Consider the following 55,727-nt stretch of genomic DNA (forward strand, 5'->3'; position numbering starts at 1 on the left):
GCCACCAGCCAGTCGCCGAAGGCGGCGTCGGCCTCGGCGATCGCCCGGTCGAGGCCGAACAGCATGTCGGCCTCCTCGCGGCAGGTGAGCCCGTCGGGCAGCACCGTGCGGTTCAGGTCGCGTACGTCGTCCAGGCCGATGGTGCCGGCGGCGATGATGCGATTGCAGAAGTGTTGCAGCGAAACGTTCATCATCTGTCTGTGCCTCCCCGGCTTTTGTTGTGCCGGTGCTTGTCCCTGTGTGAGGAGGACTATGCCGGACGGGATGGCCCTGACAGGTTAACGGCGGGATCTGAATCCCTGTTCAGGTTAAAGCCTGGCAACAGGACGGCGTTGCTAAAGCGTTGCGATGATCCGTCGGATGCAGGCGCACGGCTCACGCGAGAGACCGGTTCCTCCGTCGGGGAGCGGCCTTGTGCGGCGCCATTCCCGAGGGTCCAGAATGGCCGGAATCGGGGGCCCGCGATGCCTGTGATCCGAGGGCCGATCGTCCCGTCTTCGCCAGTCTCACCGTCGTGGCGCGACCGGTTTGCCGCAGCGTGCAGCCGCTCGCTCACGGTCCGACGACGGGCCGGATCGGCGCGGCGGGGATCCGGCGGACGCTCCCCGAGGCGCCGCCCGCGATCATCGCGTCGATCGCACGGTCTCGGGCATCGGACCGCCGGTGACGCCAGCGTTGCACCGGCCCGAGATTCTGGCGCTACCCGATCCCCGTCCAGCGCCAGACCGGGATCGCCGTGCATCGGCCCGCGTCACCGGTCCGAGGCGCGCCGTCGAGGGGCCGCGCCGCGGCTTGCCGGCTCCCGTTACCGCACGATCACCGTCGCGTCCGTCCCGACCCGGTTGTACAGGTCGACGACGTCGATGTTGCGCATCCGGATGCAGCCCGAGGACGCCGCCTGGCCGATCCGCTCCGGCTCGTTGGTGCCGTGGATGCGGTAGAGCGTGTCCTTGCCGGTCCCGTCCGCCAGGTAGAGCGCCCGGGCGCCGAGGGGATTTGCCGGGCCGCCCTGCATGGCGTGAACGTGGGGCCAGCGCTTGATCATCTCGGCCGGCGGGTGCCAGTCGGGCCAGACGGCCTTGCGGAAGAGCCGCGCCGTGCCGGACCAGCCATAGGCCTCGTCGCCGACGGTGACGCCGTAGCGGATCGCCTTGCGGTCGGGCAGGACGTAGTAGAGCTGGCGTTCCTTGGTCTCCACCACGATGGTGCCGGGCGCCTCGCCGGTCGGATCCTCGATCAAGTAGCGAGCGAAGCGCCGGTCGATCTCCGGCTCCGGCACCATCGCCATCCATTCCTTGTCCTTGGCCGACAGGTCGGGATCGGGGGTGGCGCGGTACAGGCAGCCCGGAAGCGCCAGGACGGCCCCCGTCAGGACGAACGCGAGGGCGAGGCGGCGGCGTTGCATCGAGGAGCCTTGGCAGGTCGGCGGGCGGGCCCGCGAATCAGTCACCGGCGATGGTAAAGCGTGGCTGTTAGCCCGCGAAGCGGGGAGCCGCGCCACTGTGCACGATGGCCGGCTCGTGTTGCGTCCGGGCCATGGCCCTGCCACGGTGCGGGGAAGGGACGGGCCCGACGGGCCCGACGGGAACGCTGGACGCGGGCACGATGACGACGCTGTATCTCTGCCATCCGGCCTCCCTCGACCACGCCACGCCGCCCGGCCATCCCGAGCGGGCCGACCGTATCCGGGTGATCGAGCGGGTGCTCGAGGACGAGCGCTTCGCCGGCCTGGTGCGCGAGCAGGCGCCCCTCGCCGACCTCGCGGTGGCGGGCCTGGCGCATCCGGAGAACTACGTCGCGGCGATCGCCGCGGCGGCACCGGACGAGGGATTGACGGTGATCGATTCCGATACGGTGATGTCCCGGGGCTCCCTGGAGGCCGCGCGCCGGGCGATCGGCGCCGCGGTGCGGGCCGTCGACGAGGTGATGGAGGGCCGCGTCGCCAACGCCTTCGCGGCGATGCGCCCGCCCGGCCACCACGCCGAGCGCGAGCGCGCCATGGGCTTCTGCCTGTTCAACACCGCGGCGATCGCGGCCCGGCACGCGCGCCGGCACCACGGCGCCGCGCGGGTGGCCCTCGTCGATTGGGACGTCCATCACGGCAACGGCTCGCAGGACATCTTCTGGGACGATCCGAGCGTGATGTACGCCTCGACCCACCAGATGCCGCTCTTTCCGGGCACCGGCGCGGCGTCCGAGCGCGGCGAGCACGATACCGTCGTCAACGTGCCGCTGCATGCCGGCGACGACGGCGACACGTTCCGCGAGGCCTTCGCCCACGCCGTGCTGCCGCGGCTCGAGGCGTTCCGGCCCGACCTGATCGTGATCTCGGCCGGGTTCGACGCCCATTGGCGCGATCCCCTCGCCAACCTGAAGCTCACCGAGGCCGATTTCGCCTGGGCGACCCGGGAGGTGATGGCGGTGGCCGACCGCCGCTGCGGCGGACGGGTGGTGTCGCTCCTGGAGGGCGGCTACGACCTCATCGGGCTGTCGAAGTCTGTCGCCGCCCATGTCGAGACGCTTATGGGCAAGCACTGAGGGTTCGATCGGCGCGGCGAGGGTCGTCACGCAGGTCGACACCTCCCCGCGTCGTTCCGGGCCCGGCGCAGCCGGGAGCCCGGGAAACGCCGCGGGTTTCGAGCCGGTGAGGGGCGCCGACGCCCCTACCCTTCCAGCGGCGCGTCGCCGACCATCTCGATGCCGAAGCCCGACAGGCCGACATAGGACCGCGCCGCGCTCGAGATGTTGCGGATCGAGACCACGCCGAGGTCGCGCAGGATCTGGGCGCCGAGGCCCACCTCGCGCCACTGGCGCACCCGGGCCGCCTCGGCCCCGTCCTCGCCGGCGCCGTCGGGAAGCTGCGACAGCGGCACGCCGGCGGTGCCGTCGCGCAGATAGACCAACACGCCGCGGCCTTCCTGCGCGAAGCGGCGCATCACCGCCTCGATGGTCCGGCCGCCCTCGATCACGTCCGCCACCACGTTCGAGCGGTGCAGCCGCACCAGCACGTCGCGGCCCTCGCCGATGCGGCCGTGCACGAAGGCGAATTGCTGCATCGGCTCGAACGGCGTGGTGTAGGCGTAGCCGGTCATGTCGCCCCACTCGGTCTTGACCGGGAAGGTGCCGACCCGCTCGACCAGCTTCTCGCGCGCCTGGCGGTAGGAGATCAGCTCGGCGACCGAGATCTGCTTGAGGCCGTGGGTCTCGGCGAAGGCGGTGATCTGCGGCCCCTTCATCACGGTGCCGTCGTCGTTGGCGAGTTCGCAGATCACGCCGACGGGCGGGAGCTTGGCCAGCCGGCACAGGTCCACCGCCGCCTCGGTATGGCCGGAGCGCATCAGCACGCCGCCGTCCTTGGCGATCAGCGGGAAGACGTGGCCCGGGCGGACGAAATCGGTGGCGCCCATGTTGCCGTTGGCGAGGGCCCGCACGGTGTTGCAGCGCTGCTCGGCCGAGATCCCGGTGGTCAGCCCGTGCTTGACGTCGACCGTGACCGTGAAGGCGGTGCCGAGCGGCGCGTCGTTCGAGGCCACCATCGGCTCGAGGCGCAGGCGCTTGGCCTCCGAGACCGTGATCGGCGCGCAGACGATGCCGCAGGTATTGCGGATGATGAACGCCATCTTCTCCGGCGTGCAGAGCGAGGCGGCGACGACGAGGTCGCCCTCGTTCTCGCGGTCGTCGTCGTCGGTGACGACCACGATCTCGCCGCGGGCGAAGGCGTCGAGGGCCTCGATGATCGATGCGTGGGTCACGGGCATCTCCTGTCCCGGGAGGGTGAGCCCCAGGACATCCAATCCCAGGAAATCGTTGGGGGTGACGGCGCCGCCTGTCACGCGCGCCACGGCGGCGGCCGTCTCCCGCGAGAGCCAGGGCTCGGGGTTGTTGCACAGCCCCGTCACCGCTGCCGGCGAGAGCCCGCAGCGCCGCGCGAAGTCGAGGCGGGTCACGCCCTGCCGTCGGAGCCAGTCGCCGAGTTTCACGCCCCCGTCATAGCTCGAACACCGTTTCAGTCAAACTGAAACGGCGCCGTCGTTCACTCCGGCTGAAAGGAGGCGCCCTCCCCGATCTGGCCGCGATGCCGCAACCAGTGGTCGGCGAGCACGCAGGCCATCATCGCCTCGCCGACCGGCACCGCCCGGATGCCGACGCAGGGGTCGTGCCGCCCCTTGGTCATGACGTCGACCGGCCGGTTGTCGCGGGTGACGCTGGCGCGCGGGGTCAGGATCGACGAGGTCGGCTTCACGGCGAAGCGGCAGACCAGCGGCTGGCCGGTCGAGATGCCGCCGAGCACACCGCCGGCATGATTGGCGAGGAAGATCGGGCGTCCATCATTGCCCGGCCGCATCTCGTCGGCATTCTCCTCGCCGCGCAGGGCGGCGGCCGCGAAGCCGTCGCCGATCTCGACGCCCTTGACGGCGTTGATCGACATCATGGCCGCCGCGAGATCGGCGTCGAGCTTGCCGTAGACCGGGGCGCCGAGCCCGACCGGCACGCCCTCGGCCACGACCTCGATCACCGCGCCGACCGACGAGCCGGCCTTGCGGATTCCGTCGAGATACTCCGCCCACTGAGCGGCGGCGACCGCATCGGGGCAGAAGAACGGGTTGTTGTCGACCTCGTCCCAGTCGAAGCGGGTGCGGTCGATCGCGTGCGGCCCGATCTGCACCAGGGCCCCGCGGATCGTCACGCCGGGCAGCACCTTGCGGGCGATCGCGCCCGCCGCCACCCGGGCCGCGGTCTCGCGGGCCGAGGAGCGTCCGCCGCCACGATAGTCGCGGATGCCGTACTTGGCGTCGTAGGCGTAATCGGCGTGGCCCGGCCGGTAGCTGTCGCGGATCTCCGAGTAATCCTTCGAGCGCTGGTCGACATTCTCGATCATCAGGGCGATCGGCGTGCCGGTGGTGAGCGGCCGCCCGCCGGTGCGGTCGTCGGAAAACACGCCCGAGAGGATGCGGACCTGATCCGGCTCCTGGCGCTGGGTGGTGAAGCGCGACTGGCCGGGCCGGCGGCGGTCGAGCTCGGCCTGGATCTCCGCCGCATCGAGCGGGATCCGCGGCGGGCAGCCATCGACGACGCAGCCGAGGGCCGGGCCGTGGCTCTCGCCGAAGGTGGTGACGCGGAAGAGGTGGCCGAAGCTGTTGTGGGACATGGACGCTAGGGGGACATCGGCGCTGGGACGGAGAACGCCGCCGCTCTAGAGCATTTCGTGCCGGACGGGAAATGCTCTCGCGGCCTCGGCCGGCCGTAGCCTCGCCACCCGTGCGCCGGCATGGCGGAGCGGGGTGGCTCCCAGGTGCTTCGATGGCTTGACATTAGTGCGTGGTGCCTCGTACATCCTGATGTCTTTGCGCTCACAGTGAAATATTGATGTCAGACAGCGGGTCTGATTTCCGGTGTGTCCACGGCTTTGAACCGCAGATCATCAATCTGACACACTATTCTCGATATCTTTCAGGGCGCGATGGGCAAAAGCGAGAGGTGATATGAATTTTTTCCGGCTACCGCGGCGGCTCATGCGCCGGAAAGATGCCTCGCTCGACATCGTCTTCTATCGGAACTTTTACGACGACATGAGCCGTGCCAGCGACGAGGAGATCGTCCGGCACTGGGAGGAGTACGGCCGGGCCGAGGGCCGCTTTCCGAACGAGGCCCTCGGGCGCCAGGCGGCGATGTCCAGCGACGGGCTGCCGAAGGGGTTCGACGGAGCGACGTATCTGCGCTTGAACCCCGATGTCGCAGCGGCGATCCGGTGGGATTTCCAGGCGGCCCTGCATTACCTCGCGCATGGCCGGGCGGAGGGGCGTCCCTACGCCGATACGTCGCAGGCCGCCGCGGCCGGAACCGGCCTCCCCCGGGGCTTCAACCTCGCGAGCTATCTCGTCTGTAATCCCGACATCGCGGAAGCGATCCCTGCGACCGCCGATCGGCTGGCCCATTACATCGAGCACGGCCGCGCGGAGAAGCGCAACTACGCCCCGGTCTTCTACGATCCGACCTTCATCTCGCAGCTCTACGGAATCAGGCTTCCGTACGGGATGACACCGGAGGATGCGGTCGTCGCCGTCCGCCAGCGGCTCCATCCGTCCGACGACCAACTGGTCTATTTCAACGAGGACGAGATCGCGAACCTCCACGGCATCACGATCCCCTATTTCTCGCAGTACTTCGATCACAATCTTTATCAGTATCGCCACATCAGGCAGAGCGGAAAGTTCTTCAACCGGGCGGAATGCATTCGGCACTTCTGCGAGGTCGGACAGCACGAGCAGCTCGACCTCTCGATCGACGGGGCCTTCGACGACGCGTTCTTCGTCGCCGAGTACGGCGATGACGGCGCTCTGTGCGGACCGTCGCGGCGCGAGCGTTACGAATCCTGGTTGAGGAGCGGGGAGGACGAGCCGCTCTTCCCGAACCTGCGGGTGCTCGTGCGCGTGACCCACAAGGCGGTGCTGCCGCGGGTGGTCGAGGACTTCGTCACGGCGCGCGTCAGGGAGGCGGCGCAGGGAACCGATCCGCTGGCGGATCACGTGAAGCCGAGCCGGGTCGTGACGGACCTGCTCGACTGGACGCTGGACCTGGCCGATCCCGCGGCCGCCGAACTCTTCCTCGACGTGGCCGATGAGCGCGCGGTGGAGGGCCGGAACGCCGAGGCCGCCGAACTCTACGCCCGTGCGCTGGTGCGCGTGCCGGGCCATCCCCGCGCCCTCAACCACCGGGCGGACATGATCCAGCGCGGGGGCAATCTCGAGCTCGCGACCAGCCTGCGCCGGCACATCGTGGCGGTCGATGCCGGCAACGAATGGACCTTCCGCCACCTCGCCGAGGGTCTGCTGGAGTTCGGCGAGCCGCAGGCCGCGAGCCGCGCCATGGCGGCAGGGGTGCGGAAGTACCCGGGCGATGTCGACCTGCGTCGGCGGTTGCGCGAGGTCCAGGAGAAGGCCTTCTACGACGTCTGGGAGCGCAGCACCGACATCGCCCTGACGGTGGGCTACGACAGCGCCCGCGCGCTCGTGACCGAGGCGGCGCAGTCGCTGGTGCGGGACGAGGAGCGGCCGGTAAGCGCCGGCCAAGTCCGCCGCGTCGCCCTCTACGCCAATTGCGACCTGATGCAGTGCCGCTTCTACCGGGTCGAGCAGCGGGTCGACCAGCTCGTCGCGGCCGGCTACGACGTCACGGTCTACGACTACACCAAAGATCACGACGCCTACATGGCCGACCTGCTACAGATCGATTACACGATCTTCTACCGGGTGCCGGCTTTCCCGAACGTCGTCGATGCCATCACCAAGACGGCCGAGCTCGGCATCGCGACGATCTACGATATCGACGACCTTGTCTTCGATTCGGACTACTTCCCGCCGGGGCTCGACACCTATGTCGGCCTGATCGATGCGCGGCAGCATGCGTCGATGGCCTGTGGCGTCAGCCTGTTCGCGGAGGCCGCCGCCCTGTGCGACTACGGCATGGCCTCGACGCCGAGCCTCGCCCGACACCTGGAGCGCCGGGTGCGAACCGGGACGGTGTTCCACCAGCCGAACGCCCTGCACGGCGCGCATCTCGCCAGCATGGCGCAGGCGCGGGCCACGACCCCCGGCGACATCGTCACGATCTTCTACGGCTCCGGCACCAAGGCCCATAAGCTCGATTTCGAGCAGCTGATCGAGCCGGCGCTGGCGCGCCTGTTCGAGACCCATGGCGGGCGGATCCGCGTCGTTGTGGTCGGCGACATCGCGGTCTCCGACCTGCTGCGGCCCTGGGCGGAGTTCATCGTCGCCTCGCGGCCGATCGGCAACGTCTCGGCCTACTGGGACCTGCTGCGCGAGGCCGACATCAACATCTCGGTGCTGGTCCCGGACGCGTTCAACGACTGCAAGAGCGAGATCAAGTGGCTGGAAGCCGCGATGTTCGGCATCCCGTCCGCCGTGAGCAGCACGCAGACCCATCGCGAGGTGGTCGTCGAAGGCGAAACCGGCTTCCTGTGCACGACGAGCCAGTCGTTCTTCGCCGCTCTCGACCGTCTGGTGCGCTCGCCGGACGAGCGGCGGCGGATCGGCGCGGCGGCCAAGCGCGCCGCCCTCGAGGCCTACGGCCTGGAGCGGCAGGCGCAGGGCCTGCGCCAGGTGATCGAGCGGACGACGGCGCGCCAGCTCGCGCCGCGCCGCAAGCTCGTCATCGTCAACGTGTTCTATCCGCCGCAGGCGATCGGCGGGGCGACCCGGGTCGTCTATGACAACGTCCGCTCGCTGCGCGCGATCCTCGGGGCCGAGTGGCAGATCGACGTGATCTGCACCCTCGAGGGCGGGCCGGTTCCCTACGCCCTCGACTGGTACGCCCGGGACGGCGTGCGGGTGTTCTGCATCACCGCCGGCAACCATCCGGGGATCGACAGCCTGGTCGAGGATCCCGAGATGGCGCGGGTCTTCGAGCGGGTCCTCGACCGGATCGACCCCGACCTGATCCACTTCCACTGCGTGCAGCGGTTCACCACGACTTGCGTCGCCGCCGCGTTCCGGCGCAAGATCCCCTACCTGATCACGATGCATGACGGCTGGTGGATCTCGCCGAACCAGTTCCTGACCAACGGCAACCGCGTGGTCGAGACCTACGATTTCACCGGCGGGGCCTCCCTCGACGCCTTCATGGGCGAGGATTACGCCCGCGCCCGGACGCTGCTCCGCTGCCTCAAGGGCGCCGCCCGGGTGCTGACCGTGTCGGAGCCGTTCGGCGCCCTGTGCCGCAGCGTCGGCCTGACGGAGGTCGAGGTGGTCGAGAACGGCGTCTCGCGCCTGCCCGAGGTGGTCCGGACCGCGAGCCCGGACGGCCGGGTGCGCCTCGGCTTCATCGGCGGGCTCGCCGACCACAAGGGCTACGGGCTGATCCGCAATGTGCTCCTCAACGAGCGGTTCGAGAATCTGAGCCTGCTCCTGATCGACCACGCCATGCATCCGAGCGAGCGGGCGACGGAGGAATGGGGCAGCGTGCCCGTCACGATCCGCGGGAAGTTCCCGCAATCGAGCGTCGGCGGCCTCTACGCCCACATCGACGTGCTGCTGGCGCCCTCGATCTGGCCGGAGAGCTACGGATTGGTGACCCGTGAAGCGGTGGCCTCGGGCTGCTGGGTCGTCGCCTCCGACCGCGGCGCGGTGGGTGATTGCGTCGTCGAGGGCCGGAACGGCTACGTCGTCGACGTCGCCGACGAGGCCGGCCTCCTGGCGGCGTTGCGCATCATCGACGAGAACCCGGCCCTCCACCGGCAGGCGCCCGGCGACACCGCGCCGATCCGGAGCGCGCACCGGCAGGCGGAGGAACTGGCGGTGATCTACGGCGAGGTTCTCGACGCGGCGCGGGACTGAGGCGGCGGGATTGAGCCGGCGGGATTGATCCGGAATGCCTTCCCGGCGGCGCTCTCGACCGCCGCCGGGTCGGCCGGAGACGCTGTCGCACACGACAAGGCCCGGCATCGAGGGAGCGATGCCGGGCCTTGTCGTGCGGGCGAGAGACCGGCGGTGGTCAAGAACGACCTCCGGTGCCAATCCCGATTTTGTGCCGAGCCCGAAATTCTCGGTCTCGGAGTTTGGCATCGACGTTTCGAGAACGGTCGAGAGCCTGATGCGCCAGCGCCCCAAAGCCGCTCGTATCCGGAGCAGCAGCGCCGTCAGCGCCGCGGCTGGAACAGCGGCTGGGCCAGGGCCTCGGCGCGGGCCATCCACAGGTCGCGCTCGGCGCGCAATTCCTCGGCCTTGTCGACCTCCTGCTGCACGTGGGCGCGGAGAGACCGCAGCTCGTCGGCGAGCAGCGCCTGCAGCTCGTCGTAGCGGCCATGCTCCTGCCGCAGACGGGCCTTGAGCATCATGTTCTCGGCCATCAGGGCGGCGAGATCCTCGTCCTCCGCCCGGGAGGCGGGCGGCGCCTCGGGCTCCACGGCGGGTTCGGCCGGGGCGACGATGCGCGGCTCCCAGGCCGCTTGCGCATCCGGTCGACGCGGTGCGCCGCGGGCCTGGTCGGCGGCGTCGATCCGCGACAGGGTCGCGAGCCAGTCCTGCAGCGGGCCGGAAGGCTGCCGCACGGCGGCGGGGGTCTGCGTCTTCAAGGCGGGATCGGACACGCCGCATCTCCTGCGAATCTTGACCCCGAGTTAACAGGCCGCGTGGTTAAGAACCGGTAAACATTCCCGTCGCGCCCGGGTGCCGGGTCCGCCCCGCATTGACAATCCGTTCACGGGTCGCTAGGCCCCGCCTCGAAGGACGAGGTCTCGTCTCGACGCCGACCGGCCCGTGAGGCCGGAGGTCAACGCCCGACAGCGCGATGCGCCCTCGGGCGCGAACTGCGTTGCGCGAAACCTCCCGATCAGCCATCCCCGAGGTGGCGTGCAGGAGACCGGATGACCAGGACCGACCACGCGCCATTGCGCATCGAGGACGCGGTGAACGAGCTCTGCCCCTGGTCGGGCAAGCCGATCTCGGCCGACTCGCTGACGCTCTACAACGGCGCGGTCGTCGGCTTCTGCAATCCGGATTGCCGCGACAAGTTCGAGCGGGCGCTGAACCACTTCGAGGGCGCCCTGCAGGCCCGGCGCGCCGCCTCCGCGGGCGTGAACGAGTAGCCTTCCGGAGACACACGCATGTTCGAAGGCCTCTCCGACCGCCTCTCCGGCATCCTGTCCGGGCTGACCCGCCGCGGCGCCCTGACCGAGGCCGACGTCACCGCCGCCCTGCGCGAGGTGCGCCGTGCCCTGCTCGAGGCCGACGTCGCCCTCGAGGTCGTGCGCTCCTTCACCGAGAAGGTGCGCGAGCAGGCGGTCGGCGCGGTCGTGCTGAAGTCGGTGACGCCCGGCCAGATGGTCGTGAAGATCGTCAACGACCAGCTCGTGGCGATGCTCGGCGGCGAGGCCGGAATCATCGACCTCAACGCGCCCGCCCCCGTCGGCATCCTGATGGTCGGCCTCCAGGGCTCGGGCAAGACCACCACCACCGCCAAGATCGCCCGGCGCCTGACCCAGCGCGACAAGCGCCGGGTGCTGCTCGCCTCCCTCGACACCCGCCGCCCGGCCGCGATGGAGCAGCTCGCGGTTCTCGCCAAGCAGGTCGGCGTCGAGTCGCTGCCGATCGTCGCCGGCCAGTCGGCGGTGCAGATCGCCAAGCGCGCCATGGAGGCCGCCCGCCTCGGCGGCTTCGACGTGGTGATGCTCGACACCGCCGGCCGCGTCACCCTCGACGAGGCGCTGATGCAGGAGGCCGCCGACGTCAAGGCGGCCACCTCCCCGCACGAGGTGCTGCTCGTCGCAGACGCCTTGACCGGCCAGGACGCGGTCAACACGGCGCGTGCCTTCGACGGCCGGCTCGGCGTCACCGGCATCGTGCTCACCCGCATGGACGGCGACTCGCGCGGCGGCGCGGCGCTCTCGATGCGGGCGGTCACCGGCAAGCCGATCAAGCTCGTCGGCACCGGCGAGAAGGTCGACGCGCTGGAGGAGTTCCATCCGGCCCGCGTCGCCAACCGCATCCTCGGCATGGGCGACATCGTCTCGCTCGTCGAGAAGGCGGCCGAGACCATCGACCAGGAACAGGCCCTTCGCGTCGCCGAGAAGATGCGCAAGGGCAAGTTCGACCTCGACGATCTGTCGATGCAGCTCGCCCAGATGGAGAAGATGGGCGGCATCGGCGGCCTGATGGGCATGCTGCCCGGCATGGGCCAGATCAAGAAGCAGGTCGAGGGCGCCAACCTCGACGAGAAGATGTTCAAGCGCCAGCGCGCCATCATCTCGTCGATGACCCCCGAGGAGCGCCGCAACCCCGACGTGCTCAAGGCCTCGCGCAAGAAGCGCGTGGCGAAGGGCGCCGGCGTCGACGTCTCGGAGATCAACAAGCTCCTCAAGATGCACCGCACCATGGCCGACATGATGAAGGCCATGGGGTCGGGCAAGCGCGGCATCGGCCAGGCGCTGGGCAGCATGTTCGGGCTCGGCGGCGGCGGCATGGGGGGCATGGGCGGCGGAATGGGCCCCTTGGGCAAGATGATGGGCGGCATGCCCCAGCCCACCCCCGAGATGCTCGCCGAGCTGCAGAAGTCGCTGCCGCCCGGCACCACCCTTCCGCCGATGCCGCCTGGCCTCGGCGGTCCCAAGGCGCCCGGCCAGGCCGGCACGCTGCCGGCAGGCCCTGCCGGTAAGGCGCCTCCCGCCGCCCCCGGCCTTCCGGGCCTCGGGGCCAAGCTCCCGGGCCTCCCCGGCCTCGGCGGCCTCCCCTTCGGCAAGAAGAAGTAGGCGGCACCGGGGGCCGCCAGGCCCCTCCCCCGCCCGCGACGTCGAACGATCCTCGAACCCCTCACCAGGAAGAGACCCATGTCCCTCAAGATTCGCCTGACCCGTGGCGGCGCCAAGAAGCGCCCGTACTACCGCATCGTCGTCGCCGACGCCCGCGCGCCGCGCGACGGCCGCTTCATCGAGAAGGTCGGCGCCTACGACCCGATGAAGCCGAAGGACGATCCGGCCCGCGTCATCCTCGAGACCGAGAAGGTCCAGGCCTGGCTCGCCAAGGGCGCCCAGCCGACCGACCGCGTCCTGCGCTTCCTCGACGCCGCCGGCCTCGCCAAGCGTCCGACCCGCAACAACCCGCAGAAGGCCGAGCCCGGCACCAAGTCCAAGGAGCGCGCTGCCGCCCGCGCCGAGAAGGCCGGCGCCGCCGCCGACTCGGCCGAGTAAGCAGCCGGTGGCGCGCCGCCCCGACGCCCGTCCCCCGCGCGGCCAGGCCCCCAAGGGACCTGCCCGCGGGGGTTCCGACCGGGGCGCAGGCGCGCCCATGCCGCGTCGCGCCGATCCTGCATCGGCGCGACGCGAAACCGGGATCGCCACCGATCCCGGTTTCGTGCTGCTCGGCGAATTCGGACGCGCCCACGGCCTCAACGGCGAGGTGCGGCTGAAATCCTACACCGCCGATCCGACGGCGATCGGCACCTACGGTCCGCTCACCGGGGCCGATGGGCGCGCCATCGAGATCGCGTCCTTGCGTCCCGCCCCGGGGGCCCCCGACATGCTGATCGCCCGCGTCGCGGGCGTGTCCAGCCGGAACGGGGCCGAGAGCCTCAATCGTCTCGCCCTCTACGTCGCCCGCGACCGCCTCGGCGCTCCCGAGGAGGAAGACGAGTTCTTCGCCGCCGACCTCGTCGGCCTGAGCGTCGTCGATCGCAACGGCGCCCCCGTCGGCACGGTCCGGGCGGTGCCGAATTACGGCGGCGGCGACCTCCTGGAGATCGCGCCCGCCAGCGGCGGCAACCCGGCCCTCCTGCCCTTCACCAAGGCCTTCGTGCCGGAGATCGACGTCGCGGCCCGCCGCATCACCGTCGATCCGCCGGACGACCTGTTCCTGCCGGCCGCGCCGCGGGATCCCGAGGAGGGTTGAGGCGCGGCTGCGAAGGTCGCGGGTACCTGCCGGATCGTCGCAGCCGATTTCTCGATCAGCTCAAACTGCAATGTCCCCCGGGCATGCGGACGATCGTCGCGCTCGCACATGCGGGAAGCGGTCGCCTTCCGCAGGCCGCTCCATGCTATCCCGAACGAGTGTCGCGTCAGATCGGGGGCGACGCCCGGCCCGCATCGTCGCGTGCCGCGTCCCCCGGGAGCGAGGGGCGGGACGAAACGAGCAGGGCCCGCCCGACGCTTGGTCAGGCAGGCCCCTTCGTCACTGATCGGCCTGAGACGCCCCGCCCCTTATCGGGGGCGGGTGTCGCCCCGTCTCACCGCCCGCGGTTCTTGCGCTGTTGGCCGAGGCCCGAGCTCTTGGCGAGTTCCGAGCGTTGCGCCGCATAGGTGGCCGCGACCATCGGATAATCGTGCGGCAGGCCCCATTTCTGGCGGTACTGGTCGGGGCTGAGGCCGCGCGTCGTCAGGTGACGCTTGAGCGACTTGTAGGGTTTTCCGTCTTCCAGCGAGATGATGTAGTCCGGCGTGACGGTCTTGCGGACCGGGACCGGCGGCGTGGGCTTCTCGGGCTCGGGCGCCGGCGGAGCGGCAACGCGCTCGAGGGAGGAATGCACGGCGGCGATCAGGCTGCCGAGATCCCCGACCGGCACCGAGTTCTTCGACACGTAGGCCGAGACGATGTCGGCCGTGAGCATGACGAGTTCGCCCGGCTCCTGATCGTGAGGTTCCACGTCTGACATGATGGAGTTTCCGCTTCGAGAGTGAGGTGGACGACGGAGGCTGTGCGGCAGGCCGACCCGGCTTCACGCCGCCTCTCGGTCTTCTTGGGGCCGTCACGCACGAAGTACGCGTGGGCCATCGCCCGGTCCCTCAGACTTGGTGGCAATTATCAATCCCGCCTGCAAGCTGCTTGCAGCAACGCGGCGGTAAAATCAGGTAGTACCTGTGGATTTCACCCTGACACAGTCAGGTAAAATATACTCAAGGTTGCAAAATCTGATTTTACGTTGCCGATAATTGCATAAAAACCTATCGGCGCCGGAGGTTTGAGTGGGTACAGGCGGCGACCGTCGATGGCCTCAGGGCGAGCGACGGCCGCCGGTTGCCGTCAGGCGGCCCGTTCCGGCGGCCGGCCGGGCCGGAGCGGGACGTCGTCGGGCCGGGCCTGGATCTCGATGAAGACGCGGCGAACCTTGGGGCTCAAGCCCTTCATCCGCGTCTCCAGGCGGCCGACCAGCCGCTCGATCTCGCCGCCGGTGAGGGTGTCATCCATGTCGAGGCTGACATTGACCAGGATGTCGGCGGGGCCGAGATGCTGCGTCAGCACCTCGTTGACGTGCTGCACCCCCGGTTCGGAGCGCACGATCTGGTGCAGGCCGGCGACCAGCTCCGGCTCCGCCGCCTCGCCGACCAGCAGGCCGTGGGTCTCGATCATCAGGAAGATCGCCATGCCGATCAGGATCAGGCCGATGACGATCGAGGCTGCGCCGTCGAAGGCGGGCTGCTGCAGCGTCTCGGCCAGGATCACGCCGGCGAGCGCCACGACGAGGCCGGTCAGCGCCGCCACGTCCTCGACCAGCACGGTGAACAGGGCCGGGTCCTTGCTGCGGCGGATCGCGGTGATCGGCGGCCGCTCGCCCTTCTCGCCCCAGAACGCCTTGAGGGCGACGAAGCAGGAATAGCCCTCGGCCAGGACCGCGAAGACCAGGATTCCGAGGTTGATGTGAAAGCCCGGGATGTGGCGGCCGAAGATCACCGCGTCGGCCGCCGGCTCCGGGTGCTGGAGCTTGTGGATCCCCTCGTAGACCGCGAAGGCGCCGCCGCCGAGGAAGATCAGCAAGGCGACCAGGAAGGCGTAGAAATAGACCTCGCGGCCGTAGCCGAACGGGAAGCGGGCATCCGCCGGCCGCTGCGCCCGCTTGAGGCCGACGAGGAGCAGGATCTGGTTGGCGGTATCCACCACCGAGTGCACGCCCTCGGCTAGCATCGCCGAGCTGCCGGTGAGGAAGGCGCCGACGAACTTCGCCGCCGCGATCGCCAGATTCGCCCCGGCGGCGGTGTAGATCGCGCCGCTGCTCTCGTGTGCCATGGTGCTGTCGCGCTCCCGCCGCCCGGCAAGCCTGGCCGTGGCTGACGGAGGTAACGCCGCCGGAGGCCGGATGGGTCCGGCGCCCCGCGGCGATCGTGCGCGGCGCTCAGGCCGCGTCGCGCCACGGGGTTCCGGGATCCGGAAGGTCGAAATGGCCGTGTAGGGCTGCGATCGTCGCGGCGAGCAGGCCCGGCAGGGGGGCGAGCGCGGCCTCGTCGGGCACGCGCCCCTCGACCCGCGCCGCGTGCTCGATCTCCCCCAGGTGCCCGGCGAGCGCGGCCGCGCCGACGTTGAGGCTCATCGACTTGAGGCCGTGGGCGGCGCGGCCCGCGGCCTCGGCGTCGCCGGCGGCCTGGAGGGCTGCCAGCCCGTCGGGGGCATGCGCCGTGAAGAGCCCGAGTACCCGCTCGACGAAGGACGAGCCGGCTCCCTCGGCCATCTCCGCGAGGTTGGCCAGGGTGTCGGGGTCGAGGAGCGCCGCGGATGGCGCCGCCTGCTCCGTTTCCGGAGCGTCCGGGGCGGCGGCCTCGCCGAGGGCGGCAGCCAAGGTCCGGGCGAGGTCGGTGAGGGTGAAGGGCTTGGCGAGCACCCCGTCCATTCCGGCCCCGCGCCACGCCTCGGCCGCGGTACCCACCACGTGGGCGGTCGCCGCGACGATGAAGGTGCGCCCGCGCCCTTCCGCCGCCTCCCATTGCCGGATCGCCCGGGCGGCGTCGAACCCGTCGAGGACGGGCATGCTGCCGTCCATCAGGATCAGGTCGAACATGCCCTCGCGAGCCGCCTCCAGGGCACGGTAGCCATCCTCCACCGTCGTCACCCGGGTGACGCCGAGGCGCCCGAGCGCCTCGACCGCGACCTCGCGGTTGAGCGGGTTGTCGTCCGCCACGAGCACCCGGGCGGCGGGGAAGCGCGGCAGGGCAGCGACCGGGCCGGCCTCGGCCCCGATGCCGGCGAAGGTCGCTCCCGTGGCGAGCGCCGCCAGGGCCGACCGCCATTCGCCCTGCACCAGGGGCCAGCGCAGCAGCGCGTCGGCGAGGCCGGAGGACAGCACGGCGGCCCCGCTCGGATCGCCCATCGGGGCCAGCGCGAGGACCCGGCCGGCACCGGCCGGGCGGCGCCCGGCCCGGGCGAGGTCTGCGGCCTCGACGAGGGCGTGGGCGCCCTCCCCCGCCTCGACCAGCGTGAAGCCGGCGGCGGCGAGCCCCTCCGCCAGGGCGGCGGCGGTCGCCGGCCCCGGGACGCCGATCACCACGGCCGGCCCAATGCCGGCCTGGCGCCGCACCGGCGCGGCGGCCGCCAGGACCTCGAGCGGGATCTCGGCCCAGAAGGTCGAGCCGGTTCCGACCTCGCTCTCGACCCCGATCCGCCCGCCCATCGCGGCGACGAGGCGCTCGGCGATCGACAGGCCGAGGCCGGTGCCGCCGAAGCGCCGGGTCGTCGAGCCGTCGGCCTGCGAGAAGGCCGAGAAGATCGACGGCAGGGTCTCGGCCGGGATGCCGATGCCGGTATCGGTCACGCTGAGGCGCAGGACCCCACCGCCGTCGCGGGTCTCGAGCCGCACCAGGACATGGCCGGATTCGGTGAACTTGAGAGCGTTGTTGACGAAGTTGCCGAGGATCTGCCCGAGCCGCACCGGATCGCCGGTGATCGAGAGCGGCACGTCCGGCGCGACGATCGCCGCGAGATCGAGCCCCTTGCCCCGCGCCCGCTCGCCGAACAGGGTCACGACGGTGTCGGCGACCTCGGCAGGGTCGAGGGCGATGCGCTCCAGGGTGAGCTTGCCGGCCTCGACCTTGGCGAAGTCGAGGATGTCGTTGATGATCGCCAGCAGGCTCTGGCCGGAGCGGGCGATCACCTCGGCATAGCGGCGCTGGCGTGCCGGCAGCTCGGCGGCGGCGAGGAGTTCCGCCATCACCAGCATGCCGTTCATTGGCGTGCGGATCTCGTGGCTCATCGTCGCCAGGAACGACGACTTGGCGCTGTTGGCAGCCTCCGCCGCCTCCTTGGCCTCGCTCAGGTCGTGGGTGCGGTCGCTCACCTCCTGCTCCAGCCGGCCCTGGTGCTCGATCAGGCGGTGGTCGCGCTCGCGCACCGCGTCGAGGAGGCCGTTGAAGCTCGTCGCCAGCCGGCCGACCTCGTCGCCGGAGGCGGCGCCGGGCTGCAGGTCGGCGCGACGGGCATAATCGTGGTTCTGGCGCACCGCATCCATCGTGCGGGCGAGCGCGGTGAGCGGCCGGGTCAGGGCGCGGCCGAGGCGCCAGGCCACCGCGAACCCGACCGCCATGGCGAGCAGGGCCGCCAGGACGGCGTTGCGCACGACGGAGAGGAGGCGCCCGATGAGATCCTTGGTCTCGTAGATCAGGGTCACCTGCCCGACGATGCGGGCATTCTCCACCACCGGGACGCTGACCTTGACGGTGTGGGCGAGAATGAGCGCGAGCGGCGTGATGTCGTCCCGGTCGAGGTCGAGATCGTCGGCGAGGCGCAGGCCGGTGCCCTGCTCGGCCAGCGCCGAACCGTCCGGACGGGTCAGCCCGGCATAGACGATGCCGTCCAGTCGCCCGATTCCGCGCAGGGCCGCGTGGACGCCGGCGGCATCGTTCGCCGCCGCCGCCCCGGCCGAGGCGGAGGCGAAGACGATGGCGAGCCCTCTCAGCGCCTGGCGCGTGTCGACGGCGTAGCGATTGACCTCCGACCAGGCGCCGATCGCCGTGCCGGCGGCGAGCGCGACGATCACCGCGCCGAGCACCACCCGGCCGAGGCGGGCGGCGAGACTGCCCGCCGCCCGTGACGGGGCGGATGCGGCGGCCGCCGGGGTCGGCACCGTCCGGGGCGCGGCGGAGGCACGGCGCAGGAGCCACCGTCTCGCCGCCGGAGCCGGCGCACCGGACGTCTCGGGCGGGGCGCGCTCCGGCTCCCGCTGCGCCGCGACAGGCCGCCGCGCCGGCGGGGGGACGGCGTCGTCGGAGGAGCGGATCACCCGGGCGCGCAGGCCGCGATTCTGGCCCGCCTCTCCCGAAGCGTCGTCCTGCGGGGCGTCGGACGGATGCTCCACGCGGGTTCTCTCACTCGTCACGGCAATGGAACACCGTCAGGCCGCCTGCTCGGCGGCGGGTTGGTTCCCGGTGGCTTGGCTCGCGGCCGCTCGGCCGACCAGCTCCGCGACGACGTCCCAGCGGGACAGGAAGGCGTCGACCACCGCGGGATCGAAATGCGCCCCGGCCTCGCGCAGCAGGAAGGCGTGGGTGGCGTCGAGCGTCCAGGCACGCTTGTAGGGCCGGTCGCTGGTCAGCGCGTCGAACACGTCCGCCACCGCGACGATGCGACCCGACAGCGGAATCTCGTCGCCCGACAGGCCGTTGGGATACCCCTTGCCGTCCCAGCGCTCGTGGTGGCTCACCGCGATCTCGGCCGCGAGCCGCACCACGTCGGAGGAGCTGTTGGCCAGGATGCGGGCGCCGCGCTCGGCGTGACGCTCCATCTCCCAGCGCTCCTCAGGCGTCAGGGGACCGGGCTTGAGCAGGATCGCGTCGGGGATCGCGATCTTACCGACGTCGTGCATGGTCGAGGCGAGGCTGATCAGCCGACACTGGGCCGGCGGAAGGTTCATGGCCTCGGCGATCAGCACGGTGTAGTTCGCCACCCGGGCGACGTGGTCGCCGGTATCGGTGTCGCGATGCTCGGCGGCGCGCATCAGCACGGTGACGATCTCGCGCTCGCGCGCCTCGACCAGCGCCACCGCGGCGGCGACCTCCTCGGCGAGGCGCGCGGCATGGGCCCGCTCGGTCCGGTAGGCCCGGCGGAGCGCCAGCAGGTTGGTGACGCGGGCGCGGATCTCGACCGGGTCGACGGGCTTGTTGACGAAGTCGGTGGCGCCGGCTTCGAGCGCCGATCGTCGCAGGACGCGCTGGTCGAAGCTCGTCACCATCACGATCGGCACGTGGACGAAGCCCTCCATCGCCCGGAGCGCCCGGATCACCGCGAGGCCGTCCATGCCCGGCATCTCGTAATCGGTCAGCACGATGCCGATCTCCTCGGCATGGGCCTCGGCGAAGGCCAGGGCGTCGGCCGGCCGGGTGAAGCTCTGCGGCACGCAATCCGGGATCGGCCGCAGCGCCTCGAGCATCAGCAGGTTGTTGAGCTCCGCATCGTCGAGGACGATCGCACGCATGAAATCCCCTCCGGCGAGTGACCGCCACCGTGGGGCGATCGTGGCGGCGAAACCTTGACAACTCACTCCCCCGGGGGCCGCAATTCCGCCGGATCGGGCGAGTTCCGGTGATCGCCGCGCCTCCGCGGCGTCTTTGGCTTTGAAACCGGACGCCGTCGGCGCTAGAGCACGTGCGACGGCCTCCCGCCCGAGCGGGTCGCCGGACAACCCATGACGGATCCCGGCGCGGCCCTCACCGACAGGCGCGCCTTCGCACGCAGGACGACGAGACCCACACGATGGCCGGCTTCAAGGACCAGAACTTCAACGATCGGCGGAGTACGTCCGCGGACGCGAAGAAGGCCCTGCTGGAGAAGTTCCGGGCCAAGCCCGCCGCGGACGACCCGGAGGTCCAGGCCCGGCTGGCCGAGCGCCAGAAGATCGCCGAGGCCCGCGCCGCCCGCACGGCGGAGCGCGAGGCCGCCAAGCAGGCGGAGGCCGAGCGCCGCGCCGCCGAGGAGGCCGAGGCCAAGGCCCGGGCCGAGCGCGAGGCGGCCGAGGCGGCCGAGCGCGAGGCGGCCATGGAGGCCGAGCGCAAGGCGGCCCGCGACGCCCGCTACGCGGCCCGCAAGGCGCGGCGCAAGTAAGCGGCTCCCAAAGGAGAAGACGCCTCGCCGAGGCGTCGGCCGGTCCGTTCCGCGGGCCGTGCCTGAAAGCCCCCGCCGGATCCCGCGCCGCCTCAGGAGCGCGGGATCCGGCGGGGGCTTTTCGTCGTGAGGGGGATCCCGGCGGTCGGGCATCGTTCGGAACGCCGCCCCCGAAACAGCGATGGCGCGAGAGCCCCTCCCCGTTCGGGAGCGGCGATCCCGCGCCATCGGCATGTGTCATGTGGGCGTGTGTCATGTGCCTCGACGGCGCCCAGGACCCGGACGCCCGGACAAGCCCTCACCCGGCTCGCGTCACTCGCCTTTGCGCGGGCGGCCGCGACGGGCGGGCGCCTTGTCGGCATCGCCGTCTCCGCTTTCCGCCGCCAGCCGGGCCGCGGCCGCGCGGTCACGCCGGATCTGGCCGAGGCCAAGGCTCTTGGCGAGTTCCGAGCGCTGGGCGGCGTAGTTGGCCGCGACCATCGGATAGTCGTGCGGCAGGCCCCATTTCTGCCGGTACTGGTCGGGGCTGAGGCCGCGCGTCGTCAGGTGGCGCTTGAGCGACTTGTAGGGCTTGCCGTCTTCCAGCGAGATGATGTGATCGGGCGTGACGGTCTTGCGGACCGGGACCGGCGGCGTGGGCTTCTCGGGCTCGGGCGCCGGCGGAGCGACGACCCGCTCGAGGGACGCGTGCACCGAGGCGATCAGGTTCGCGAGATCCCCGACCGGCACCGAGTTCTTCGACACGTAGGCCGACACGATATCGGCCGAAAGATTGATCAGGTGCGAGGTCGTGTCCTGGTCGTCGGCGCTCATGACGGTGCCCCCTTTGGAATACTTCTTTGCACATGTGGCCAAAAAATTTAACAGTCAATGAAAATTTTTTATTCGAGAGTAGAGCGTGCCGTCCGGAGCCGGGCGATGCCCGTTAGCCCGGCGGGCGCTGCTTTGAGGACAAGTCCTGCCCCGGGCGGCGCGGTTGTATGAGGAATATTTGCTCAATCTTTGATTTCCCGTCCGGCTCGGGCGATCGGCATAAGCCTTCCACGCGGCAGCGGTGATGCCACGACAGTTCGCGCTGCGGCCAACTAGAAAAGACATTACTTGAGGTTGTGAGAAAAGCTCGGGCCCACTCCGTGGGTGGTGGGCTCGATCCTGCCGTGCCCGACCTGATTTTACAACCTTAGGGTGTAAATTTCGGCGATGGCGGCGCTCACGAAAAAGGGCACCCGCCGTGACTGGCGGGTGCCCCGGAATGCGTACCCCGTCCCGATCACGGGAGGCGGCGGTGTCGCGGCTCGCGCGGCGCTGCGCCGCCGGTCAGGGCTTGGGGGCGGCGGCTGGCGCCGCCGGTTTGGCCGCCGTGGCCGGAGCGGCGGGCTTCGCCGCCGCGGCCCATTCCGCGTCCGCACGCGGGCCGTTCGGGGCACCGGTCGGGGCGGTGAGCTGGCCCGGCAGCGTGTCGCTGACCCGGGTCCAGGTCTGCGAGCCGCACAGGAAGCCCATCAAGCAGCCGCGGACGTTGAGCTCGCCCGGCTGCTCGGTCCAGATCGAGACGTCGTAGAGCTTGCCGTCGTCGGCGTTGTAGATCTGGCCCTCGTAACGGTTATCCGCGTTCGGCTTCAGCCCCATGATGAGCTGGTGACCGAGGGCGGGGCGGCCGCGCTTCTTGGCGTCGGCGTTCTTGAAATCGACCCGAGGCTGCCCCTTGTCGTCGTTCGGGGTCTTCATCCACACGGCATAGCCGCAGATCCGGTCGGCGCGGCTCGGGCACTTCTCGACCCGGATGCGGGCCCGGCCATCCTCGGTCAACCAAGTCCCGCTCGGGTCTTTCGGAGTGGCGAGCGCCGCTCCCGACGACAGGCCGATGGCGATAAGCGCCCCGGTCAGGACCTTCTTCATACGATACACCCTCGTCTGGTGCGGCCCGCACACAACATTAATCCGTCGCTGATGCCGCGTCGTGCGGCTGGATGCCAGAGGCCGGCCCCAGAGGCCGACCCATTGCGTCGGAATCGTGGGCGGCCGGCGCGGACAGACCGCCTCACGGCGGGATGTCGCATGCCCGGATGTCACATGGCCTGCCGCTCCTCCGGCGAGCTAGAGCAGCCACGCCGGGCGGCAATCGTCCATCCGGGAAGAACCGCCAATATTTTCGACTGCCGCGCCGCGGCGTCCGCTCACCCGCCAGGGCTGCCGCATGTTCACGACCGAGCTCCTCGTGATGACCTCCGCCACCCTCGGGGCGATCGTCATCGTGCTCGCCGCCCAGCCGGGCGCCACCCTGCGGGCGAGCCTGCCGCGCCTGCCGCGTGCCGTCGGCCCCGCGCGCCGGCCGGCGGGACGCTGAGAGCGGCCCGCCGAAGGCGGGGATTTCGGGGAGATCGGGCCGCCCGGCCGTGGTTTTTGGTGCGGCGCAGCACGGCGGGAGCCCGGAAAGGCTGCTAGACTTCGGACCGTCGTCGCTGTCCTTGCGCCGCCGCCGTCCCGAGGAGCTGACCCGACCGTGCCGCACGCCTCCGAGCTGATCGCCATCATCGCCCTCGGGCTCGTCTTCGCGTTCGTCGGCGGCATGCTCGCGCAGCGGTTGAAGCTGCCGCCCCTGGTCGGCTATCTGCTGGCGGGCGTCGCGGTCGGGCCGCACACCCCGGGCTTCGTCGGCAACGCGGAGCTGGCCGGACAGCTCGCCGAGATCGGCGTGATCCTGCTGATGTTCGGCGTCGGCCTGCATTTCTCGATCGGCGACCTGATGTCGGTGCGCGCCATCGCGCTGCCCGGCGCCGTGGTGCAGATCGTCGTCGCGACCCTGATGGGTCTGGCGCTCAGCGTCGCCTGGGGCTGGGGCCTCGGCGCCGGCCTCGTCTTCGGCCTCGCCCTCTCGGTCGCCTCGACGGTGGTGCTGCTGCGGGCGCTCGAGGAGCGCGGCCTGCTCGATTCCGACAAGGGCCGCATCGCCGTCGGCTGGCTCATCGTCGAGGACCTGGCGATGGTGCTCGCCCTCGTCCTGCTGCCGGCGCTCGCCGGCCCGCTCGGCGGCGAGAGCGCCGGGGCGGCGCACGGCATCGCCGGCGACGGCAACATCTGGCTCACCCTCGGGCTGACGCTCGCCAAGGTGGCGGCCTTCGCCGGGCTCATGCTGGCCGGCGGCCGCCGGGCGGTGCCCTGGCTCCTCGATCAGGCGGCCCGCACCGGCTCGCGCGAGCTGTTCACCCTGGCGGTGCTGGCGCTGGCGCTCGGCATCGCCTACGGCTCGGCCGAGCTGTTCGGCGTCTCCTTCGCGCTCGGCGCCTTCTTTGCCGGCATGGTGCTGGCCGAATCCGATCTCAGCCATCAGGCCGCCGCCGATTCGCTGCCGCTCCAGGACGCCTTCGCGGTCCTGTTCTTCGTCTCGGTCGGGATGCTGTTCGACCCGACCATCCTGGTGCGCCAGCCCCTCGCGGTGCTGGCGACGCTGGCGGTGATCCTGGTCGGCAAGTCGCTCGCCGCCATCGCCATCGTGCTGGCCTTCCGCCACCCGCTCTCGACGGCGCTCACCATCGCGGCGAGCCTGGCCCAGATCGGCGAGTTCTCGTTCATCCTGGCGAGCCTCGGCATCGCCCTGAAGCTGCTGCCGCCGGAGGGCCGCGACCTGATCCTGGCCGGATCGCTCCTCTCCATCACCCTCAATCCGCTGATCTTCGGGGCCTTGGGCCGGCTCAACGGCTTCGTCGAGGGTCGGCCGGGCCTCTCCGCCCGGTTCGCCCGCGGCACCGCCCCGATCGCGGTCATAGGCCCTGCCAAGCGCCGCGAGGGCCACGCGGTGGTGATCGGCTACGGCCGGGTCGGCAGCGCGATCGGCAAGGCGCTGGCGACCTGGGAGCTGCCCTTCGTGGTGGTCGAGCGCGACCGTCGCCGGGTCGAGGAGCTGCGGGCCGCCGGCATCGCGACGGTGTTCGGCGATGCCGGCGCACCGGGCATCCTCGACGCCGCCGATGTCGGCCGGGCGCGTCTGCTCGTCGTCGCGAGCCCGGACGCGCATCAGGCCCGTCGCCTGATCACGATCGCCCGCGAGGCCAATCCGGCGATCGACACGGTGGTGCGCACCCACAGCGACGTCGAGCGCCGCAACCTCGAGGAGGAGAAGGTCGGCCTGGTGCTGATGGCCGAGCGCGAGGTCGGGTTCGGCATGGCGCTCTACGCGCTCCGCAGCCTGGGGCTCAGCGAGGGCGAGGCCCGCCTGTTCATCGATACCAGCCGGGCCGAGAGCCGGGCCGAGCCGGCTGCCGAGGCCGAGCCGGAACTGGGCGCGCCGGAGCTGCGGCCGCATCGCGAGGCGCCGGCGGAATCGTGATCCGGGCCGGCGCATCGCCACGCGAGGGGGATGCGGGTTCGTCGCGAGCATGCGGCACAATCCAGGACCGGGAGCGTCGTCCGAGTGCAGCGCGATCGAGCGACGCTCCAGGCGCGGGGCCATTCATGACCGAACCGTAAGGTGACGGCCAGGATCGCCTCAGCCCGGGCGGCTCATCCTGCCCCGGTTCGTGAGGAAGGATCCGACGATGACGCAGCCGCAAATGGAGCGTCCGGCCGAGCTGATGGTCTGGCACGGGGCACCGGCCGCCCCCGGCCCGCGGGAGATGCGCCGCTATCCCACCCTGCGTGCCGCCCTCGTGGCGGCCGCCGCCAGCGCCGACGATCCCGAGGCCCTGCCCTGGATCGTGACCGAGGACGGCGACGTGCTGAGTCCGCACTGGATCGACGGCCACGCCCCCCGGCACGCCGCGCGCCGGTTCCGCCCGGCGGCGCCCGCTCTGCTCTAGCCGGGCCCCCGCCGGGCATTTTGCGGCGTTCGGTCGGCTCACGTTCGGCGCCGGCGCGTGCTAACGTCGATCGACGAGCACGAATCGCCATGACGAGCCTGCGCAAGACCGCCCCCACCCGCCCGGCCACGATCGCGGCGTCGACCCACGGCTACGCCGCGGCGTCCCTGTGGCTGCGCCGCGCCGCCAACGACAACCGGCCGGAGCGGGGCCGCCAGCGCTACCTGGCGCTGATCGCCGGTGCCTGGCTCGCCGGGCTGCTCACGGCCGCGATCGCCCTGTGGCGGACCGGCGGGTTCTGAAGGGAACTGGATCGGCTCGTTGTCCTGGGGCCGTCCTCACGACCCCGCCTACCGCCCTGGATCACGCGGTGGAACACGGGATCCGGGAAACGGGATTCGGGAACCTGGGATCCGGGAAGATCAGCCGGAATCCGCCTCACGGGTACTGACCGTGAAGCCGGCGTCTCGATGCGTCGCAAAGCCATCCCCCCGCCCGGACGCACGTCGTTGCTTTCGTCTGGCACAGGGAGCGGCCGGGCTATCGGCGTCGCACGCCCGGTATCGTGCCGCGTGGAGGCATCGATGCGGCATTCGACGTCGATCTGACGCAGCAAGGCGCGCCCGCCGAGCGGACGAAGCCGCCGGACGAACGCGCCGGATCTCAGGCTGAAACGCGGTGCGGCTCAGCGGGCGTGGTGGTGGCGGTGCATGCGGCGGTGCTTCATCATGCGCTTCTTGCGCATGGTCGGCTGCATCGTCTGGCGCGGAGCCGCGCCCATCGCCGGCGCGCCACCGGACGCGCCCATCTCGCGCTGCTGGCCGGCGAGCGGGCCACCGGCCTGCGAGCCCGAATTGTTGTAGGGCGAGCCGCCCTGGGCGAAGGCCGGAACGGCGGCAGCAGTGAGGACGGCCGCGACCAGGCAGGAGGTGAGGATCTTCATCGGGGACCTCGCGAGTAAGGCCAGCCCGTCAGTCGGGCCGTGCAGAGAAGACGCGCCCGGCCGCGTTTGGTTTCATGGCCCCGCTTCATTCCGCGTCGCCGCATGTGGATAAGGTCCGGCCGGCGGCCGGACCCCGTCCGTGCCAGATCACCAGCTGGTGAGCACCGCGCCCGAGAATTTGGTCTCGATGAAGGCCTTCACCTCCGGCGAGCGGTAGGATTCGACCAGGCTCGCGACCCAGGGCTTGTCCTTGTCGGCGCTGCGCACCGCGATCACGTTGACATAGGGGCCCTTCGGCTCCTCCTTGAGAATCGCGTCGGAGGGCTTGAGGCCGGCAGCCGTCGCGTAGTTGGTGTTGACCGCCGCGGCGTCGACGTCGTCGAGGGAGCGCGGGGTCTGGGCCGCGTCGACCTCGATGATGCGCAGGCGCTTCGGATTCTCGGTGATGTCGGCGACGCTCGGCTTGAAGCCGACATTCGGCTTCAGCTTGATGAGCCCCTTGTCCTGCAGCAGCAGGAGAGCCCGGCCGCCATTGGTCGGATCGTTCGGGATCGCCACCGCACCGCCGGCCGGCACCGCGTCGAAGCTCTTGTGCCGCTTCGAGTAGACGCCCATCGGGAAGTTCACCGTCTGGGCGACGCTCTCGATCTTGTAGCCGCGATCCGCCTTCTGGTTGTCGAGATAGGGCTGGTGCTGGAACGAGTTCGCTTCCAGCTCACCGGAGGACAGCGCCTCGTTCGGCACGACGTAGTCTGAGAACTCGACGATCTGGAGGTCGAGGCCCTTCTTGGCGGCGATCGGCTTCACCGCCTCGAGGATCTGGGCATGCGGGCCGGGCGTGACGCCGACGCGGACGCGCTGGTTCTGCGCCAGGGCGGGAAGGCTGACGGCGGTCAGCAGGACCGCGAGGGTGAGGGTACGCAGCATCGTTCTACGCTCCAAGGACGACGGGAGAGGCAAGGGAAACGGGAGAGGAAGCAGGACGGGATCAGCCGTGGCGCAGGCGCTTGTTCATCCGCCGCGCCAGCCGGTCGCCGAGGGTCTGGACCAGCTGCACCAGGACGATCAGCACCACCACGACGGCGAGCATCATCTCCGGCATGAAGCGCTGGTAGCCGTAGCGGATGCCGAGGTCGCCGAGGCCCCCGCCGCCGACGGCGCCGACCATCGCCGAGAAGCCGATCAGCGACACCACCGCCAGGGTGAGCCCGAGCACGATGCCGGGCAGGGCCTCGGGGATCAGCACCTTGAGGACGATCTGGAGCGGGCTCGCCCCGAAGGCCCGGGCCGCCTCGACGAGGCCGCCATCGACCTCGCGGATCGCGCCCTCGACGAGGCGGGCGATGAACGGGGTCGCCGCCACGGTCAGCGGCACGGTGGCGGCGGTGGTGCCGATCGAGGTGCCGGCGATCAGCCGGGTGAACGGGATGATCGCCACCACCAGGATGATGAACGGCGTCGAGCGGGTGGCGTTGACGACGAGGCCGAGCACCCGGTTGAGCCAGGGGGCCGCCAGCAATTCGCCCCGCCCGCTGGTGGCGAGGAAGACGCCGAGCGGCAGGCCGATCAGCGTGCCGAGGGAGGCCGCGACCGCCACCATCTGCAACGTGTCGAGGGTGGCCTGGACGAGGAGGCGGACGAGTTCAGGCGACATGGATCAGGTCCGTGGGGGCGGCGCTGCGCTGCCAGCCGGCAAGGTCGAGGGTGCCGAGCAACTCGACGTCGAGGCCGCGGGCGGCCAGGAAGTCGCTCGCCCGCCGCACCGTCTCGGGCTCGGGCGGGATCCCGACCACCAGGGTGCCGAAAGGACGGCCGGCGATCTCGTCGACGGTGCCCGAGAGGATGCCGGCCGGGATGCCGACGTCGCGGGTGAGCTGGGCGAGCACCGGATCGGTGGCGTGGGGGCCCCGGAAGGTGATGCGCAGCACCGCCTGCTTGCCCTCCCCTGCCGTCGCCGGGCCGGGGGTCAGGCGGGCGGCGAGCGCCGGCGGCAGCGCGCGTCCGGTCTCCTCGTCGAGGAAGGTGCGGGTGATCGCGGCCTTCGGCCGGGTGAAGACCTCGAACACGTCGCCGCTCTCGGCGATGCGGCCACCGTCGAGCACCGCGACCTCGTGGGCGATCGCGCGGATCACCGCCATCTCGTGGGTGATGAGCAGGATCGTCAGGCCGAGATCGCGGTTGATCCGGCCGAGCAGGTCGAGGATCGAGCGGGTCGTCTCGGGATCGAGGGCCGAGGTCGCCTCGTCGGAGAGCAGCACCTTCGGGTTGGTGGCGAGCGCCCGGGCGATGCCGACGCGCTGCTTCTGGCCGCCCGACAGCTCGGCCGGGTAGCGGTCGGCCTGGGGACCGAGGCCGACGAGGTCGAGGAGCTCGGCGACGCGGGTGCGGATCGCGCCCTTGTCGGCGCCCGCCACTTCGAGGGGCAGCGCGACGTTGCCGGCGGCGGTGCGGGCCGAGAGCAGGTTGAAGTGCTGGAAGATCATGCCGATGCCGCGGCGCTCGCGCCGGAGCGCCGATTCCGACAGGCGCGAGATCTCGGCGCCGTCGACGATCACCCGCCCGCGGCTCGGTCGCTCCAGGCCGTTGACGAGGCGGATCAGGGTCGACTTGCCGGCGCCCGAGCGGCCGATCACCCCGAGCACCCGGCCGCGCGGCACGGTCAGGTCGATGTCCTCGAGCGCCGTGACGGCCCCGGCGCCGCGGCGCGCCGTGTAGGTCTTGGCGACGTTCTCGATGCGCACGAGGGCGTCGGCGCCCCCGGGCCGGTGGCCCAGGTCTACCGGCACGCGGACGGGGGCCGTCACGGCGCGCGGGTCCGGGCGGGCGGGAAGACGAGGGCTGTCATCGGGGTCCTTCAGCGGCAGGGGAACGGGCAAGTCGGGCGACAGGCAAAGGGGAGCGACAGGCAGGCGGCGTAGGCCATCCGACCGGGGCAGGCCGGCACAAAACCCGGATGCGGACTTTCTGTCAATCGGAATGTTCTTTTTGAAGAACGCCTTTGGGGAGAAGGTCTTTTTTCCCCGATTCGGTCGCGGGGCTTAACCCGCCGCCCCGCGACGATCCGCAAAAAACCGTGCATTCTCTGGGATATGCCCTTGCCTTCGCGGTGCCTCGCGGCCCAGGACGGCACAGATCGCAGGAGTGGGCGATGCGACGGCAACCCTTCGGACGCACCGGGCCCGCGGTGCCGGTGATCGGGCAGGGAACCTGGTACCTCGACGCGGGCGAGCCGACCGTAGCCGCCGCGGCGCTGAACCGCGGTCTCGATGTCGGGATGAGCCATGTCGACACCGCCGAGATGTATGGCGAGGCCGAGCCGCTGATCGCCGAGGCGATCGGCGACCGGCGCGACGAGGTGTTTCTGGTCTCGAAGGTGCTGCCGGGGAACGCCTCGCGCCGCGGCACGATCGAGGCCTGCGAGCGCACGCTGCGCCGCCTGCGCACCGACCGGCTCGACTGCTACCTGCTGCACTGGCGCGGGCCGCATCCGCTGTCCGAGACCTTCGCGGCCTTCGAGGAACTGGTGCGGGTGGGCAAGATCCTGTCCTGGGGCGTCAGCAACTTCGACGCCGCCGATCTCGACGAGGCGCTGGCCGTCGCCGGTCCGGACCGCATCGCCTGCAACCAGGTGCTCTACCACCTGGAGGAGCGGGCGATCGAGCATTCCGTCCTGCCCTGGTGCCGGCGCCACGGCGTCGTGGTGGTGGCCTACAGCCCGTTCGGCCATGACAGCTTCCCGGGTCCGGCGACGCCGGGCGGCCGGGTGCTGGCGGAGATCGCGCGGGACCACAATGCCACGCCGCGGCAAGTGGCGCTGGCGGCGCTCACCCGCGGGCCGGGCGTGCTCGCGATCCCGAAAGCCTCGAGCCCCGCCCACGCGGCCGAGAATGCCGGCGGCGGCAGCCTGACCTTGAGCGATGCCGAGTTCGCCCGCATCGACGCCGCCTTCCCGCGGGGGCCGGAGCCGCGGCATTTGCCGATGCTGTAATACCCTCGCGCATGGGCGCCGACGCCTGTTCGGGCTTGCCGTGGGCCTAAGACCGGGGCCGGTCGAACGCGCGGCAGCGGAAGGGGTTCGGCTTCGCAACGCCTCTGTGACGGGGAAAGGTGACGGCGTGCTGGCTGTCGACCGAAGCCCCCGCTTCGACGGGCTATGCCACCCCGCGATCCGGCGCCGCAGTCGCATGCAGGCTGTCGCGCAGGGCCAGGATCTCGTCGCGCAGGGTCATCAGCCGCTCCGCCGGCTGGCCGGAGGCGCAGACGATCTCGTTGGGGAACGGCATGGCCCTGTCGCGCAAGGCCGCCCCTCCCTCGGTCAGGTTGATGCGCATCAGCCGCTCGTCGTGGACGTCCCGGGTGCGGCGGACGAAGCCTGCCGCCTCCAGGCGCTTGAGCAGCGGCGTCAGCGTGCCGGAATCGAGGTAGAGGCGCTGGCCCAAGCTCTTCATCGTCTGCCCGTCCTGTTCCCAGAGCAGGAGCAGCACCAGGTATTGCGGATAGGTCAGGCCGATCCGGTCGAGGAGTGGCTTGTAGATCCGGTTGAAGGCATGTGCCGCGGAGTAGACCGCGAAGCAGATCTGGCTGGAGAGGTGCAGGTCGTCGGCTTTCCCGGCGGTCGCGTCGCTGTCGGCCTCGGACATGTCCTGGTTCCTCGCACATGAAGCCCGGCCCGATCCCGACCGAGGGCTTGGACACACATACGCTCGCCGTGGCGCAAAAACAAATTGCGCACAATCAAAATTGGGTCTATGAACGGTGCCGCGGCGGCCGAGGCCGCCCCAAGCTTCGAGGAGAGCCCCATGTCCGTCGACGTGAAGTACAGCACCCAGGCCACCGCGAATGGCGGTCGCGACGGTCGCGCCCAGACTCAGGACGGCAGCCTCGACGTCAAGCTGTCGACTCCCAAGGAGCTCGGCGGTGCCGGCGGCGCCGGCAACAACCCCGAGCAGCTCTTCGCGGCCGGCTACGCCGCCTGCTTCCTCGGCGCGATGAAGTTCGTCGGCGGCCAGGAGAAGATCGCCGTCCCGGCCGACACCACCGTCACCGCCAAGGTCGGCATCGGCCCGCGCTCCGAGGGCGGCTTCGGCATCACCGCCGACCTGACCATCACGCTGCCGGGCCTCGACAAGGAGACCGCCGAGACGCTGGTCGAGAAGGCCCACCAGGTGTGCCCGTACTCGAACGCCACCCGCGGCAACGTCGATGTCGGCCTGACCATCGCGTAGTCATCGGGGACCGGGCGGGCCTCGCGCCCGCCCGACCCTCCGCCGGGCGCCCCTCCTCGCGGAGCGGGCGCCGTGTCGTCGTCAGTCGGGCCGGCGCAGGCAGGCCGCGGCGAGCGCCAGGAAGGCGCGGGCGCGGTGCGACAGCGCCTCGCGCGTCGCCCAGTCGATGCCGTGCTTCTCCTCCGAGGACAGCTCCCCGAAGGTGAGCGGGCTCTCGTCGGGCTTGAACATCGGATCGTAGCCGAAGCCCTTGTCGCCGCGGGGGGGCCAGACCAGCTCGCCGAACACCCGTCCCTCGAACAGCTCCTCGTGCCCGTCCGGCCAGGTCAGGACCAGGGCCGAGACGAAGTGCGACCGGCGATCGGTCGCGCCGCGGGTCGCCAGTTCGCGCTCGATGCGCGCCATCGCGCCGGAAAAATCCTTCGAGCCCCCGGACCAGCGGGCCGAGAACAGGCCGGGCGCCCCGTCGAGGGCATCGACGCAGAGTCCCGAATCGTCGGCGAAGGCCGGCAGGCCGGTGGCCGCGGTCGCCGCCCGCGCCTTGATCGCGGCGTTCTCGGCAAACATCGTGCCCGTCTCGTCCGGCTCGGGCAGGTTCAGCTCGCCGGCCGAGACCGCCTCGACGCCGAAAGGGGCCAGCAATTCGCGCATCTCGCGCAGCTTGCCGGCATTGTGGGTCGCGATCACGACCCGTCCGGTGAGGAGGCGGGCCATCAGGCGATCGCCTGCTTCTGGAGCGCCACCAGCGCGGCGGTGCCGGTCTTGGCGAGGCGCAGGAGGCTCAGGAACTCCTCCTCCGAGAACGGCTTGCCCTCGGCGGTCCCCTGCACCTCGACGAGGCCGCCGCTGCCGGTGATGACGAAGTTGGCGTCGGTCTCGGCGCCGGAATCCTCGGCGTAGTCGAGGTCGAGCACCGGCGTCCCCTTGTGGATGCCGCAGGAGATCGCCGCGACGTGGTCGCGCATCGGATCGACCGAGATGATCGAGCGGCCGCGCATCCAGGTGAAGCACTCGTGCAGCGCCACCCAGGCACCGGTGATCGCCGCCGTGCGGGTGCCGCCATCCGCCTGGAGCACGTCGCAATCGACCACGATCTGGCGCTCGCCCATCGCCGGCAGGTTGACGACGGCGCGCAGCGAGCGGCCGATCAGACGCTGGATCTCCTGGGTGCGGCCGGACGGCTTGCCGGCATTGACCTCGCGCCGGTTGCGGTCGTGGGTGGCGCGCGGCAGCATGCTGTACTCGGCCGTCACCCAGCCCTTGCCGGAGCCGCGCAGCCAGGACGGGCCGCGCTCCTCGAGCGAGGCGGTGCACAGCACCTTGGTCTCGCCGAAGCCGACGAGGCACGAGCCCTCGGCGTAGCGCGAGACGCCCCGCTCCAGCGTGACCTTGCGCAGCTCGTCGGGGGCGCGCTTCGAGGGGCGCATGGGCAACTCCTGTCCAGGGCGCCGCGCTCGACCGGCGCGACGCGGGATTTTCGCGGGGGCCGCGCGCTCTTAGGCGTTGGCGCCGGGGGCGGCAAGGGGAGCCGGCGCCCGGACGCGAACGCGAAAAGGGCCCGGACGCGAAGCGACCGGGCCCGACAGCCAATCTCAGCGGGTCCTAGTAGTACCCGTGCCCCCGGTGATGGTGCCGGCCGTGGTGATGGCCCCAGTGCCGGTGGTGATGGTGGTGGCCCCAATGGCCGTGATGGCGGCGGTGATGGCCCCAGCCGCCATGGTGGTGATGGCGATGGCCCCAGCCGTGATGATGGCCGTACTGCACCTGCACCAGACCGGCCTCGGGCGCGGGGCTCGCGCCCGGCGCGAAGGGCGCCGCCTCGGCGGCCCCGGTCGCGAAGAGACCGCCCGCCATCAGCGCGGCCGCCGCGAGGAGCCGCTTGCCGGCCAGCATCGGGTTGCGCGTCGTCAGCATGTTCGCCTCCGTCTCGTCTCGCCGCATCGGGTGCGGCCATGACGGGCAGAGTGGCGCCGGCAGCCTGAACGGGCCGTGAGACCTTGTGTCGGCTCCCGTTCAGGCAGGATGCGACAGGGGCGGGCGACGGAGAATCCGCCGCCGCGCGGCTTCGCGTCCGCTTGCGCGGAACGCGCCGGCGCCTCACAGTAAGGGGTCGTTTGGCTCCCGTAGGGTTGATGAACACGCGCGATCTCCCACCCCTGCCCGGCGGCTCCGGACAAGCCCGTGCCATTGCCGAGCTCAACGAGCGCTCGCGGGAAATCTTTCGCCAGATCGTCGAGAGCTACCTCGCCACGGGCGAGCCGGTGGGGTCGCGCAACCTCGCCCGCATCCTGCCGATGGCGCTCTCGCCGGCCTCGATCCGCAACGTGATGTCGGATCTGGAGCAGGCCGGGCTGATCTACGCCCCCCATACCAGCGCCGGCCGGCTCCCCACCGAGCACGGCCTGCGCTTCTTCGTCGACGCGCTGCTCGAACTCGGCGATGTCGGCCAGGAGGAGCAGGGCCGGATCGAGGCGCAGATGCGCGCCGCCGCCTCGCGCCACACCTTCGAGAGCGCGCTCACCGAGGCCTCGGTGCTGCTCTCGGGCATCTCGCGCGGGGCCGGCGTCGTCGTCACCGCCAAGCAGAACCCGCGCCTGCGCCACATCGAGTTCGTGCGCCTCGATCCCGGCCGCGCCCTGGTGGTGCTGGTCTCCGACGACGGTTCGGTCGAGAACCGCCTGCTCGACCTGCCGGTCGGCCTGCCGGCGGGCGCGCTCCAGGAGGCCTCAAACTTCCTCAACGCCCGCATCCGCGGCCGTACGCTCGGCGAGGTCCGGGGCGAGATCGAGGCCGCCCGGGCGGCGATGAAGCAGGAACTCGACGAGATCACCGGGCGCCTGGTCGATGCGGGCCTCGCCCGGTCGGTCGGCCCGAGCGAGGAGCGCCAGCTGATCGTGCGCGGCCAGGCCAACCTCCTCGACGACCTGCGCGCGGCGGAGGACCTGGAGCGCATCCGCCTGCTCTTCAGCGACCTCGAGAGCCAGAAGGACGTGATCGACCTCCTGTCCCGCGCCGAGGGCGGCGAGGGCGTGCGGATCTTCATCGGCTCGGAGAACAAGCTGTTCTCGCTCTCCGGCTCGTCGATGATCGCGGCCCCGTTCCGGGACGGCAGCCAGACCATCGTGGGCGTCGTCGGCGTCATCGGGCCGACCCGGCTCAACTACGCCCGCATCGTCCCGATGGTCGATTTCACCGCCCGGGTGGTGTCGCGGATGCTGGAGCGCGGGCGGGTCTGACCTGCGTCGCCGGCGCAAGCGTTTTGTGGTGTGGGGAACGCAGAAAACCTGCTTGTCCCCCGGATTCACAAGCGGGCCGGGCTCGGTCATGGTCGGGGGATGGTTCGCGATTCCCTCCCCGCGTGAGCGCCCCGTCCCGTCCCCTGCGCAGCCACCAGCGCAGCCTGTCCGAGATCGTGGCCTCGCTCGCCCGCGGCGAGGCGTCCGGCATCGCCGACATCCTGGCGGCGGTGACGCCCGGCGGCGGCAAGTCGCTGCTGCCGGTCATCGCGGCCGCGCGGCTGATCGCGGCCGGCCTCGTCGACCGGGTGGTCTGGGTCGTACCGCGGGATTCCCTGCGTCTCCAGGCCGAGGAGGCCTTCGCCGATCCGGCCTGGCGCGCGGCCCTCGGCCACGCCCTCTCGGTGCGGGCGGCCGACAACGCGCCCGATCCGAGCCGGGGGCTGGCCGGCTACGTCACCACCTACCAGGCGGTGGCGGCGGCCCCCGCCCTGCACCTCGCCGAGATGCGGCGCCACCGCACGCTGCTGGTCGTCGACGAGGTCCACCACCTGCCGGCGATCGCGGACGGGGATGCGGGCAGCGAGGCGGCCGCCTGGAGCCAGGCCCTGCTGCCGCTGTTCCGCGAGGCGCGGTTGCGGCTTCTCCTCTCCGGCACCCTGGAGCGGGCCGACGGGCGGCGCATCCTGTGGCTGCCCTACCGCACGGAGAACGGCTCGGCCGTGCCGGACATCGAGGCGCCGGGCTGGGCGGTGATCGGCTATTCCCGCGCCGAGGCCCTGGCCGAGAAGGCGGTGCTGCCGGTCAATTTCGGGGCGCTCGACGGCGAGGCGAGCTGGCTCGAGGGCGGGCGCACCAGCGGCCAGGCCCGGGTCGGCCCGCACCGGCTCTCCGGCCCGGGGCCGAGCGCCACGACCCGGCCGGCCCTGTTCACGGCCCTGCGCACCGGTTTCGCCCGCGACCTCCTGCGGGAGGCCTTCTTCGCCACCCGCCGCCTGCGGGCCGAGCGCCGGCGCAAGCGCGGCCTGTCGGCGACGGAGGCGGTGCGCGGTCTCGGCAAGCTCCTCGTGGTCGCCCCCGACCAGGCGAGCGCGCAGAGCTACCACGCGATGATCCAGGCCTGGATGCCGGAGGAGCAGGCGCGCCGCGACGTGCGTATCGCCACCTCGGCCGAGGCCGATGCTCACGCGGCGCTCGCCGCCTTCCGGCTCACCCCCGAGCCCGCCGTGCTGGTGACGGTGGCGATGGCCTATGAGGGGCTCGATGCCCCCGAGGTCGCCGTGGTGGCGGCGCTGACCCATATCCGCTCGCGCCCGTGGCTCGAGCAGATGATCGCCCGGGCGACCCGGGTCGATCCCCATGCCGGCGACTACGCCGACCAGCACGCCCTGGTCTTTCACCCCGACGACCCGCTCTTCGCCCGTTTCCGCGCCCGGATCGAGACCGAGCAGGCCACCGCGACCCGCCCGCGCAAGCGCCCGACCGGGGCGGCCTCGCCCGAGCCGCGGCCGCCGGCGCAGACCGACGACGGCATCGTGCCGCTGGAGAGCAACGCGCTCGGCTTACGCTACGCCATGCTGCGGCCCGGCCCCTCCGTGGCGATGGCCCGCGAGGAGGCCAGGCAGGCAACGGACGAGCCGGCACCGGTGCCGCCCTCGCGGATCGAACGGGCCCTGCGCGCCCGGGTCGCCGCCATGGTGACGGCGCAGGCGGTGGAGGACGAGGCCGAGCTGCGCCGGACCGGCGGCACTCCCCTGCCCCACCGCTACAACGCCGTGCTCAAGCGCCTGTTCGGCAACAAGAGCCGCGCGGCGATGACCGTCGAGGAGCTCGAATCGGCCCTGTCTTGGCTGGAGCGCAACCGGTTGCAGGACCACCTGCACCTCCTCGAGGGCGATTCGCGCTACGCCTGGAGCGCGCGGCGGCGCTGGGCGGGGATGGAGCGGCGGCCGGGGTAAGTCTATCGCCCCGGCTCTCCCTGATACCAGGAAGTCGCGGGATGCCCTCCCCCGTGTGGGAGAGGGGGAGGGGTGCGGGCGGCGCGCGTCCAGATGAAGCTTAAATTTGCGCGCTGGCAGCGGGACGCTTCGGCGTTCTTGCGGGACCGTCTCCACCCTCACCCCTAACCCCTCTCCCACGCGGGAGAGGGGGACGCGCTTGCCTGGAAATGTGGGGCGGGAATTTTCGGTGCCGCTCCCGCCCGCTGCCCTTGCGGGACCGCCGCGCCACCCCATCTCGACGGCTCACGCGGAACGGAGCCCCCGATGTTCGACGCCAAGCGCCTGCTCGACCAGTTCCTCGGTGGCTCATCGAGAGGCGGCTCCTTCGGCGGCGGCCATCCCGGCCATCAGGCGCCCTATGGCCAAGCGCCCTACGGCCAGGCGCCCTCCCCCCTCGAACAGGTCGCCCGTTCCCTCGGCGGAGGCGGCGGCAAGGGCGCGATCCTCGGCGGCCTCGCCTCGCTGGTTCTCGGCGGGCGGCGCGGCGGGGGCGGCTTTGGATCCTCCGGGTTCGGGATGCCCGGCGGCGGCATGCCCGGCGGAATACCCGGCGGAATACCCGGAATGGGGTCGGCCGGCCGCCTCGGCGGCCTCGCCCTCGTCGCCACGCTGGCCTATCAGGCCTATCAGAACTGGCAGGCGAACCAGGGCCAGCGCGGTGCCCCGCCCACCGGCCGGGCGGCCGGCTTCATTCCGTCCCCCGACGAGGCGTCGAGGATGCTCGGCGGCACGCGGTTCGCGCCGGCCTCCGCGGCCGACGAGCAGGACCGCGCCCGGGCCCTCCTGATCGCGATGATCACCGCCGCGAAGGCCGACGGCCACATCGATGCCGACGAGCAGGCCCGCATCTTCGGCGAGATGGACCGCCACGCGCTCGATGCCGACGACAAGGCCTTCCTGATGGATGCCCTGCGGGCGCCCGTCGATGTCGAGGCGGTGGCGCGCCTCGCCCGCAACCCGGAACAGGCGACCGAGCTCTACGCCGCCTCCCTGATGGCGATCACGGTCGACACGCACCAGGAGCGGGCCTATCTCGACCACCTCGCCCGCTCCCTGCGGCTCGATCCGGGCTTGGTGCGACACATCGAGGCCACGCTCGCCTCCGCGGCGTCGCAAAGGTGAAGACTTCGTTACCGGCGTTAACCATTCGCTAACCATCAAGCGCGCCTGATGGGCTGGTAACGAGTCGTAAACCCGTGACCAGCCAGACCCAAACCCGCCCACCGATCCGCTTCCGTGGCCGCTCGTTCCTGGCGGTCGTGCTCGCGCCGGAAGCCCCGATCGAGGATTGGCTCGCCGACCTCGACGCCCTTGCCAAGCGCTCTCCGGCGTTCTTCGCCGGCCGTGCCGTGATCCTGGACGTGACCGCCCTGGCGCCGAGCCGGGAGGCACTGAAGGGCCTGGTGGCCGCCCTCAACGAGCGCGAGATCCCGATCATGGGAATCGAGGGCGCCGGGGCCGGTACGCTGGGACCCGGGATGCCGCCGCCGCTGAACGGCGGCCGGCCCTCCGGCGAGGTGGCGATGCCGGGCGAGACCCCGGCCGCCCCGGTCGAGCGGGTCACCGGCGCGAAATCGCTGATGCTGGAGAGCCCGGTGCGCTCCGGCCAGGCGATCCTCTTCCCCGAGGGCGACGTGACCGTGATGGGCTCGGTGGCCTCGGGCGCCGAAGTCATCGCCGGCGGCTCGATCCACATCTACGGGGCACTCCGCGGCCGGGCCATCGCGGGGGCCGCCGGATCGCCGGGCGCCCGCATCTTCTGCCGCAAGTTCGAGCCCGAGCTGCTCGCGATCGACGGCCTCTACCGCATCGCCGACGACATCGACCCCGCCTTGCGCGGCCGTGCCGTGCAGGTCTGGCTCGAGGGCGACGCCATGCGCACGGCGGCCCTCGACTGACCATCACCCCACCCCGGGGGCCCCGCGGCAACGCTCCGCGGACGGGGTGAGACGCAAAGAAAACACACGCAGCGGCCGCGCCGGCCGCGACTTCGCACCGACAATCAAGGGGGACCAATGGCCAAAGTCATCGTGGTGACATCCGGCAAGGGAGGGGTGGGCAAGACCACCACGACGGCGGCCCTGGGTGCCGCCCTCGCCAAGACCGGTCAGACCGTCTGCGTCGTCGACTTCGACGTCGGCCTGCGCAACCTCGACCTCATCATGGGCGCCGAGCGCCGCGTCGTCTACGACCTCATCAACGTCGTCCAGGGCGACGCCAAGCTCACCCAGGCCCTCATCCGCGACAAGCGCCTCGACACCCTCTCGTTGCTCCCCGCCTCGCAGACCCGCGACAAGGACGCGCTCACCGACGAGGGCGTCGCCCGGGTGATCGGCGAGCTGCGCGAGAAGTTCGACTGGGTGATCTGCGACAGCCCGGCCGGCATCGAGCGCGGGGCGACGCTGGCCATGCGCCATGCCGACATCGCCGTGGTCGTGACCAATCCCGAAGTCTCCTCGGTGCGCGATTCGGATCGTATCATCGGCCTGCTGGATTCCAAGACCGAGCGCGCCGAAAAGGGCGAGCGTCTGGAGAAGCACCTGATCCTCACCCGCTACGACCCCGGCCGGGCCGAGCGCGGCGAGATGCTGAAGATCGAGGACGTTCTGGAGATCCTGTCGATCCCGCTCCTGGCGGTGATCCCGGAGAGCGAGGAGGTGCTGAAGGCCTCCAACCTCGGCAGCCCGGTGACGCTCAACGCGCCGCAGAGCGCGCCGGCCCGGGCCTATGCCGACGCGGTGCGCCGTCTCAAGGGCGAGACCGTGGCGATGACGGTCCCGTCCGAGAAGCGCTCGCTCCTTGGCAAGCTGTTCACCCGGAGGGCGGCATGAACCTGCTGAGCTTCCTGTCGCTGTCGCGACGCGGCACGGCGCCGGTGGCGCGCGAGCGCCTGCAGATCCTGCTGGCGCACGAGCGCACCGCCTTCGGGCGCTCGGACCTGGTGGCGATCCTGCGCGAGGAGATCCTGGCGGTGATCGCCAAGCACGTCGCCATCGATCAGGAGAAGGTGAAGGTGACGATGGAGCGGGGCGAGGCCGTCTCGACCCTCGGCGTCGACATCGAGCTTCCCGACAGCAAGGTCGCCCGGCTCGCCAGCGCGTGACGCCGTCGCGGCGACCGCGCATCGCAGTCGCGGCGACCGCGCAGCGGTCGCGGAGGGCGCCGGAAGTGCGCTACAGGCCGGACCGGCGCGGGAAATTCCGATTCCCGCGCCGGTCCGCGAGAGGTCGAGGTCATGTCGGACGCGCCCACCATCTACGCCAACACCCTGATGGCCCTCAGCCTGCGCCGGCCGGGCATCCTTCAAGTCACCCTCGGCACCGCCGGCTTCAGCGGCGACGACATCGAGGTCGCGGTGCGGCTCGCCGTGCCGGAGGATACCGCCGTCGAGATCGTCGAGGCTCTGGTCGAGGGCCTGCAGGCGGCGGCCGAGGAGGACGAAGAGGACGACGAGACGCCCGAGCCCTACGAGGCCTCCGTCGGCGACGTCGCGACCGCGGGGCTGCTCGCCACCACGCTGGCCACCGCCATGGGCGACGCCCTCGACTTGGTGGCCGCGAGGCCCGATTTCCTCGAGCGCCTGACCGAGATCGAGGAGCGCGCCGTCCTGACGACGCGCAACTCGGTCTCCGAAGGCGTCTCGGTCGACGACGAGGCCAAGGCCGTCCGCGACACCGTCGCGGTGCTCCGGAGCCTCTTCGCCCAGTGGCGCAAGGACCATGTCCCGCCGGCCCCGCCCGAGGACGGCGAATCCAAGGACGGGGGCCCCCAGGCCGGAGGACCCGAGGACGGGGGACCGGAGGACGGGCAGTCCGGGAATGGGGGCGCCAAGGCCTGACCGAGGCCGGTCAGGCCGCCCGGACCGTGGCGAGGAAGCGGTGCACCTCCGCCGAGAGGTGCTCCGACTGGCGCGACAGCGCAGAGGCCGAGGCGAGCACGTGGACGGCCGCCTCCCCGGTCGTCTCGGAGGCCTGGGCGACGCCCGTGATCGTGCCGGTGACCGCGCTGGTGCCGAGCGAGGCCTGCGAGACGTTGCGCACGATCTCCTGGGTGGCGGCGCCCTGCTGCTCGACCGCCGAGGCGATCGAGGCGGCGACGGTGTCGATCTCGCGGATCAGGCCGGTGATCGCGCCGATCGCCCCGACCGTCTGGCTCGTCACCCCCTGGACCTCGCCGATCTGGCGGGCGATCTCATCGGTCGCGCGGGCGGTCTGGTTTGCCAGTTCCTTGACCTCGGCGGCAACGACCGCGAAGCCCCGGCCCGCGTCTCCGGCCCGGGCCGCCTCGATCGTGGCATTGAGCGCCAGGAGATTGGTCTGGCTGGCGATCGTCGAGATCAGGCCGACCATATCGCCGATCTTCGCCGAGGTCCGGTCGAGCGCCTGGACGTAGTGGGTGGTCTGGTTCGCCTCCACGACCGCCCGCTGGGCGAGGCTGGCCGAGCCGGAGACCTGGCGGGCGATCTCGGCGATCGAGGTGCCGAGCTCTTCGGCCGCCACCGCCACCGTGCCGACATTCGTCGCCGCCTCCTCGGCCGCCGCGGCGACGCTCGTCGATTGCGCGGCGGTCTGCGTGGCCGTGGCGGTCATCGACTGGGCGGTGACCTGGAGCCCGGTGGCGGAGGCCGAGACCGCTCCGACGATGCTGCCGATCGCGGTCTCGAAGCCGTCGGCGAGCTCCATCATCGCGTGACGGCGTGCGGCGGAGGCGGCCGCGTCGGCGATCTGGCGCCGCTCGGCGTCCTCGGCGGCCTTCTGCGCCACCATCGCCTTGATGCTCGCGACGGCACGGCCGAGCGCCCCGATCTCGTCGCCACGCCGGCTCTCGGCGATCTCCGCGTCGATCTCGCCGGCGGCCATCCGCTCCAGCACCGCTACGAGCCGGGCGATCGGCCGCCGGATGTTGAGCACCAAAGCGATCGCGGCGCCGAGCAGGCTCAGCAGCATCGCCGCGCCGGCCACGAGGCCGAGCCGCGTCGCCGCCGCGATCCGGTCCGAGGCCCTGTCCATCGCTTCTTGCGTGAAACGGTTCGCATTCCCCACGGATTCGCCGATCGTCGTCTCGGCCTTCGCCGCGAGGGCATCGATCGTGCCGCGGGCCGCCGCCGCCGCGGCGGCGTCGACGGGCCGGCCATACAGGTCGGCACGGGCGATCCTTGCGTAACGCTGCACCGCCTCGGCGAGATCGTGCACGTTGCGCACGCTGTCGCGCAGGACATCCGGCTTGATGGCGATCGTGATCGGTCGCGCGAGGCCCGCGGCCACGGCCTTCGCCTGGTCGAGCGCCGCCGTCACGGCGGCGTCGGCGGCCGCGGCACTGGGCGCCAGCTCCACCGTCTTCTGGCCGATCTGGATCCGGCTGACCGCGAGCTGCGCTTGCGAGATCCCGCGCAGGATGGTCGCTTCCCGCGCCACCGTCTCGTTCGCCGCGTGGATCTCGGTGTTGCTGGACCATTGGTTGAAGACGGCGCCGCCGGCGAACAGCGCGGTGACGGCCGACGACAGCGCCAGTTTGCGCCCGATGCTGAGCCTGATCATCGAAGGACCCATCGTCCCAAAACGGACAAATTATCGATCGGTTCAAGTTAAGAATGTCGTGTTGACAAAAGGTTTCTGATGGCTGGGAAAGTCATATGAAAATTGTCCCACGCACAGTGGAACCATTCGACACTACAACCCTTACGTTGGTGCAACCGCGTGAGGTGTCGGGGTCTCACGATCATCCATCGATGACGTGCGGGACGAAACGGGCGCGGTCCGTGGTGATCATCCCGTCGCTCTCGCGCAGGCCGATCCCGGCGGGCGCATCGCCGACGATCCAGCTGCCGACCAGGGCGTGGCGGCCGTGAAAGCACGGCAGCAGGCCGAGCCCCTGACGGACGAAGCCCTCCGCCCCGTAAGGCCCGTCGCCGCTTGCCGCGACGGCGCCGTCGCGCACGATCAGGACGTTGGCGCCCTCCCGGGCATAGAGCGGCTTCTTCACGAAGCTCGTCCCAAGTGAAGCCTTGGCGGGATCCTCCTCGAAGAAGGCCGGCAGCAGGTTCGGGTGGCCTGGCGCCATCGCCCAGAGATGGGCCAGCATGCCCTTGTTGGAGAGGACCGCCTTCCAGGGCGGCTCCAGGAAGCGGGTCGACGACGCGCCGACCGCCCGGCCGAACGCATCAGCGAACATCCACTCCCACGGATAGAGCTTGAACATCGTGTCGATCGGCCGGGCGGCCTCGTCGACGAAGCGCCCGTCGGAATCGAGCCCGATCGCCTCGACCGGCAGGAACGGTGCGGAGAGGCCGGCCTGGAGCGCGCAATCCTGCAGGTAGGCGACCGTGCCGCGATCCTCCGGCGCGTCGGGGACGCAGGCGAAGGCGACGCCTGGAGACCCGGTCGCGGCGCCGATCTCGGCGAAGCGGGCGATCAGCCGCTCGTGCAGGCTGTTGAACTGATCCGTTCCCGCCGGCAGGCGGTTCCGGGCGAGCCCGTCCTCGAGCCAGAGCCACTGGAACACCGCGCTCTCGTAGAGGGCGGTCGGGGTGTCGGCATTGTATTCGAGGAGCTTTGCCGGCCCGGCGTCGCGGCCGCCGTAGCTGAGGTCGAGGCGGCCGTAGAGGCTCGGGTCGCGCCGCCGCCAGCTCGCCCGGATCGCGTCCCAGGCATGGTCCGGAATCTTCAGCGAGGCGAGGATCGCGCCGTCCTCGACCGCGCGCGCGACGAAGGCGAGGCAGAGCGCGTGCAACTCGCGGCTCGGCGCTTCGAGGTCGTCCTCGATCTCCGCCAGGGTGAAGGCATAACAGGCGCTCTCGTCCCAGTACGGCGCGCCGTCGAAGGAGTGGAAGTGGAAGCCGGCCCGCGCCGCATGCGCGCGCCAGTCGGGCCGCTCGGGACAGGCAAGGCGGCGCATCAGCCGCCCGATCCATGCCCGCTGCCGGCATGCCCGCCAGCACTCGCCACCGCCCGCCCGGCCCCGCCGAAGCCGCCGCGGGCCACCAGCCGCGGCGTCGTGGAGGTCGTGCGGGCCACCTCCGTCGGGACCTGCACCCGCGAGCCGCCGCCGACGAACGCGATGCGCCCGCCCGAGCCGGTGCAATAGCCGCCCCCGCCGCCATGGGCGTGCCGCTCCTCCTCCGGGGCGTGCGGGTAGAGCGGCTGGACCGGCAGGGCCTGCTCCGGATTTCGCCCCATCATGAAGGCGGTCATCACCGGCAGGAAGCGGCCCTGCGCCGCCGCCGTCACCGTCGCGCCCGGGACGCAGCCGGCCGACGGGCCGTGGTGGCGCTCGCAATCCTCCAGCGTCTCGTAGCGCGGCGCGGTCGCGGCGTAGGCCACCCGCGCCGCCGCCTCGGCCTCGGTGCAGTCCTGTGCGCTGCGCACCCGGTCGGCGAGGCAGGCGTCGCGCGAGCGGTAGACCAGAACGTCCTCGGTGCGCCGCCCGGCTTCGAGGCGGCTAAGCCCGTAGGCCGTGGCGCCGACGCCGGCGATCAGCACCAGGGAGACGGCGGCCGACCGCTTGGTGCCACGCGCGGACTCCGCCTCGGCGTCGCCCGTGGCCTGGCTCATGCCCTGACTCATGCCGCCTCACTCCGTCATCGCGGCGGCGTTCAGGAGGCCGCCGGCGAGGGAGACGGCGCCCAGCAGGATGGCCGCGGCGATCCGGTCCTCCTCGATCCGCCGCGACAGGTCCGGCACCGCGAGGCGGACCAGCCAGTAGAGCGCGATCTGCACGATCAGGGCGACGAGGCCCCAGACCAGGCAGTCGAGAACGGAGAGGGCGTTGTAGATCGCTACGGCGAGCGGCAGGGTGAAGCCGACGAGGCTGCCGCCGAGCGCGACCGCCGCCGCCACCACGTCCCGGCGGATCAGCGCGAGCTCGTTATGCGCCGTCGCGACGGTGTAGATCACCAGGTAGAGGCCGGTCAGGCCCACCGCCGTGGCGAGAGTGAGCAGGAAGGCCGGCAGCCCGGCGAGCGATGTCATGGGGCGGCGGCCGTGCCGAGGTCGGCGGAGGCTCGCTGGTCGTTGCGGGCGTGGGTCAAGATTGACCGATATCCTCGAAACTGTTTCGGCACCCCCGAAACGGAATGGAGTGTCGCAATGCCCGGCATGAGCGTCAAGCTGTGATTGGAGCCAGACGCAGAACCGCATGATGATCGCCCGCCCCGGGGCGGACGGCGCAAGTCCATCGCCCTGTCACGCTCCGTCGTTCTTGCCGTGCGATCATCCCGTGATTGAGGCTCGCCCGACGGTCGATGGCGCCGGGGGTACGGGATGGCCGGTCGCGGAGGAGCGACGATGACGAAGGTCGGGGGGCATGGTCGGCCCGGCGAGCAGCTGTTCCGGCATGGACGCCCCTCATCGTGTCTCATCTTGAGTGGACGCGATGTTTTCCAGATCCTGTTCAGCCTCCTATGGACCGGCTTCTTCGTCGTCTCGTACAGGAGAGCGTGGCGCGAGAACGGAGACCTGTCGTTCAGGATCTTCGGCATCCCGGTCCTGCTCGCCGGCCTCACCATCACGGTCGGCCGCTTCGTCCTCGACGTTCATCTGCGTAATACCCTCGCGCCTTGGCATCGACACGTCGATGCCAAGGCGTTCGGCGCATCAGCGCCGGTGCCCGTTCGGGCGTGCCTTGCGCCGTCGAACGGATCCGTTCGAAGGCGCGGCGGTATGAGACCATGCACGACCTCGTCCCCGGTCGACGCATCGTCATCGACCGGCGGGGCGTATGGCCGAGAACGAGGTCCCCGGCCCGCGCCGGCCATGCACAATCCCGCCGGGTCGTGAGACCATCGCGACGCAGGCCGTGTTGACAGTCACCCTCAGCCCGGGAGCCCCGCCATGCCCGCCCTCATCGCCCTCATCGCGCTCCTCGCCGGCGCGCTCAACACCGTCCAGGCGGGGGCGAACACGACCCTCAACAAGGCGCTCGGCCAGCCGGTGCTGGTGGCCCTCACGGTCTCGGCCGCCAACGTCCTGGTCTATCTCGCTGCTGCCCCGTTCGTCGGACTCGGCTGGCCCGGGAGCGGCCGGTTCGCCCAGGTGCCGTGGTGGGCCTGGCTCGGCGGCGCGATGGGGGGCGCCTACGTGCTGGCGATGATCTTCCTCGCCGGGCGGCTCGGGTCGGCGGTGTTCGCCGGGCTCACCGTCACCGCCGGCCTCGTCACCTCGGTGGTGCTCGACCATTACGGCTGGGTCGGGTTCGCCCAGCACCCGGCCGGTCCCGGGCGGATCCTCGGCTGCGGGCTGATGATCGCCGGGGTCGCGCTGATCTCGTTGTTCTAGGCGGCTCAGCGCCACGCGCCCGGGTCGCGCGCCTCGCGGCCGGAGACTGGCGCGGTCTGCGCGGAGAAGGCCGGGGCGCGGCTCACCCCCGGATCGACCGTGTTGACGTCGGCGAGAAGCAGGGTCGCGACGGAGGCGCCGAGGCCGGTGATCACGAAGGCGGCCGTCACGGCCCGGGGCGCCCCGAAATGCCGGACGATCAGTGCGATCGCGATCGCGACGGCGAGGAAACCGACGGCGCTGTGCCACATGAGATCATCGCTCCCGTTTCGGGACATCGTGCCCCGTCCACGGGCGGGCGGTGCGAGCGGCGTGCCGGCAGGGCGGTCCCGTTTCAACGACGAGTGCGAGCCGTCGAGACCGCACCGGCCGGGTCCTGCGCCGACCCACGTTCCCCCGTCGGCTGTTCGGCCCTAAGGAGGACGCGACCGGTCTCCAGGAACGCCCCGATGCCCACGCCCTCCGCTCCCCTCGCCCTCGGTGTCATCGGCGCTGGCATCATGGGGGAGCGCATGCTGAACGCCGTCCTCGCGCAGGACGTCCCGTCCCACGAGGCGGCGCCCGTCCGGATCGCCGCCCTGTGGGATCCGAGCCCGGCGGCACGGGCGCGCATCGCCGCGAGCTTCCCGGCGGTGCCGGTGGTGGCGGATGCCGACGCCGTCGTGGCGGCGAGCGATTGCGTCTACGTCGCCTCGCCGCCGGCCTCGCATCTCGGCTATGCCCGGGCGGCCCTGGCGGCGGGCCGCAGCGTGTTCTGCGAGAAGCCCCTCGCCGTCGACCTCGCCGAGGCGCGGGACTTCGTGGCGGGCGCAGGGAGCCGCGGGGCGGTGAATTTCCCGTTCGCCTCCTCGCTCGGCGTGGCGGCCCTGTCGCAGTGGATCGCCGAGGGTGCGGTCGGGACGCCGCGTCGCCTCACCATCGAGGTCGCCTTCGCGCGCTGGCCGCGGGGGTGGCAGGCCGACGCCGCCGGCTGGCTCGACGGGCGCCGGGAGGGCGGCTTCACCCGCGAGGTGGCGTCGCACTTTCTGTTCCTCAGCCGTCGCCTGCTCGGGCCGCTGCACGACCTGACGGCGCAGGCTGGGTTCCCGGAGTCGGGCCGGTCCGAGCGGTCGGTTGACGCCACCTTCCGGGCCGGCGAGGTGCCGGTGCAGCTGCGCGGCAGGGTCGGCGAGACGGCGCTCGACGATCACAACACCTGGACGCTCGAGGGCGAGGCCGGGGCCGTGCGCCTGCGCGACTGGGCGATCGCCGAGCGGCGCCAGCCCGACGGCAGCTTCGCGCCCGCCCCCGACGCGATGCCGAACGAGCGCGCCCGCCCGATCGCCCTGCGCCGCCAGCTCGACGGCGTGGCGCGGATGACGCGGGGCGAGCCGCACCATCTCGCGACCTTGGCGGAGGCGCTGGAGGTGCAGGAGATCGTCGAGGCGATCCTGGCGCAGGGCCGCTGATCCCCCGGACATCGCGTCACACCCTGCGACCCGGCCGAAGGCGGCGGTCCGAGGGCTCGCTCGCCGTCGGGTCGGCTCCCGGCGGCGGTTAGGGCGCTGCCGCCGTTGCCGAATCCCATTCGCTCATCGACTCCGCGTCCGGTGCAGAACAGCCGCTTGCCACGTCTTGGATCACCATGACGAATGGTGTCGAACCGGGCCGAACGGCCGGGATCAGTAGTCCTCCGCGAATGAATATCATTTGATCGCACGTTAGCTCCACACAGGCTCGTCGCCCTTCGTCCTGCGTCTCCGGGATCGAGGCGACCCGGAAAGGCCGCGAGGTCTCGCACCGGGATCACCCCGGCAGGGTGAGGCGGGCATTGTACTTCGGCAACGAGGGATCGGCTGGGCCGGTCGACGGAGCGTGCGAGGGATGAGAAGCGGGACGGCACGGATCATCGGCGATGACGGCGCGGCCGGCGGACGGCGCCGGTGAGCGCCTGCCCCTCTCCCCTGCGCGTCCTCCTCGCCCATAACCGCTACCAGGTCCGCGGCGGCGAGGATGCGGCGGTGGCCCGCGATCTCGCCGCCCTGGCGCGGGCGGGCTGCGCCGTCGAGGCGGTGTTCCTCGACAACGGCGCCATCGATTCCGGCCTCGCGCGCCTGCGGGCGGCCGTCGCGACGACGCACGCGCCGGAGGGCATCGCCCGGGTGATGGCGGCGGCGCGGCGCTTCGCGCCGGACGTGGTCCATGTCCACAACTTCTTCCCGCTGCTCTCGCCGGGCATCCACGCGGCGGCCCGGGCGGCCGGCTTTGCCACCGTCCAGACCCTGCATAATTACCGGCTGATCTGCCCGGGCGCCTTCCTGATGCGCGACGGCGCGCCCTGCGAGGTCTGCGTCACCGGCTCGCCCTACCAGGCGGTGCGCTTCGCCTGCTACCGCGGCTCGCGGATCGGCTCGCTCGCCGTCGCCCGGATGGTCGACCATCACCGCCGGGCCGGCACATGGAGGCGCGACGTCGACCGGTTCGTCGCCCTGACGCCGTTCGCCCGCGAGCGCTTCGTCGCGGCCGGCATCCCGGCGGAGCGAATCCGCATCCGGCCGAACGGCCTGCCCGATCCGGGACCGCCCGCGGACGGCCCGCGCGACGGCCTCCTCTATGTCGGCCGGCTCAGCCCCGAGAAGGGCGTGCTCGTCCTGGCCGAGGCCGCAATCCGGGCCGGCAGACGGGTCACGGTGATCGGCGACGGGCCGCTGGCGGGCGCGCTTGCCGGCCATCCGGGCCTCGACCTGCGGGGCGCTCTCACCCCCGACGCGGTCCAGGCGGCGATGGCGCGGGCGGCGGCGGTCGTGGTGCCCTCGCTCTGGTACGAGGGGCTGCCGATGGTGGTGGCCGAGGCCTTCGCCGCCGGCACCCCGGTCGTCGCCTCGCGGATCGGGGCGCTCGCGAGCCTCGTCGCGGAGGGCGAGACCGGCCTCCGCGTCGAGCCGGGCGATGCCGCCACCTTGAGCGCCGCGCTCGGCCGGATCGCCGGCGATCCGACAGCCGCATCCGCCATGGGGCGTGCGGCCCGCGCCGTCTACGAGCGCGAGTGGCGCGAGGACGTCACCACGCGCGCCCTCCTCGACATCTACCGCGACGCCGTCGCCGCCCGGGCGGCCGAGGTGCGCCTCTCGCCGACAGGAACCTGAGCCATGGCGCACGATCCCCTCGTCCCCTCTTTCGAGATCGGCGGCGTCCCGGTCTCGGCCACCGACATGGCCGGGCTGATCGCGGCTCTCGACCGCCGGCTTTCCGCCGGGCCGGCCCAGCCCGGCACCTTCGTGGTGTTCCGCGACGCCCACGGGGTGGTGCGGGCGCAGACGGACGCGACCCTGCGCGCCGCGCATCACGAGGCGCTGCTCGTCTGCGCCGACGGCCGTCCCCTGAGCTGGATCGGCCGCTGGCGCGGCCTGGCCTCCATGCAGCAGGTGCCGGGGATCGAATCGGTCGAGGCGGTCTGCCGGGCCGGGGCGGCCCTGGGCTGGCGCCACTATTTCCTCGGCGGGGCGGACGGCGTCGCCGACCTGCTGGCGACGACGATGCGGGCGCGGGTGCCCGGATTGGCGGTGGCCGGCGTCGAGACGCCGCCCTTCCGGCCCCTCGACGCCGCCGAGAGCGAGGCGATGCGCGCGCGCATCCGCGCCTCGGGGGCGCAGATCGTGTGGATCGGGCTTGGCACGCCGAAGCAGGAATTGTTCATGGCGGCCCATGCCCCGCATTTGCCGGGCACGGTCGCCATGGGCGTCGGCGCCGCCTTCGACGTCGCCACCGGCCGGATCCCGCGGGCGCCGAAGCTGCTCCAGGTCGCCGGGCTCGAATGGGCCTATCGGCTCGGCCGCGAGCCGCGGCGCCTGTGGCGGCGCTACCTCGACACCATCCCGCGCTTCCTGCTGATCGCCGCCCGCGACGCCCTCAACGCCCGAAAGGCGCCCCGGCCCGCCGGGAGCGGCGCATCCGGTCGAACGGGATCGTCGGCAGCCTGAGCCCGGCACCCTGCGCCAGGTCGGCGAAATCCTCCGGCCTGGTGGAGCTTCGGGCAAGGTCGGCCAGGGCCTTCGGGGGATTCACGGGACCGCTGTTGCGGGCCAGGGTCTGTTCCGCCTCGCTCCCGCCGTCGGTGAAGCGGAACGGCTCGCTCGCGACCAGCAGGTTGTCGGTGAGGACGTTGCCGGTCGCGACCGCGGGACGGTCGTAGAGTAGCCCGGGGAGCCCCGGATAGCGCGCCCGCCAGGGCGCGGATTCCACCGGCATCGCCGCGTAGGCCGCGCGCAGCTCCGATTGCGGATCGGTGATCGCATCGCGGGCCCAGGTCTGCCCGCGGGAATCGACGTGGACCGCCGGGCTCGAGGCCACGAAGACGTTGCCCTCGATCCGGTTGTCGCGCCCGCCGCCGAGGAAGACCGGCTGGTCGACCCGCAGGAACAGATTGCCCGAGACGGTGAAGCCGCTCGCCATGTCGTCGAGATAGACGCCCTTGACCTCGTGGGTGGCGTCGCCGCGGATGTCGTGCAGGACATTGCCGCTGATGACCGTGCCCCGCGCGGTCCAGTCGCGGCCGGCATAAATCGCGCCGGTATCGGTGGCGCCCTTCAGAAGGTTCGCGATCTCGTTGCCGGTGATCCGGTGGTCGTTGCCGCGGATGTGGAGCGCATAGGCCGGCGAATCATGGATGTCATTGCCCGCGACCTCGGCCCCGACCCCGTCGACGGCGACCGCCGGGTGCTGCGTCGGCATGCGCCGGGCGTAAGCCGTGAGTCGGCTGTCGCGCAGGAACAGGCCGCCGGGGGTCAGCGTGCGGCGCTCGCCACCGGAGAGCACGACCGCCTCGGCGCCGCTGCCGGCGACGTCGCTGCGGGTGATGCCGCTGTCCCGCGCGCCGTCGAACACCGCCCCGCGCCCGCCGGACGGGCCGAGCGCGCTGTCGGCGATGACCACGTCGCGACCGCCGCGCACGCTCACGAGGTCGCCGCGGGCCATGGCGAGGCGCAAGGACGCGACCCGCAGGTGGGACGTCCCGTCGGTCGCGAGCAGCGTGTCGGCCACCGAGACCTCGACGGTCTCCCCGGCCCGCGGCCAGGCGAGCAGGATGCCGCTCTTCGCGTCCCGCCACCAGGCGCCGGGCCGGTCGAGGCCGGCGAGCAGGTGGACGAGGCGGACCGGCGCCTCGGCGCCGATGCCCTCGTAGGGCGTGCGGTCGAGGGTGAAGCGCGTGCCGCGCCCCTGGGGGGCGAGGCGCCGGACCGGCAGCGACTCGAACAGCCAGCCCCAGCGCCAGTATCCCTCCGCCCACAGATCGGGCTCGTCGCGGAGCGTCGCTGGCGCAATCGCCAGGGTGAAGCCCGGCCCCTCGCCGCCCTCGGCCCTGGCGAAGCCCTCCGCCGGCCAGCGCGCCGGATGCATCGCCCCCTCGCCGTCGAAGACCTCGAAGGCGGGCGGCGCCGGCGGGCCGTTGAGGACGATCGGCGCCTGGATCCGGGCCGACCGCGCCGAGGGCGGCAGCCGGTAGGCGCGGACATGGCCCCGCGCCGTCCCAGGCAGGCGTCCGGCCAGCGCCGGAGGCACCGGGACCGGGGCGAGGCGCTGGCTGCCGACGAGCCGGGCCGACCCGTCGGCGGGGCCGCGGATCACCAGCGGCGTCCCGGCGCTGCCGCCATCCCCAGGACCGAGCCGCACCGCCTCGGTCAGGCGGTGCAGGCCGGGGGTGAGCGCGATGACGATCGCGGCGCGCCTGTCGCGGGCGCGGTGCCGGCGGGCTTCGGCCAGGGCGTCCGGCAGCGAGGCGACGGCGCCCGGGCCGGGGCGGGTCCCCTCGGCGGCGACCGTGATCTCGATCGGGGCGGATCTGGCGGGCGACCCGGCGAGGAACGCCGCGGCGGCAAGCAGGAGGAGGGTCCGCATCGAGGCACCTTTCCGGGCCTGGCGTGGCGCTTCGGCCGGATTGCGGGTCGGGGGCAACGACAGTCGCCGCGTCGTTCCGAACTCCGCGGCGCGGCCCCGGGATGACGGTGCGGCTCTCAGGTCCACCGGCCGCATCGGCCGGCAGACGAGGTCCCTAGTCCTTCACCCCCGCATCCGTGACCACGACCCGCGCCCGGCGGCCCGCGCCGATCGCCTTCAGCGCCCGGTCGACCGCCGCGAGGCGGCTGCGGCGGGCGCTCGCCGCGAGGAGGAGCGCGGGGATGCGCTCGTCGGCGATCAGGCGCTCGGTCACCACGTCGCCGCCGACGAGGCCGAGATCGACGACGACGAGGTCGGCGTCGCAGCGCATCAGCGCGTCGGCCAGCGGTCCGGCAAGGTCGCGCGGCAGGTCCGCCGGGCGGGGCAGGACGCGCAGGCCCGACGGCAGGGTGATGAGGGCGTCCGTGACGAGCGCGCGGTCGCGCAAGGTCGCGGCGAGGTCCCGGGGCGCGGCCGCCCCGAGGTCGCGGGTCAGGAGGCCCTTCGGGTCGGCATCGACCAGGACCACCCGCTCGCGGTCGGCCGTGGCCGAGAGCGCCAGCGCCCGGGCGAGCGCCGACTTGCCGGCCCGGTCGTCGGCCGCACTGACGAGGACGACCAGCGGCGTCAGGCCAGGATCGGCGGCGGCGAGGCGGTGACGCAGGCGCGCGACCGCCACCTCGTAGAAGCCGTCGCCCCGGGCGCTGCCGAACGTCCCCCGCAGGGCTGCGGCGCCGACCATCCCGCGGGGCGCCCGCGGCAGGGCGTCGAGGCCGGTGCGGCCGAGATGGCCTTCGAGCCGCCGCCGCGAGCGGACGCGGCCGGCGAGCAGTTCGAGGGCGAGGCTGCCGACGAGGCCGACGCCGAGCCCGGCCACCAGGGCGGCGATGAAGACCACCGGCGTCGGCGGACCCAGGCGCTTCTCCGGCGGCGAGGCCGGCGAGATGATCCGCGAGGCAGAGGTATCGAGGCGCTGCTGCTCCTGCAGCTCGCGGGCGCGGACTAGAAAGGCCTCGTAGACCGCCCGGTTCGCCTCGACCTGGCGCTCCAGCTCGCGCAGCTGGACGAAATCGTCGCCGACCTTCAAGGCGTCGGCCTTGCGCCGCTCCAGGGTGTCGGCGAGGGTCCGGGCGCTGGCGAGCGCGGCCTGGTAGTCGTTGCGGCTCGCCGCGGCGATGCGGCGGATCTCGGCCTGGATCGTGCCGCGCAGGGCCTTCTCCTGCACCAGGGCGGCCTGGTAGCTCGGGTGGCGCCGACCCAGGGTCTCCTCGGCATCGGCGCGCAGGCGCTCGACGCCGGCCAGCTGGCCGCGCAGGGCCGCGATGGTCGGGTTCTGGACGATCTCGTTGACCGAATCGGAGGGCCCGCCGGCGAGCACGCCCTCGATCTGGCGCAGCCGGGCGCCGGCATCGAGCGCCTTGGCCCGGGCGGCGCCGAGCTGCTCGCTCAGCTGCGTCAGCTGCTGCTCGCTCACCAGCTGCGAGCGCGTGCCGACGAGGTTGTGCTTGGCCCGGAAGGCCTGCGCCTTGTCCTCGGCCTTGCGCAGGTCGCCGCGCAGCTCGGCGAGCCGGCTCTCGATCGCCTCGCCGGCCCGGCGGGTGGTGTCGGAGCGGGTGGCAGCGTCGCGGGCGAGGTAGGTCTCGGCGACGCCGCGGGCGAGGCGGGCCGCCTTCTCGCGGTCCTCGGAGGTGACGCCGAGCTCGAGCACGAAGCTGCGCTCCAGGCGCCGCGCCCCGACCCGGTCGCGCAGGGCCCGGAGCGCGGTCAGGCGGGGATCGGCCGGCGGCTCGGCGCGGCCGGTGAGGCGCGCCACCATCGCCTTGACCGCGCCGAGCAGGGTCTCGCGGCCCTGGAACTCGGGATCCCGGGCGAGGTCGAACCGGTCGACGACGCGGCCGAGCACGTCGTCGGAGGTGAGGACCCGGAGCTGGCTGTCGACGAGGAGCAGGCTCGCGTCGCTCGCCTGGTCGGGCGGCGTCAGCCCGTCCTTGACGACCTGGAGCCCGCGCGGATCGATCAGGATCTGCGTCGAGGCGGCGTATTGCGGCGGGTTGAATTGGGTCCACGCGGCCGCGGCGGCGAGGAACAGCAGCACCGGCAGCAGCACGGTGAGCCAGCGCAGGCGCACCGAGCGCAGGATCTCCCGGGGGTCGAGGAACCAGGGCTCCCGCCCCTCCTCCCCGCGCGGTCCCGCACCGATCAGCAGGCCGTTCCGGACATTCTCGACCATGGTCATGACGGGTCCAAGGCCTCCCGAAGGATCTCGTTACGGGTCGGAAGTGGTCCGTTCCGGGACGACCGGAGCGGATCATCTTCCGTTTGACGCAAGGACTTCAAGCCGCGGGCCAAGTCCGCCCGATCGCCCGGCGCCTCTCCCGCTGCACCTCGTCGGCGGATGGCGGAGCGACCGCCGGCTCGTCCAGCCGTGCCAACGCCTCGGCCTCGCGCCGGGCCGCTCGGGCGGCGGCGAGCACCGCCACGTAGGCGAGCACGTTGACGTTCCAGTCCTGGAACAGGCCGGGGGTCGTCATCCCGTTGAGGGCCAGCATCAGGATCAGGCAGGCGACGAGACGGCGCGTGCCGCGGTCGGCGCGCGACGCGAAGCGGATCGGCTCGATGAGGGTGACGAGGGCGAAGCCGAGGCCGACCAGGCCGGTGCCGGCCCAGGCGCTCAGGAACATGTTGTGGGAGGAGGTGATGAACACCGCGTCGCGGCCGAGCTCGTCGGCAAGCCCGGTCGTCGGGATCAGGAGCTGCACGAAGCGGTCGGCGGCCGAGTAGCCGGAGCCGAGCAGGTGGTCCTTCGTCGCCGCGATGAAGGTCGGCCAGAACTGGCCGCGGCCGGTGGCGTTGGCCAGCTCCTCGCGCGGTTTCTGCAGGACGACCGAGAGCGCGTCGAGGAGCGCGGGAAAGCTCGACAGGCCGACCATCAGGAACAGGAACACCACGATCGAGACCAGCACCAGGATCACCCCGGCGAGGCGGATCCCCGGCCGGCGCGAGGCGATCATCAAAGCCGGCCCGACCGCGATCAGCGCGCCGGTCGAGGCGGCCGATCCCGCGATGATGAAGCCCGCCGCCGCCAGCACCAGGTAGCGGCCGCGCCGCCGGTTGGGCGGGCCGAAGACGGTCGCGAAGCCGAGCAGCGCGCAGACGAGCGGCATCATGTTGTTCTTGGCCGAGGAGAACACGATGCCGGAGGCGAGATTCTTCAGGATCTCCGGCGTCACCGAGACGAGCCAGGCGAGGGTGACGATGGCGAGCAGGTCGGCGAGCCGGTGCCGGATGTCGGGCCGGTCGAAGATCAGGATCGACGAGAGGGTGAACACCGCGAGCTCCGCGGTGCGGTAGAGCGTGTAGGTCGGCACGATCGACCAGGCGGCGCTCACCCCGTTCATGGCGATCATCAGGGTGAACGGGAGGTAGGGCATCGCGAAGGGCAGGAGCAGGATGCGCCGGTCGGCCGCGATCTTCACGACGAGGTAGAGGGCGGTCAGCCCGGTGAGCACGACGGTGACGACGTTCGAGGCCGTCAGCCCCTGCTCCAGCACGGCGTTGCCGTCCTCGCGCGGCACCGTGAAGACCAGCGGCATGAAGGCGAACACCACCGTGAGGGCGAGCGGCCAGAAGACCGGCGCGTCGGCGGAGGGCAGCCGCACCGCGAGGCGCCGGCGCAGGACCGGATAGGCAATCGTGAACCAGGTCGCGACCGCGACCGCGATCAGGACGTTCAGCATCGCTCAGGTACTCTCCGCCTGGGGAACGGGCCCGCGGCCGAGGGAGGCGAGCAGCGCCGCGAGCGAGGCGCCGTGCGCCAGCACCACCACGGCCGCGGCCCCGGTGGCGCCGTAGCGGGTCAGGAGCGGCTGGATCAGCGCCAGCGACACCGCGAAGCTCACCGCGAAGGCGCGGAAGATCACGTCGGTGCGCCGCCGCGCCCGGAAGATCTGGGCCACCATGTCGCGCAGGAAGATGAACACCACGCCCAGCGCCAGCCAGCGCAGGCAGGGCGCGAAAGGCACGTAGGGCGCGCCGAAGA

The 55,727-nt window shown here is 71.8% G+C and carries 53 protein-coding genes (2 of these 53 running past the window's edge); 25 read left to right on the forward strand and 28 right to left on the reverse strand.

Annotated features, from left to right (window positions below; translation table 11 throughout):
• Together FF100_RS06910 and FF100_RS06915 are read right to left on the reverse strand one after the other, a co-directional pair.
• Positions 1-194 carry the start of a hypothetical protein gene (locus FF100_RS06910; RefSeq protein ID WP_139034803.1) on the reverse strand. The gene continues 256 nt to the left of window position 1, outside the view, so only the first 194 of its 450 coding nucleotides appear in the window; its start codon is at positions 192-194; the stop codon falls past the left edge of the window.
• 611 nt (positions 195-805) lie between these two features.
• Positions 806-1,405, reverse strand: coding sequence for a L,D-transpeptidase (locus FF100_RS06915; RefSeq protein ID WP_139034804.1), 600 nt, complete (start codon positions 1,403-1,405; stop codon positions 806-808).
• 200 nt (positions 1,406-1,605) lie between these two features.
• Here FF100_RS06915 and FF100_RS06920 point away from each other — a divergent pair, with 200 nt between their 5' ends.
• On the forward strand, positions 1,606-2,538 hold the full coding sequence (locus FF100_RS06920; protein WP_139034805.1) for a histone deacetylase family protein: 933 nt from the start codon (positions 1,606-1,608) through the stop codon (positions 2,536-2,538).
• A gap of 125 nt (positions 2,539-2,663) precedes the next feature.
• Here FF100_RS06920 and ribB read toward each other — a convergent pair whose 3' ends face one another.
• Both ribB and aroC read right to left on the reverse strand, forming a co-directional pair.
• Entirely contained in the window at positions 2,664-3,758 is a 1,095-nt protein-coding gene (gene ribB / locus FF100_RS06925) for a 3,4-dihydroxy-2-butanone-4-phosphate synthase (protein ID WP_425463289.1), read from the reverse strand.
• 275 nt (positions 3,759-4,033) lie between these two features.
• Complete coding sequence (gene aroC, locus FF100_RS06930; protein ID WP_139034806.1) at positions 4,034-5,149, reverse strand: chorismate synthase; 1,116 nt, start codon at positions 5,147-5,149, stop codon at positions 4,034-4,036.
• Positions 5,150-5,513: 364 nt separating this feature from the next.
• Here aroC and FF100_RS06935 point away from each other — a divergent pair, with 364 nt between their 5' ends.
• Positions 5,514-9,353 carry a glycosyltransferase gene (locus FF100_RS06935; protein ID WP_139034807.1) on the forward strand — a complete coding sequence of 1,280 codons (3,840 nt, stop codon included), beginning with the start codon at positions 5,514-5,516 and terminating at the stop codon, positions 9,351-9,353.
• A 302-nt stretch (positions 9,354-9,655) separates the two neighbouring features.
• Here FF100_RS06935 and FF100_RS06940 read toward each other — a convergent pair whose 3' ends face one another.
• A complete protein-coding gene (locus FF100_RS06940) occupies positions 9,656-10,105 on the reverse strand; it encodes a hypothetical protein (RefSeq protein WP_139034808.1) in 450 nt (149 codons plus the stop codon).
• A 276-nt stretch (positions 10,106-10,381) separates the two neighbouring features.
• On the opposite strand from FF100_RS06940, the gene FF100_RS06945 reads away from it, so the two are divergent.
• The 4 genes from FF100_RS06945 (at position 10,382) to rimM (ending at position 13,397) form a co-directional block, all read left to right on the forward strand.
• Positions 10,382-10,603, forward strand: a complete 222-nt coding sequence (locus FF100_RS06945) for an eL24 family ribosomal protein (RefSeq protein WP_139034809.1) — start codon at positions 10,382-10,384, stop codon at positions 10,601-10,603.
• Positions 10,604-10,621: 18 nt separating this feature from the next.
• Positions 10,622-12,262 carry a signal recognition particle protein gene (gene ffh / locus FF100_RS06950; RefSeq protein WP_139034810.1) on the forward strand — a complete coding sequence of 547 codons (1,641 nt, stop codon included), beginning with the start codon at positions 10,622-10,624 and terminating at the stop codon, positions 12,260-12,262.
• Between the two features lie 78 nt (positions 12,263-12,340).
• Positions 12,341-12,700, forward strand: a complete 360-nt coding sequence (gene rpsP, locus FF100_RS06955) for a 30S ribosomal protein S16 (RefSeq protein WP_139034811.1) — start codon at positions 12,341-12,343, stop codon at positions 12,698-12,700.
• A gap of 7 nt (positions 12,701-12,707) precedes the next feature.
• Positions 12,708-13,397, forward strand: a complete 690-nt coding sequence (gene rimM / locus FF100_RS06960; protein WP_425463285.1) for a ribosome maturation factor RimM — start codon at positions 12,708-12,710, stop codon at positions 13,395-13,397.
• Positions 13,398-13,731: 334 nt separating this feature from the next.
• Here rimM and FF100_RS06965 read toward each other — a convergent pair whose 3' ends face one another.
• From FF100_RS06965 to FF100_RS06980, 4 genes are all read right to left on the reverse strand, one after another.
• Positions 13,732-14,157: a Ros/MucR family transcriptional regulator gene (locus FF100_RS06965; protein ID WP_139034813.1), complete on the reverse strand. Its 426-nt coding sequence runs from the start codon at positions 14,155-14,157 to the stop codon at positions 13,732-13,734.
• Between the two features lie 368 nt (positions 14,158-14,525).
• Positions 14,526-15,506 (reverse strand): cation diffusion facilitator family transporter, encoded by a 981-nt coding sequence (locus FF100_RS06970; protein ID WP_139034814.1) that lies wholly within the window; start codon positions 15,504-15,506, stop codon positions 14,526-14,528.
• Positions 15,507-15,612: 106 nt separating this feature from the next.
• On the reverse strand, positions 15,613-18,561 hold the full coding sequence (locus FF100_RS38315; RefSeq protein WP_281287265.1) for a hybrid sensor histidine kinase/response regulator: 2,949 nt from the start codon (positions 18,559-18,561) through the stop codon (positions 15,613-15,615).
• Positions 18,562-18,597: 36 nt separating this feature from the next.
• A complete protein-coding gene (locus tag FF100_RS06980) occupies positions 18,598-19,677 on the reverse strand; it encodes an HD-GYP domain-containing protein (protein ID WP_139034815.1) in 1,080 nt (359 codons plus the stop codon).
• 278 nt (positions 19,678-19,955) lie between these two features.
• On the opposite strand from FF100_RS06980, the gene FF100_RS06985 reads away from it, so the two are divergent.
• Positions 19,956-20,303 (forward strand): DUF6481 family protein, encoded by a 348-nt coding sequence (locus FF100_RS06985; protein ID WP_139034816.1) that lies wholly within the window; start codon positions 19,956-19,958, stop codon positions 20,301-20,303.
• Positions 20,304-20,615: 312 nt separating this feature from the next.
• Here FF100_RS06985 and FF100_RS06990 read toward each other — a convergent pair whose 3' ends face one another.
• Both FF100_RS06990 and FF100_RS06995 read right to left on the reverse strand, forming a co-directional pair.
• Positions 20,616-21,116 (reverse strand): Ros/MucR family transcriptional regulator, encoded by a 501-nt coding sequence (locus tag FF100_RS06990; protein WP_139034817.1) that lies wholly within the window; start codon positions 21,114-21,116, stop codon positions 20,616-20,618.
• A 504-nt stretch (positions 21,117-21,620) separates the two neighbouring features.
• Positions 21,621-22,202: a DUF2147 domain-containing protein gene (locus FF100_RS06995; RefSeq protein ID WP_139034818.1), complete on the reverse strand. Its 582-nt coding sequence runs from the start codon at positions 22,200-22,202 to the stop codon at positions 21,621-21,623.
• A 298-nt stretch (positions 22,203-22,500) separates the two neighbouring features.
• Between FF100_RS06995 and FF100_RS36950 the strand changes: the two genes are divergently transcribed.
• The 4 genes from FF100_RS36950 to FF100_RS07010 all read left to right on the forward strand — a co-directional run bounded on the left by FF100_RS36950 (position 22,501) and on the right by FF100_RS07010 (position 25,401).
• Positions 22,501-22,650 (forward strand): hypothetical protein, encoded by a 150-nt coding sequence (locus tag FF100_RS36950; protein WP_171070073.1) that lies wholly within the window; start codon positions 22,501-22,503, stop codon positions 22,648-22,650.
• 156 nt (positions 22,651-22,806) lie between these two features.
• Positions 22,807-24,630, forward strand: coding sequence for a cation:proton antiporter domain-containing protein (locus tag FF100_RS07000; RefSeq protein ID WP_139034819.1), 1,824 nt, complete (start codon positions 22,807-22,809; stop codon positions 24,628-24,630).
• 208 nt (positions 24,631-24,838) lie between these two features.
• Entirely contained in the window at positions 24,839-25,099 is a 261-nt protein-coding gene (locus FF100_RS07005; protein WP_139034820.1) for a hypothetical protein, read from the forward strand.
• Between the two features lie 89 nt (positions 25,100-25,188).
• Entirely contained in the window at positions 25,189-25,401 is a 213-nt protein-coding gene (locus FF100_RS07010; protein ID WP_139034821.1) for a hypothetical protein, read from the forward strand.
• A 383-nt stretch (positions 25,402-25,784) separates the two neighbouring features.
• On the opposite strand, the gene FF100_RS07015 is transcribed toward FF100_RS07010, so the two are convergent.
• The 4 genes from FF100_RS07015 to FF100_RS07030 form a co-directional block, all read right to left on the reverse strand.
• Positions 25,785-26,042, reverse strand: a complete 258-nt coding sequence (locus FF100_RS07015; protein WP_139034822.1) for a hypothetical protein — start codon at positions 26,040-26,042, stop codon at positions 25,785-25,787.
• 147 nt (positions 26,043-26,189) lie between these two features.
• Entirely contained in the window at positions 26,190-26,969 is a 780-nt protein-coding gene (locus tag FF100_RS07020; protein WP_139034823.1) for a MetQ/NlpA family ABC transporter substrate-binding protein, read from the reverse strand.
• Between the two features lie 61 nt (positions 26,970-27,030).
• Entirely contained in the window at positions 27,031-27,696 is a 666-nt protein-coding gene (locus tag FF100_RS07025; RefSeq protein ID WP_139034824.1) for a methionine ABC transporter permease, read from the reverse strand.
• Complete coding sequence (locus FF100_RS07030) at positions 27,686-28,846, reverse strand: methionine ABC transporter ATP-binding protein (protein WP_139034825.1); 1,161 nt, start codon at positions 28,844-28,846, stop codon at positions 27,686-27,688. Before FF100_RS07030 ends, FF100_RS07025 begins: the two co-directional genes overlap by 11 nt.
• A gap of 344 nt (positions 28,847-29,190) precedes the next feature.
• Here FF100_RS07030 and FF100_RS07035 point away from each other — a divergent pair, with 344 nt between their 5' ends.
• Complete coding sequence (locus tag FF100_RS07035) at positions 29,191-30,030, forward strand: aldo/keto reductase (protein ID WP_139034826.1); 840 nt, start codon at positions 29,191-29,193, stop codon at positions 30,028-30,030.
• Between the two features lie 163 nt (positions 30,031-30,193).
• Here FF100_RS07035 and FF100_RS07040 read toward each other — a convergent pair whose 3' ends face one another.
• Positions 30,194-30,682, reverse strand: coding sequence for a MarR family winged helix-turn-helix transcriptional regulator (locus tag FF100_RS07040; RefSeq protein WP_139034827.1), 489 nt, complete (start codon positions 30,680-30,682; stop codon positions 30,194-30,196).
• A gap of 159 nt (positions 30,683-30,841) precedes the next feature.
• Here FF100_RS07040 and FF100_RS07045 point away from each other — a divergent pair, with 159 nt between their 5' ends.
• The gene (locus FF100_RS07045; protein WP_139034828.1) at positions 30,842-31,267 is read left to right on the forward strand and encodes an organic hydroperoxide resistance protein; all 426 of its coding nucleotides are present in this window, start codon (positions 30,842-30,844) and stop codon (positions 31,265-31,267) included.
• A gap of 81 nt (positions 31,268-31,348) precedes the next feature.
• On the opposite strand, the gene rdgB is transcribed toward FF100_RS07045, so the two are convergent.
• The 3 genes from rdgB to FF100_RS07060 all read right to left on the reverse strand — a co-directional run bounded on the left by rdgB (position 31,349) and on the right by FF100_RS07060 (position 33,181).
• On the reverse strand, positions 31,349-31,981 hold the full coding sequence (rdgB, locus tag FF100_RS07050; protein ID WP_139034829.1) for an RdgB/HAM1 family non-canonical purine NTP pyrophosphatase: 633 nt from the start codon (positions 31,979-31,981) through the stop codon (positions 31,349-31,351).
• Positions 31,981-32,694: a ribonuclease PH gene (gene rph, locus FF100_RS07055; protein WP_139034830.1), complete on the reverse strand. Its 714-nt coding sequence runs from the start codon at positions 32,692-32,694 to the stop codon at positions 31,981-31,983. The genes rdgB and rph overlap by 1 nt, the downstream gene beginning before the upstream one ends.
• Positions 32,695-32,869: 175 nt before the next feature.
• On the reverse strand, positions 32,870-33,181 hold the full coding sequence (locus FF100_RS07060) for a hypothetical protein (protein WP_246101945.1): 312 nt from the start codon (positions 33,179-33,181) through the stop codon (positions 32,870-32,872).
• Positions 33,182-33,399: 218 nt separating this feature from the next.
• Here FF100_RS07060 and hrcA point away from each other — a divergent pair, with 218 nt between their 5' ends.
• The 7 genes from hrcA (at position 33,400) to FF100_RS07095 (ending at position 40,341) form a co-directional block, all read left to right on the forward strand.
• Positions 33,400-34,503, forward strand: a complete 1,104-nt coding sequence (gene hrcA / locus FF100_RS07065; RefSeq protein ID WP_139034831.1) for a heat-inducible transcriptional repressor HrcA — start codon at positions 33,400-33,402, stop codon at positions 34,501-34,503.
• A 122-nt stretch (positions 34,504-34,625) separates the two neighbouring features.
• Complete coding sequence (locus FF100_RS07070) at positions 34,626-36,461, forward strand: DEAD/DEAH box helicase (protein WP_139034832.1); 1,836 nt, start codon at positions 34,626-34,628, stop codon at positions 36,459-36,461.
• Between the two features lie 306 nt (positions 36,462-36,767).
• Positions 36,768-37,625 (forward strand): tellurite resistance TerB family protein, encoded by an 858-nt coding sequence (locus tag FF100_RS07075; protein ID WP_139034833.1) that lies wholly within the window; start codon positions 36,768-36,770, stop codon positions 37,623-37,625.
• A gap of 74 nt (positions 37,626-37,699) precedes the next feature.
• A complete protein-coding gene (gene minC / locus FF100_RS07080) occupies positions 37,700-38,401 on the forward strand; it encodes a septum site-determining protein MinC (protein WP_139034834.1) in 702 nt (233 codons plus the stop codon).
• Positions 38,402-38,518: 117 nt separating this feature from the next.
• Positions 38,519-39,334, forward strand: coding sequence for a septum site-determining protein MinD (gene minD / locus FF100_RS07085; RefSeq protein WP_139034835.1), 816 nt, complete (start codon positions 38,519-38,521; stop codon positions 39,332-39,334).
• A gap of 2 nt (positions 39,335-39,336) precedes the next feature.
• The gene (gene minE, locus FF100_RS07090; RefSeq protein WP_425463290.1) at positions 39,337-39,606 is read left to right on the forward strand and encodes a cell division topological specificity factor MinE; all 270 of its coding nucleotides are present in this window, start codon (positions 39,337-39,339) and stop codon (positions 39,604-39,606) included.
• A 132-nt stretch (positions 39,607-39,738) separates the two neighbouring features.
• On the forward strand, positions 39,739-40,341 hold the full coding sequence (locus FF100_RS07095) for a hypothetical protein (RefSeq protein WP_246101946.1): 603 nt from the start codon (positions 39,739-39,741) through the stop codon (positions 40,339-40,341).
• 10 nt (positions 40,342-40,351) lie between these two features.
• On the opposite strand, the gene FF100_RS07100 is transcribed toward FF100_RS07095, so the two are convergent.
• From FF100_RS07100 to FF100_RS07115, 4 genes are all read right to left on the reverse strand, one after another.
• Positions 40,352-42,040 (reverse strand): methyl-accepting chemotaxis protein, encoded by a 1,689-nt coding sequence (locus FF100_RS07100; RefSeq protein WP_139034837.1) that lies wholly within the window; start codon positions 42,038-42,040, stop codon positions 40,352-40,354.
• Positions 42,041-42,221: 181 nt separating this feature from the next.
• The gene (locus tag FF100_RS07105; protein ID WP_139034838.1) at positions 42,222-43,397 is read right to left on the reverse strand and encodes a glutathionylspermidine synthase family protein; all 1,176 of its coding nucleotides are present in this window, start codon (positions 43,395-43,397) and stop codon (positions 42,222-42,224) included.
• On the reverse strand, positions 43,397-44,053 hold the full coding sequence (locus FF100_RS07110; RefSeq protein ID WP_171070074.1) for a DUF1190 domain-containing protein: 657 nt from the start codon (positions 44,051-44,053) through the stop codon (positions 43,397-43,399). Before FF100_RS07110 ends, FF100_RS07105 begins: the two co-directional genes overlap by 1 nt.
• Positions 44,054-44,071: 18 nt before the next feature.
• Positions 44,072-44,470: a DUF350 domain-containing protein gene (locus FF100_RS07115; RefSeq protein ID WP_139034840.1), complete on the reverse strand. Its 399-nt coding sequence runs from the start codon at positions 44,468-44,470 to the stop codon at positions 44,072-44,074.
• 315 nt (positions 44,471-44,785) lie between these two features.
• On the opposite strand from FF100_RS07115, the gene FF100_RS07120 reads away from it, so the two are divergent.
• Both FF100_RS07120 and FF100_RS07125 read left to right on the forward strand, forming a co-directional pair.
• On the forward strand, positions 44,786-45,277 hold the full coding sequence (locus FF100_RS07120) for a hypothetical protein (protein WP_139034841.1): 492 nt from the start codon (positions 44,786-44,788) through the stop codon (positions 45,275-45,277).
• Between the two features lie 54 nt (positions 45,278-45,331).
• Entirely contained in the window at positions 45,332-45,775 is a 444-nt protein-coding gene (locus FF100_RS07125) for a DMT family transporter (RefSeq protein WP_139034842.1), read from the forward strand.
• A gap of 5 nt (positions 45,776-45,780) precedes the next feature.
• On the opposite strand, the gene FF100_RS07130 is transcribed toward FF100_RS07125, so the two are convergent.
• Complete coding sequence (locus tag FF100_RS07130; RefSeq protein WP_139034843.1) at positions 45,781-46,026, reverse strand: hypothetical protein; 246 nt, start codon at positions 46,024-46,026, stop codon at positions 45,781-45,783.
• Between the two features lie 198 nt (positions 46,027-46,224).
• On the opposite strand from FF100_RS07130, the gene FF100_RS07135 reads away from it, so the two are divergent.
• The 3 genes from FF100_RS07135 to FF100_RS07145 all read left to right on the forward strand — a co-directional run bounded on the left by FF100_RS07135 (position 46,225) and on the right by FF100_RS07145 (position 49,734).
• Positions 46,225-47,223 (forward strand): Gfo/Idh/MocA family protein, encoded by a 999-nt coding sequence (locus FF100_RS07135; RefSeq protein ID WP_139034844.1) that lies wholly within the window; start codon positions 46,225-46,227, stop codon positions 47,221-47,223.
• Between the two features lie 474 nt (positions 47,224-47,697).
• On the forward strand, positions 47,698-48,900 hold the full coding sequence (locus FF100_RS07140) for a glycosyltransferase (protein ID WP_246101947.1): 1,203 nt from the start codon (positions 47,698-47,700) through the stop codon (positions 48,898-48,900).
• Between the two features lie 3 nt (positions 48,901-48,903).
• Complete coding sequence (locus FF100_RS07145) at positions 48,904-49,734, forward strand: WecB/TagA/CpsF family glycosyltransferase (protein WP_139034845.1); 831 nt, start codon at positions 48,904-48,906, stop codon at positions 49,732-49,734.
• Here FF100_RS07145 and FF100_RS07150 read toward each other — a convergent pair.
• The 4 genes from FF100_RS07150 to FF100_RS07165 form a co-directional block, all read right to left on the reverse strand.
• Positions 49,664-51,649, reverse strand: coding sequence for a right-handed parallel beta-helix repeat-containing protein (locus tag FF100_RS07150; protein WP_139034846.1), 1,986 nt, complete (start codon positions 51,647-51,649; stop codon positions 49,664-49,666). The genes FF100_RS07145 and FF100_RS07150 overlap by 71 nt on opposite strands.
• Before the next feature lie 154 nt (positions 51,650-51,803).
• Complete coding sequence (locus tag FF100_RS07155; RefSeq protein ID WP_139034847.1) at positions 51,804-53,924, reverse strand: GumC family protein; 2,121 nt, start codon at positions 53,922-53,924, stop codon at positions 51,804-51,806.
• Positions 53,925-54,021: 97 nt separating this feature from the next.
• Complete coding sequence (locus tag FF100_RS07160; protein WP_139034848.1) at positions 54,022-55,425, reverse strand: O-antigen ligase family protein; 1,404 nt, start codon at positions 55,423-55,425, stop codon at positions 54,022-54,024.
• Between the two features lie 3 nt (positions 55,426-55,428).
• On the reverse strand, positions 55,429-55,727 hold the end of the coding sequence (locus FF100_RS07165; protein ID WP_139034849.1) for a lipopolysaccharide biosynthesis protein. The gene runs 961 nt beyond the window's last position; only the last 299 of its 1,260 coding nucleotides appear in the window; its start codon lies off the right edge, out of view — the gene reads right to left on this strand; it ends in the stop codon at positions 55,429-55,431.

The organism is Methylobacterium terricola (genome assembly GCF_006151805.1).
In the GTDB taxonomy this organism is placed as follows: Bacteria; Pseudomonadota; Alphaproteobacteria; order Rhizobiales; family Beijerinckiaceae; genus Methylobacterium; species Methylobacterium terricola.

What these genes read in the sequence shown, in the direction of transcription:
- FF100_RS06915 (WP_139034804.1), bottom strand. Translation starts at nt 1,405, where the DNA reads ATGCAACGCCGCCGCCTCGCCCTCGCGTTCGTCCTGACGGGGGCCGTC.
- FF100_RS06920 (WP_139034805.1), top strand. Translation starts at nt 1,606, where the DNA reads ATGACGACGCTGTATCTCTGCCATCCGGCCTCCCTCGACCACGCCACG.
- ribB (WP_425463289.1), bottom strand. Translation starts at nt 3,758, where the DNA reads ATGCCCGTGACCCACGCATCGATCATCGAGGCCCTCGACGCCTTCGCC.
- aroC (WP_139034806.1), bottom strand. Translation starts at nt 5,149, where the DNA reads ATGTCCCACAACAGCTTCGGCCACCTCTTCCGCGTCACCACCTTCGGC.
- FF100_RS06935 (WP_139034807.1), top strand. Translation starts at nt 5,514, where the DNA reads ATGCGCCGGAAAGATGCCTCGCTCGACATCGTCTTCTATCGGAACTTT.
- FF100_RS06945 (WP_139034809.1), top strand. Translation starts at nt 10,382, where the DNA reads ATGACCAGGACCGACCACGCGCCATTGCGCATCGAGGACGCGGTGAAC.
- ffh (WP_139034810.1), top strand. Translation starts at nt 10,622, where the DNA reads ATGTTCGAAGGCCTCTCCGACCGCCTCTCCGGCATCCTGTCCGGGCTG.
- rpsP (WP_139034811.1), top strand. Translation starts at nt 12,341, where the DNA reads ATGTCCCTCAAGATTCGCCTGACCCGTGGCGGCGCCAAGAAGCGCCCG.
- FF100_RS06965 (WP_139034813.1), bottom strand. Translation starts at nt 14,157, where the DNA reads ATGTCAGACGTGGAACCTCACGATCAGGAGCCGGGCGAACTCGTCATG.
- FF100_RS06970 (WP_139034814.1), bottom strand. Translation starts at nt 15,506, where the DNA reads ATGGCACACGAGAGCAGCGGCGCGATCTACACCGCCGCCGGGGCGAAT.
- FF100_RS06980 (WP_139034815.1), bottom strand. Translation starts at nt 19,677, where the DNA reads ATGCGTGCGATCGTCCTCGACGATGCGGAGCTCAACAACCTGCTGATG.
- FF100_RS06985 (WP_139034816.1), top strand. Translation starts at nt 19,956, where the DNA reads ATGGCCGGCTTCAAGGACCAGAACTTCAACGATCGGCGGAGTACGTCC.
- FF100_RS06990 (WP_139034817.1), bottom strand. Translation starts at nt 21,116, where the DNA reads ATGAGCGCCGACGACCAGGACACGACCTCGCACCTGATCAATCTTTCG.
- FF100_RS06995 (WP_139034818.1), bottom strand. Translation starts at nt 22,202, where the DNA reads ATGAAGAAGGTCCTGACCGGGGCGCTTATCGCCATCGGCCTGTCGTCG.
- FF100_RS36950 (WP_171070073.1), top strand. Translation starts at nt 22,501, where the DNA reads ATGTTCACGACCGAGCTCCTCGTGATGACCTCCGCCACCCTCGGGGCG.
- FF100_RS07005 (WP_139034820.1), top strand. Translation starts at nt 24,839, where the DNA reads ATGACGCAGCCGCAAATGGAGCGTCCGGCCGAGCTGATGGTCTGGCAC.
- FF100_RS07010 (WP_139034821.1), top strand. Translation starts at nt 25,189, where the DNA reads ATGACGAGCCTGCGCAAGACCGCCCCCACCCGCCCGGCCACGATCGCG.
- FF100_RS07015 (WP_139034822.1), bottom strand. Translation starts at nt 26,042, where the DNA reads ATGAAGATCCTCACCTCCTGCCTGGTCGCGGCCGTCCTCACTGCTGCC.
- FF100_RS07020 (WP_139034823.1), bottom strand. Translation starts at nt 26,969, where the DNA reads ATGCTGCGTACCCTCACCCTCGCGGTCCTGCTGACCGCCGTCAGCCTT.
- FF100_RS07025 (WP_139034824.1), bottom strand. Translation starts at nt 27,696, where the DNA reads ATGTCGCCTGAACTCGTCCGCCTCCTCGTCCAGGCCACCCTCGACACG.
- FF100_RS07035 (WP_139034826.1), top strand. Translation starts at nt 29,191, where the DNA reads ATGCGACGGCAACCCTTCGGACGCACCGGGCCCGCGGTGCCGGTGATC.
- FF100_RS07040 (WP_139034827.1), bottom strand. Translation starts at nt 30,682, where the DNA reads ATGTCCGAGGCCGACAGCGACGCGACCGCCGGGAAAGCCGACGACCTG.
- FF100_RS07045 (WP_139034828.1), top strand. Translation starts at nt 30,842, where the DNA reads ATGTCCGTCGACGTGAAGTACAGCACCCAGGCCACCGCGAATGGCGGT.
- rdgB (WP_139034829.1), bottom strand. Translation starts at nt 31,981, where the DNA reads ATGGCCCGCCTCCTCACCGGACGGGTCGTGATCGCGACCCACAATGCC.
- rph (WP_139034830.1), bottom strand. Translation starts at nt 32,694, where the DNA reads ATGCGCCCCTCGAAGCGCGCCCCCGACGAGCTGCGCAAGGTCACGCTG.
- FF100_RS07060 (WP_246101945.1), bottom strand. Translation starts at nt 33,181, where the DNA reads ATGCTGACGACGCGCAACCCGATGCTGGCCGGCAAGCGGCTCCTCGCG.
- hrcA (WP_139034831.1), top strand. Translation starts at nt 33,400, where the DNA reads ATGAACACGCGCGATCTCCCACCCCTGCCCGGCGGCTCCGGACAAGCC.
- FF100_RS07075 (WP_139034833.1), top strand. Translation starts at nt 36,768, where the DNA reads ATGTTCGACGCCAAGCGCCTGCTCGACCAGTTCCTCGGTGGCTCATCG.
- minD (WP_139034835.1), top strand. Translation starts at nt 38,519, where the DNA reads ATGGCCAAAGTCATCGTGGTGACATCCGGCAAGGGAGGGGTGGGCAAG.
- FF100_RS07095 (WP_246101946.1), top strand. Translation starts at nt 39,739, where the DNA reads ATGTCGGACGCGCCCACCATCTACGCCAACACCCTGATGGCCCTCAGC.
- FF100_RS07100 (WP_139034837.1), bottom strand. Translation starts at nt 42,040, where the DNA reads ATGATCAGGCTCAGCATCGGGCGCAAACTGGCGCTGTCGTCGGCCGTC.
- FF100_RS07105 (WP_139034838.1), bottom strand. Translation starts at nt 43,397, where the DNA reads ATGCGCCGCCTTGCCTGTCCCGAGCGGCCCGACTGGCGCGCGCATGCG.
- FF100_RS07110 (WP_171070074.1), bottom strand. Translation starts at nt 44,053, where the DNA reads ATGAGCCAGGCCACGGGCGACGCCGAGGCGGAGTCCGCGCGTGGCACC.
- FF100_RS07115 (WP_139034840.1), bottom strand. Translation starts at nt 44,470, where the DNA reads ATGACATCGCTCGCCGGGCTGCCGGCCTTCCTGCTCACTCTCGCCACG.
- FF100_RS07120 (WP_139034841.1), top strand. Translation starts at nt 44,786, where the DNA reads ATGACGAAGGTCGGGGGGCATGGTCGGCCCGGCGAGCAGCTGTTCCGG.
- FF100_RS07125 (WP_139034842.1), top strand. Translation starts at nt 45,332, where the DNA reads ATGCCCGCCCTCATCGCCCTCATCGCGCTCCTCGCCGGCGCGCTCAAC.
- FF100_RS07130 (WP_139034843.1), bottom strand. Translation starts at nt 46,026, where the DNA reads ATGTGGCACAGCGCCGTCGGTTTCCTCGCCGTCGCGATCGCGATCGCA.
- FF100_RS07135 (WP_139034844.1), top strand. Translation starts at nt 46,225, where the DNA reads ATGCCCACGCCCTCCGCTCCCCTCGCCCTCGGTGTCATCGGCGCTGGC.
- FF100_RS07145 (WP_139034845.1), top strand. Translation starts at nt 48,904, where the DNA reads ATGGCGCACGATCCCCTCGTCCCCTCTTTCGAGATCGGCGGCGTCCCG.
- FF100_RS07150 (WP_139034846.1), bottom strand. Translation starts at nt 51,649, where the DNA reads ATGCGGACCCTCCTCCTGCTTGCCGCCGCGGCGTTCCTCGCCGGGTCG.
- FF100_RS07155 (WP_139034847.1), bottom strand. Translation starts at nt 53,924, where the DNA reads ATGACCATGGTCGAGAATGTCCGGAACGGCCTGCTGATCGGTGCGGGA.
- FF100_RS07160 (WP_139034848.1), bottom strand. Translation starts at nt 55,425, where the DNA reads ATGCTGAACGTCCTGATCGCGGTCGCGGTCGCGACCTGGTTCACGATT.